Source organism: Paracoccus homiensis (assembly GCF_900111675.1).
GTDB lineage: Bacteria > Pseudomonadota > Alphaproteobacteria > Rhodobacterales > Rhodobacteraceae > Paracoccus > Paracoccus homiensis.
The window spans coordinates 1-55367 of sequence record NZ_FOHO01000005.1 but is presented as its reverse complement, the minus strand read 5'-3'; the positions used below and the strand labels follow the sequence as shown (position 1 = coordinate 55367).

Below are 55367 nucleotides of genomic sequence, written 5' to 3'. Positions count from 1 at the left end.
GCGGCGGCATCATGGTGAACAGCTGCGCCAGTTCGGGAACGTCATCGGCGGGCAGCCAACCGTCCTGTCCGGGCGTCCAGACCAATGTGTCGCGGGCAAAGCTGCCGTCGGCGACCATGCGGCCCAGATGACCGCGGCCAAACGGCCCCTGGGCCGCGCCACCGATGGCGACATGCCAGACCGTTTCGACCTGCTTGCCGGGCAGCGGCGGCGGCGCGGCCGGGGCGGCGGCCCGTGGCGCGGCACCCCAAGGGCCGGGGCGGGTCATGCCCATGCCCATCGCGGCGCCCATCGCCGCCCCCATGCCTGCGCCCGCGCCACCGCTGTTCTGGCTGGCATTCAGCATCGCCTCGCTTGCGGCATATTGTTGAAAGCGGTCCAGATCGCCCAGGATTCCCATCGAACTGCGCTTGTCCAACATCTTTTCGACGGCTTCGGGCAGGCTGATATTCTCGATATAGAATTCGGGGATGGTCAGGCCGTATTCGCGGATCACGGGCTCGATCCCCTTGGCCAGCATGCGGCCCAGCTGATCTGTATTGGCGGCCATGTCCAGAACCGGGATCCCGGCCCCGGCGATCAGGCGCGAAAATTCCTGCACGATCACGTTGCGCAGCTGAAAGCTGATTTCGTCGCGGGTGAATTCGCCATCGGTGCCGACGATTTCGGACATGAAGCGCGCAGGCTCGGTCACGCGCATCGAATAGGTGCCGAAGGCGCGAAGGCGGACGGGCCCGAATTCGGGATCGCGCAGGATGATCGGATTTTTGGTGCCCCATTTCAGATCGTTGAAACGGGTCGTGTTCACGAAATAGATTTCCGATTTGAACGGGCTGCGGAACCCGTGATCCCAATGCTGCAATCGGGTCAGCACCGGCATGTTGTTGGTTTCCAGAAGGTAAAGACCCGGACCAAAGACATCGGCCAGCTGCCCTTCATGGACAAAGACGGCGGCCTGACCTTCGCGGACGGTCAGCTTGGCCCCGTATTTGATCGCATGTCCCAGCGTGTCAAAGCGCCAGACCATCGTGTCGCGGGTGTCGTCGGTCCATTCGATGATCTCGATGAACTCGCCGCCCAGAATGTCGAAAATTCCCATCACTCTCTCCTTGCCGCGCCGGTGACGGTCAGACGATAGCCTTGGCTGCGGGCGCAGGTCTAGGTCTGGCTTGGCAGCAATTCGCGGGCGATCTGTCGCACGATGGGTGTCGCCTCGGCCTCGGACATGCCGGGTTGCAGGCGCGGGTCGTAAAGGATCTGCAACAGCAGTTCGTCATGGCGGGTCAGCAGCGCGAATTCCTCGTCGTCATTGAAGATCGAGGGGCGGACCTGCGGGCTGTCATTGGCCAGGCCCAACCCCTGGGCAAGTTCCTCGTGGATGCAGGACAGGCGCAGCAGGGGGGGCAATTCCGCCCGGATCACCGCGACGGCCTGCGCATAGCGGTCGCCATTGCCGCGCGAATAGGCAAAGACCGTGCACATGTTCGAGGGCGAAAGGTCCCGCAGCGCGGCCACGTCGCCCGACGGCAGATCGGGCACCATCCGCGCCAGAGGGGCGTCGATCTGGCGGCGGTCATCCTCGTTCAGGACCATGACGAGGAAATTCCCCTTGCCGCCCGACAGCGCGACATCATGGCCGCTGATCCGGCCCAGCCGCCCGGCATAGGTCGCAACTTCGTCCCGCACGCGGGCTTGCGCCGCCCGGTCGGCCGAGTTCCCGAAATGCAACTGGATGCGCACGGGGTCCTGCCAGCGCCGCAGGGGTGATGCCTGCTGTGACCCCGACAGCCGGCCGCCGCCCTTCAGGTCATATTCGCTGCGCAGCGCGATGCGGATGAAGTTCTGGGCCAATTGCTCGGCGTCGATCGGCGCATCCTGCGGGATCCGGTCGCGCCGCAGCCGACCCTGCGACAGCAGGCGCGATTCGACACGGGAATAATATTCCTGCTGGACCAGGCTGCTGGTGCTGGGCGTGGTGGCGGCGGCGGCTGCGTTGATGGCGCGGTTCCGTTCGGCGCGTGCTTTGCGGATCTGGGCCTGATCGGGGGCATCCGTGGCCAGATCGTCGGGGCGCTGGATCGGCGGGGGCACCAGTTCGATGCCCCCGGATGTGTCGGGGGTGCATGCGGTCAACGCCAGCAGGGCCAGCAGGGAAATGGCGCCAAGGCCATGGAGGGGCGACCGCGTCCGCATCAGGCCGGCTTTGGCGTCGAATTGTCGCGCCGGGCCGAGGCGGCGGCCAGCGTGTCGCGCAATTCGACCTCCATCCGGTTCAGATCCTCTTCGGCGGCGGCGCGGCGGGCCTTGCCCTCATCGGCGATGCGCAGCGAATCCTCGATCGTGGCGATCAGTTCGGCATTGGCGGTGCGGACGGCCTCGATATCAAAAACGCCGCGTTCGGTCTGGGTGCGGATCTGGGCATTGGCCTGACGCAGGTTTTCCGCGTTGCGGGTCAGCAGGTCATTGGTCAGATCGCTGGCCTCCTTGACCGCGCGGGCGGCCTCGGCGCTGCGCTGGATGGTGACGGCCTGCGCCAGCTGCGTTTCCCACAGCGGCACCGTGTTCACCAGCGTCGAGTTGATCTTGGTGACCAGCGACTTGTCGTTTTCCTGAACCAGCCGGATCGAGGGCAGCGATTGCATGGTGACCTGACGGGTCAACTTCAGGTCATGGACACGGCGCTCCAGATCGTCGCGCAGCGCCCGCAGATCACGCAGTTCCTGCGCCTCCATCACCTGATCGCCCGATGCCGTCGCCTCGACCTCTTTGACCTTGGCGGGGATTACGTCGCTGTCCAGTTGACGCAGCTTTTCCTCGCCCGCGGCGATATACAGTGCCAGTTCGTCGTAAAAGTTCAGCGTGCGTTCATAAAGAACGTCCAGCGATTTGATATCCTTCAGCAATCGCTGTTCGTGCCCTTCCAGATCCGAGCTGATGCGGTCGATCTGGGTCTGCACCTTTTCATAATTCGCAACGAATTTCGCGAAAGGCGCGGCCCGGCCCAGCAGCTTTTCCCACCAGCTGCGGGTGCGGCGCACATCCAGTTCACTGACCGAAAAGCCGCGGATGGTGGTCACGACATCGCGCAGGCTCTCACCTGCGGGGCCGACATCCTTGCTCTGCACATCGGCCAGCATCTTCTGGCTGATTTCCTGCAAGCCCGATTGCGCCCGCGCGCCGAATCCCACGACCGAGCCGGAATCGGACAGGTTGATTTCATCCATCCGCTTGCGGATTTCCTCGCCAAGGGCGGGGTCGCTGCTGGTGGCGGTGACGGGCTGGGTGTCAGGTTCGGGCAGGACGACCGAGGTAACCTGTTCGATATCCTTCACGGCTGCTTCGGCACGGCGTTTGGTTTCGTCGGTCACGGCGATGTCCCTTTTTGGCTTCTTCGGATCGCCACGCCTCGGCACGTGGCCTTGTCGCATCGCAGAATAAGCTGATTTTGCGACAGTTCAACGGAAGAGGGGGGCGAAAGTTTCGCCCCCCTTGATCCTGACAGCGTCAGGTGTGTTCAATTTGCTGCAATTGCGCCGTGGATCAGGCGGCCTGCGCCTTGCTGCCAAAGCGGCCATAGAAGCTTTCGCCCTTCTCGGCCATCTCGCGCAGCAGCGCCGGGGCCTTGAAGCGGTCGCCGTGGCGTTCGGTCAGGCCGTCGCAGATTTCCACCGCGTGGGCGGCGCCCAGCATGTCCAGCCAGCCGAAGGGGCCGCCCGACCAGGGCGCGAAGCCCCAGCCCAGGATCGCGCCGACATCGCCTTCGCGGATATCCTCCAGCACGCCCGATTCCAGCGCGCGCACGGCCTCCAGCGTCTGGGCGAACATCAGGCGGTGCTGCACCTCGGTCAGTTCCGGCTGATCGTCCGCCTGCGGATAGCGGGCGTCCAGTTCCGCCCACAGGCCCTGGCGCTTGCCCTTCTCGTCATAGTCGTAGAAGCCCGCATTTGCCTTGCGGCCCATGCGGCCCGCATCGGCCATGGCAAAGATCACCTCGTCCACCGCACCGTCGGGATAGGCGTCGCCCATTGCCGCGCGGGTGGCCTTGGCGATCTTGACGCCCAGGTCGATGCTGGTTTCGTCCACCAGTTGCAGCGGGCCAAGGGGCATCCCCATCATCTTGGCGGCATTCTCGATCAGGGTCGGGTTCACACCCTCGCCGACCATGCGGATGCCTTCGTTGATATAGGGGATGATGCAGCGGTTGGCATAGAAGAACCGTTCATCATTGACCACGATGGGCGTCTTGCGGATCTGGCGCACGAAATCCAGCGCCTTGGCGACGGCGCGGGGACCGGTCTCGCGGCCCTTGATGATCTCGACCAGCAGCATCTTGTCCACCGGGCTGAAGAAGTGGATGCCGATGAACTGCTCGGGGCGGCTGCTGGCGCGGGCCAGGTCGCTGATCGGCAGGGTCGAGGTATTGGTCGCGAAGATCGCGTCCTCGGGGATCACGGCCTCGGCCTTCTTCGTGACCTCGGCCTTGACGGACGGATCCTCGAAAACGGCTTCCACGATCAGGTCGCAGCCCTTCAGCGCGTCGTAATCGGTCGTGGCGGTGATGCGGCCCAGCACCTCGGCCTTCTTCTCCTCGGTCGATTTCTTGCGGCTGATGGCCTTGTCCAGCAGCCCTTCGGAATAGGCCTTGCCCTTGTCGGCGCTTGCCTGCGCCGCGTCGATCAGCACGACCTCGATGCCGGCCATCGCGCTGACATAGGCGATGCCCGCGCCCATCATGCCCGCGCCCAGGATGCCGACCTTGCGGACGGTCTGATCGGGGGCCTCGGGGCGGTTCGCGCCTTTTTCCAGGGCTTCCTTGTTGATGAACAGGCTGCGGATCATCGCGCTGCTCGACGGGTTCATCAGCACGTTGGTGAACCAGCGGGCCTCGATCTTCAGCGCCTGGTCAAAGGGCACCATCGCGCCCTCATAGACCGCCGACAGCAGCGCCTTGGCCGCCGGATAGACGCCCATCGTCTTGCCGTGGATCATCGCGGATGCGCCGACGAAGGTCATGAAGCCCGCGGGGTGGAAGGGCTCGCCCCCCGGCATCTTGTAGCCCTTGGCGTCCCAGGGCTTGACGATGTCGGCATCCGAGGCGGCCAGCACCCATTCGCGGGCGGCGGTCAGCGGATCCTCGGAGACCTCGTCGATCAGGCCGGCGGCCTTGGCCTTTTTCGGGTCCGACAGCTTGCCCTCCAGCAGGAAGGGGGCGGCGGCCATCGCGCCCAGCTTGCGGGCAAGGCGGGTGGTGCCGCCCGCGCCGGGGAAGATGCCGACCATGATTTCCGGCAGGCCGATCTTGGCCTTGGCATTGTCGGCGGCAAAGATGCGATGCGTCGCCAGCGGCAGTTCAAGACCGATGCCAAGCGCGGTGCCGGGCAGGGCGGCGGCGATGGGCTTGCCGCCCTTCTTGGTCTTGTGGTCCATGCCCGCCAGCTCGATCTTGCGCAGCAGGTGGTGCAGGCCCATCACGCCGTCGAACACGCCCTGCGCGCCACCGGCCTCTCGCATGCCGGCGATGACGTTCAGGTCCATCCCGGCGGCGAAATCCTTCTTGCCGCTGGTGATGACGATGCCCTTGACGGCATCGTCGGCCAGCGCGTCGTCGATCAGGTCGCTGAGGGTGTTCGCGCCCTCCATCGACAGCACGTTCATGGATTTGCCCTGAACGTCCCAGGTGATGATCGCGGCGCCGTCGGCGCCCTTTTCCATCGTGAAATCGGTCATGGTCTGATCCCTCACACGCGTTCGATGATGGTGGCCGCGCCCATACCGGACGCGATGCACAGGGTCGCCAGACCCACGTTCTTGTCCTGACGCTCCAGCTCGTCCAGCAGGGTGCCGATGATGATCGCGCCCGTCGCGCCAAGCGGATGGCCCATGGCGATTGCGCCGCCATTGACATTCACCTTGGCCGGATCGACCTGGAAGGCCTGCATGAAGCGCAGCACGACCGATGCGAAGGCCTCGTTCACCTCGAACAGGTCGATATCGCCGATGGACATGCCGCTGTCGCGCAGGATCTTCTCGGTCACGGGGACGGGGCCGGTCAGCATGATCGTGGGATCGGTGCCGATCTTGGCGGTGGACCGGATGCGGGCGCGGGGCTTCAGGCCGTGGGCCTTGCCGAACTCCTCGTTCCCGATCAGCACGGCGGCGGCGCCGTCCACGATGCCGCTGCTGTTGCCCGCGTGGTGGATGTGGTCGATGGCGGACAGGTGCGGGTATTTCAGCATCGCCACCTTGTCGAAGCCGGGCATCATCTCGCCCATCTCCTTGAAGGCTGGCTTCAGCTTGGCCAGATCGTCGATCGTCGTGCCGGGGCGCATGTATTCGTCGCGGTCAAGGATCGTCAGGCCGTTCTGGTCGATGACCGGAACGATGGACTTGTCGAAGCGGCCCTCCTGCCAAGCCTGCGCGGCGCGGCGCTGGCTTTCCAGTGCCAGGGCGTCGGCCTGGTCGCGGTCGAAGCCGTATTCGGTCGCGATGATGTCGGCGCTGATGCCCTGCGGCACGAAATAGGACTTCATCGCAAGGCTGGGATCGACCGCGATGGCCGCCCCGTCGCTGCCCATGGCGACGCGGCCCATCATCTCGACCCCGCCGGCGATATAGGCGCTGCCCGCGCCACCCTTGATCTGGTTGGCGGCCAGGTTCACGGCCTCCATCCCCGATGCGCAGAAGCGGTTGATCGACAGGCCCGGAATGCGCTCGTCCAGGTCGGATGCCAGAACCGCGCTGCGCGCAAGGCAGCCGCCCTGTTCCTTGACCTGGGTGACATTGCCCCAGATCACGTCCTCGACCGCGTGACCTTCCAGATTGTTGCGTTCCTTGACCGCGTTCAGCAGGCGCGCGGACAGCGCCAGCGACGTGACCTCGTGCAGGCTGCCATCGGGGCGGCCCTTGCCGCGCGGCGTGCGGGCGGCGTCATAGATGAATACGTCGGTCATATGTCCTCCTCGGTCGCCCGGTCGGATGGATTGCCGGGCATCAGATCATAGGGGTGTTTCCAGCCGGGCAGGGCGGCGATGCCGTCCAGCCAGCGGTTGATATGCGTCCATTCGGCGCGCTCGAAGCCGAAGGGCTCGGGATAATAGAGGTAACCGCACAGCGCGAAATCGGCGATGGTCGGCCCGCCCGGGGCCACCCAGTCGCGATCCGCCAGATGGGCGTCCAGCACCTTCAGCGCCGTCAACATGCGGCCCTGCAGGAATTCGGCGGCGCCCGCGGGGCGCTTGTTCTGCGGCAAGAAGTTCAGCAGAAACCGGGCTGGTCCGGCTTGTGCCGAAACCTTGTGATTGTCGAACATCAGCCAGCGAAGCGTTTCGTTGCGGTCGGTGCCCCAGAACATGTCATGCGTATCCGCCAGATACATCTGGATCACCGCCGACTGAGACAATGTCAGGGTGTTATCGCGAAACACCGGAACCTCGCCCATGTCATTCAAGGCACGGAATTCATCCGTTCTGGTTTCGCCATTGAAGAAGTCCACATAGACCGGGTCCCAATCATGACCAGTCATCTGTAGCGTCAGCGCCGCCTTGTAGGCATTGCCGGATTCACCAAAGCACCAAAGTTGCGCGGTCATGTATCCTCCTGGAACGCCGGGGGGCTTCGCGCCCCCCGGACCCCCCGCGGGGTATTGGAGCAAAGAAGAAGCGTATTAACCAGTTCTTCAGGAATTCGCTTCTAGACTGTCGGCACGGTACAGGCTGGGGAGCCGATGACCGTCAAAGGAGAAGTCGCCCCGGTCTGTTGACGGACATCGTCTGACCTGCTTGCTGGGCAGGAGAGGCCGGGGCGCATTCCGCTTCTTCTTTGTGAAAATACCCATACTGGTACCTCAGCCAAAGACAGGACGGCTCAGAAGGCTTCTGCGTCCAGATCCATCACCGGCGCGGCGCCGGACTGGATGCGGGCCAGATGCGTCGCGGTCATCGGCAGCTGTCGCTTCATGTAGTAACGACCGGTCGCCAGTTTCGTTTGCAGGAAGTCGGTATCGCCATCGCCCGCGTCAAGCCCGGCCTGCGCCGCGACTGCCATCTTGGCCCACATAAGCCCCAGCGAGACGTGACCGAACAGATGCATGAAGTCGTAGCTTCCCGACAGCGCGTCATTGGGGTTTTTCATCCCGTTCTGCATGAAGTACATGCCGGCGGCCTGAAGGTCCTTCGAGGCGGTTTTCAACGGTTCGATGAAATCGGCGGTCAGGGCGTCAGTGGCGCCATGTTCCTTGCAGAAGGCCTTGACCATCTCGAAGAAGGCCATGACGTGCTTGCCGCCATCCTGGGCCAATTTGCGGCCGACCAGATCCAATGCCTGAACGCCGTTGGCGCCTTCGTAGATCATCGTGATGCGGGCATCGCGGACGAACTGGCTCATGCCATGTTCTTCGATATAGCCATGTCCGCCATAGACCTGCTGCGCCAGGACCGTGGTGTCAAAGCCCTTGTCGGTCAGGAAGCCCTTGATCACCGGGGTCAGCAGCGAGATCAGCCCTTCGGCCGCCTCGTCACCCTGATTGGCACGGTCGATCTGGTGGGCGCCCCACATGGTCAGCATCCTGGCGCCTTCCAGGAAGGATTTCTGGTCCATCAGGCTGCGGCGGATATCGGGATGTACGATCAGCGGATCTGCCGCCGCCGACGGGTTCTGCGCACCGGTCACGGCGCGACCCTGCAAGCGGTCCTTGGCATAGGCAACGGCGTTCTGATAGGCTGGGATTGCGCAGGCATAGCCTTGCAGGCCAACGCCCAGCCGCGCTTCGTTCATCATGGTGAACATGGCGCGCATGCCCTTGTGCAGATCGCCCAGCAGCCAGCCTTTCGCGCCGTCATAGTTCATGACGCAGGTGGCATTGCCGTGAATGCCCATCTTTTCTTCCAGATTGCCGACCGAGACGCCATTGGCGTCGCCAAGCGAGCCGTCGTCATTGACCAGGTATTTGGGCACGATGAACAGGCTGATGCCCTTGGTCCCCTCGCCGCCGCCGGGTGCCTTGGCCAGAACCAGATGGATGACATTCTCGGCCAGGTCGTGGTCGCCGGCGGAAATGAAGATCTTCTGGCCGGTGATCAGATAGCTGCCATCATCTTGCGGTTCGGCCTTGGTGCGCAGCATGCCCAGATCGGTGCCGCAATGCGGTTCCGTCAGGTTCATGGTGCCGGTCCAGTCGCAGCTGACCATCTTGGGCAGATATTTCGCCTTTTGCTCATCCGTGCCATGGGCGTGGATTGCCGAATAGGCGCCGTGGGTCAGGCCCTGGTACATGTTGAAGGCCATGTTCGCGCTGACGAACATCTCGCCGGTGGCGACGCCCAGCAGATAGGGCATGCCCTGACCGCCATATTCGGGGTCACAATCCAGCGCGGTCCAGCCGCCTTCCTTCACCGCCTCGAACGCCTTGTCGAAGCCGTCCGGGGTGCGCACGACGCCATTTTCCAGGCGGCAGCCCTGCTGGTCGCCCACGATGTTCAGCGGGGCCAGAACTTCGGAGGCCAGCTTGCCCGCGGCGTCCAGCACGGCCTTGGTAAAGTCGCGATCCAGTTCGTCATGACCGGGCAGGCCGCTTTGGGCCACGTTCAGCACGTCATGCAGCGCGAATTGCAGGTCTTTGATCGGGGGCGTGTAGATCGGCATGGCTTATCCTGAAATCTTGTTTCCGGTCCCGGCAGGCAGTCGGCTTTCGGCTTCGGCAAGCTGCTGGCGCAGCTCGACGATGGCCTCTTCAAGTTCGGCATACTGGCGTTCCATGTCGGCCAGACGTTCGCGCCCGATCTGGATCGTGGCGGCGATCTGGGTCTGGTTCGTTCCGCCGGGCTCGTAGAGTTCAAGCAATTGGCGGATCTGCTCCAGGCTGAAGCCGAAACGCTTGCCGCGAAGGATCAGGGTCAGTCGTGCACGATCCCGACGGTCATACAGCCGATGCTGGCCGCGACGTTGGGGAAATATCAGTTCACGCGCCTCGTAGAAGCGCAGCGTGCGTGGGGTGACACTGAACGCATCGCACATTTCGCGAATGGTCATCAGCTGCTCGGACATGGATCGCGGTTCCTCCTCACTCACCGGCTGTCGTCCTAGATAGCCATATAGGTGAAAGTTGACGCGAACGTAAGCGAGACGCGGCGTCACGGAAAGCTTTGCCAAGCCTTTCCGCCACGTCACATTGCGCCATTAATCTATGTCATTCAACTCTTTCACGGTCGTCTCGCGCAGGGCCTGCAACTCATCGCGGGCCGATTGCAGATCCTGGATCTGTTCGTCCAGTTTTTCCAGTTGCCGCGCGGCCAGATCCAGCCAGACCTCGTATTGTTCGCGCGATCCCTTCTGTTCGTAGATCAGCAGCCATTGGCGCAGTTCCTCGAGGGAAAAGCCGAAACGGCGGCCCCGCAGAATCAGGGTCATACGGGCGATTTCGCGCGGACCGTAAAAGCGCGCGCGGCCTTCCTTATGCGGGGTCAGCAGTTCGATATATTCATAATAGCGCAACGTGCGCGGGGTGACGTCGAACCTTGCGCACATTTCCTTGAAGCTGATCAGCTGATCGTCGGGCATACGCCTCTCCTCGAACTCGACTAGACAAAAGGCTAGCGCGTCGCTGCGCGGTTCTCAACCGGATCGCGGGGCAAGATCATGCTTGAGGCGGGCGGCCTTCGCCGGATAAGCCTTTGATGAACCCCGGACAGGAGGCGCGGATGATGGATCGGAAACCCGACGATATGAGCGATGACGACTTCGTGCGGCTTGCCCAGCAATTCATCGAGGCGATGCCACATGCGCTGGCGTTGCAGATGAAGGTCGAATCGCTGGGTGACGGGCGTTCGGTCATCTCGATGCCCTGGGCCGAACATCTGGTCGGCGATCCGCGCACGGGCGTCATTCATGGCGGGGTCGTGTCGGCCCTGATGGATACATCCTGCGGGGCGGCCGTGATGGCGCATGGCATCCGACCGCGTTCGACCGCGACGATAGACTTGCGGATCGACTACATGCGGGCGGCGACGCCGCGGCAGCGGATCACCGCGCGGGCCGAGTGCTATCACATGACGCGCAGCGTGGCGTTCGTGCGGGCGGTTGCGCTGGACGAGGACAGCGACAACCCGGTGGCCTCGGCGACCGGTGCCTTCACGGTGGAAAGGTAAGGGGATGGCCATGAACCGCAACGAACCGCTGGACCAGATCAAGCAGCGCCGCGATTCGGCGCTGAAGGCGTTGATGGCGGCCGTGCCCTACATGAACTGGCTGAATATCCAGTTCGACCGGCGCGGGGATGAACTGACCGCTGTTCTGCCCTTTGACCGGAAACTGATCGGCAACCAGATGCTGCCCGCGATTCATGGCGGGGTCACGGCGGCCTTTCTGGAAATGACCGCGATCATCGAACTGTCCTGGACCGCCCTGTGGGAGGACCTGGAATCGGGGCGGATCGCGCCGGATGTTGCCGTTCCCGACAGCCTGCCGCGCCTGCCTAAGACCATTGATTTCACGGTCGATTATCTGCGCAGCGGGCTGCCGCGCGATGCCTATGCGCGGGCGCGCGTCGTGCGCTCGGGGCGGCGCTATGCCAGTGTCCATGTCGAGGCGTGGCAGGACAACCGCACCAAGCTGATGGCGCAGGCGACCGGCCATTTCCTGATGCGGCAAAACTAGGGCGATGCAGGGGCAGGCCGTGCCACTGACCCATCGGCGGGTGCTGAACATCGCGCTGCCGATCGTGCTGTCGAATGCGACCATTCCCCTGCTGGGGCTGGTCGATACCGGTGTCGTCGGTCAGCTTGGCCGGGCCGAGCCGATTGGCGCGGTGGGGATTGGCGCGGTGATCCTGACCTCGGTCTACTGGATCTTCGGGTTTCTGCGCATGGGAACATCCGGGCTGGTGGCGCAAAGCCACGGCGCGGGTGACGGCCCAGAGGTCGGGGCGCATCTGTTGCGCGGCCTGGCCATCGCCGGTATCGCCGGGCTGGCCTTCATCCTGTTGCAGATCCCCATATTCTGGGCCGCATTCAACATCGCGCCCGCCTCGGCCGGGGTCGAGGCGCTGGCCCGCGATTACCTGACCATCCGCATCTGGGGCGCACCTGCCACGATCGCGCTTTATGCCATCACCGGATGGCTGATCGCGATCGAGCGGACCCGCGCGGTGCTGGCGTTGCAGGTCTTGCAGAACGGGTTGAATGTCGGGCTGGATATCCTGTTCGTGCTGGGCCTTGGTCTTGGGGTCACGGGTGTCGCCTGGGCCACGTTGATCGCGGAATGGGGCGGGCTGTTGTTGGGCCTGTATCTGGCGCGGCACGCGCTGCGGGCGGCAATCGCCGCGGCCCGCAATGCGGCGACGTTGTTTGCCGCGGACAAGCTGAACCGGATGATGCGGGTCAATGGCGATATCATGATCCGCTCGGTCCTGTTGCAGGCCAGCTTTACCAGCTTTCTGTTTCTGGGCGCGGCGCAGGGCGATGTGACGCTGGCGGCCAATCAGGTGTTGGTGCAGTTCCTGTCGATCACGGCCTTCGCGCTGGATGGTTTTGCCTTTGCCGCCGAAAGCCTTGTGGGGCAGGCGGTGGGCGCGCGACATCCGGGGCAGGTGCGCCGCGCCTCGATCCTGACCTCGCAATGGGGTGTGGCGGGGGCGGTGCTGCTGGGCGTCCTGTTCTGGGCGTTGGGCGGGGCAATCATCGACCTGCTGACCACCGCGCCCGATGTCCGGTCCGAGGCGCGCAACTACCTGATCTGGATGGGGTTCGCGCCGCTGATCGGGATCGCAAGCTGGATGTTCGACGGCATCTTCATCGGGGCGACCCTGACCCGCGACATGCGCGTGGCGATGCTGCAATCGGTGGCGGTCTATGTTCTGGCGGTGGTGATCCTGCCGCCTTTCTGGGGCAATCACGGTCTGTGGGCCGCGCTGATGATCCTGAATGCGATGCGTGGCGTGACCATGGCGCGGCGCTATTCCCGCGCCGAAATTGCGGCGCAACCGGGCGATCGGGCATGAAAAAAGGGGCCCTGTGGCCCCTTTCGCGGTCGTCAGGGGCCAATCACTCGGCCTCGTTGATGACCTGATCGCGGGCGACGTCGCGCAGTTCGGCCATCTTGGCGCGGATGGTGGCGGCATCGGCCTTGCCTTCCAGATCCGAGGCCAGCTTGCGATAGACATCCTCTTCGCCCGGCTCTTCGAAATCCGAGGTGACCACCGTCATCGCATAGGCGCGGGCATCGTCGCCCTGCTTGCCCAGAATCCCGGCCGCCCATTCGCCCAACAAACGGTTGCGCCGCGCCTCGGCCTTGAAGCGCAGGTCTTCATCATGTGCAAACTTGGCCTCATAGGCGCGCTCGCGATCGTCAAAGGTGGTCATCTTTGGCCTCCTGTTAGGGTTACTTTTTGGTAGTCCATAGCCGCGCCTGGCCGCAAGCCTTATTGCCCCTGCGGCCCTTTCTGGGATAAGGCCCGATGCAGTCAGATGCAGAAGGACGGCGAAGCCATGGCCCCGCGGCGCAAGAAAATCTACGAAGGCAAAGCAAAGATCCTGTATGAAGGCACCGAACCGGGGACCCTGGTTCAGTACTTCAAAGACGATGCGACCGCCTTCAACGCGCAGAAGAAGGCGACGATCGAGGGCAAGGGCGTGCTGAACAACCGCCTGTCCGAATTCTTCATGCAGGGCCTGACGAATATCGGCGTGCCGAACCACTTCATCCGCCGCATCAACATGCGCGAACAGCTGATCCGCCAGGTCGAGATCGTGCCGCTGGAAGTGATCGTGCGCAATTTCGCTGCCGGTTCACTGTCCAAGCGCCTTGGTCTGGAAGAGGGCACGATGCTGCCCCGTCCCATCGTTGAATACAGCTTCAAGAATGACGAGCTGGGCGATCCGATGGTCTCCGAGGAATATATCATCGCCTTCGGCTGGGCCACGCAGCAGGATCTGGACGACATCGTCAGCCTGGCGCTGCGCGTGAACGACTTCCTGTCGGGCGTGTTCTATGGCGCGGGCATCAAGCTGATCGATTTCAAGATCGAGATCGGGCGCGTCTGGGACAACGATTTCATGCGCCTGATCGTCGCCGACGAGATCAGCCCCGACAGCTGCCGGCTGTGGGACGTCAAGACCGGTCAGAAGCTGGACAAGGACGTGTTCCGCCGCGATCTGGGCGATCTGACCGACGCCTATACCGAGGTCGCCCGCCGGTTGGGCCTGATGCCCGCCAACACGACCAGCCTGAAACCGACCGCGATCAACTGAGAGGCCGCCATGAAAGCTCTTGTCACCATCATGCTGAAAGACGGCGTTCTGGACCCGCAGGGCGAGGCGATCCGCCACGCCCTGGGCGGCCTGGGCCACAAGGGGGTCGGCGGTGTCCGTCAGGGCAAGCTGATCGAGCTTGACCTGGACGCGACCGATGCCGAGGCCGCAAAGGCCGAAGTGACGCGGATGTGCGAAGGCCTGCTGGCCAATACCGTGATTGAAAAATACAGCATCGAAATCGCCTGACGTTGCGTCAGGGGCTTTCCGCGCCGGAACGGGCGCGGGAAGCCGTTGCAAAATGCGGGCAATTGTCGCCCAATGTGACGATGAACAATCCGAATAACGATAGCGCCGCCCCGGTGATCCAGATCAGGGACCTGCACAAGGCCTATGGCCAGCTTGAGGTTCTGAAAGGCGTGTCGATGACCGCGCCGCGCGGCCATGTCATCAGCCTGATCGGCAGTTCCGGTTCGGGCAAATCGACCCTGCTGCGCTGCTGCAACCTTCTGGAAAACAGTCAGTCGGGCGAGATCCTGTTCGATGGCGAGGCCGTGCGCTGGCGCGGGCAGGGTGGCGATCGCCATCCCGCCGACCGTGCCCAGGTCACCCGGTTCCGCACCAATCTGTCGATGGTGTTCCAGCAGTTCAATCTGTGGTCGCATATGTCGATCCTGCAGAACGTGATGGAGGCGCCGGTCACCGTGCTGGGCCAGAACCGGGCCGAGGTCGAGGCCCGCGCCCGCGACCTGCTTTCTAAGGTCGGCATCGGCGACAAATGCGACGCCTGGCCGGCCCAGCTGTCGGGCGGCCAGCAACAGCGTGCCGCCATCGCGCGGGCGCTGTGCATGCAGCCCAAGGCGTTGTTGTTCGATGAACCGACCAGCGCGCTGGACCCCGAATTGCAGCAAGAGGTGGTCAGGGTCATCAAGGATCTGGCCGCCGAACACCGCACCATGATCATCGTCACGCATGACATGCGCCTTGCCGCGGATGTCAGCGATCATGTCGTGTTCCTGCATCAGGGGCTGATCTGTGAAGAGGGGCCGCCGGACCGGATCTTCGGCGCCCCGCAGACAGAACGTCTGCAACAATTTCTCAGCGCGACCATGGCCGCCTGAGGATAGATAATAAAAATCCAACAGGAGAATACCGAATGAAGAAACTGGTTCTTTCCGCTGCCGCGCTGGCCCTGACCGCCGGCATGGGTCTGGCAGACACGGTGCGTCTGGGCACCGAGGGCGCCTATCCTCCGTTCAACTTCATCAACGACAATGGCGAGGTTGACGGCTACGAACGCGAATTGGGCGACGAGTTGTGCAAGCGCGCCGGCCTGGAATGCACCTGGGTCACGAATGACTGGGATTCGATCATCCCGAACCTCGTGTCCGGCAATTACGACACCATCCTGGCCGGGATGAGCATTACCCCCGAACGTGAAGAAGTCATCGCCTTCAGTCAGAACTACACCCCGCCCGCAGACAGCGCCTATGTCGCGCTGTCGGCAGATGCCGATATCGAAAACGGCGTGGTCGCCGCGCAGACCGGCACCATTCAGGCAGGCCATGTTGCCGAAACCGGCGCGACGCTGCTTGAATTCGCCACCGGTGATGAAACCATCGCCGCCGTCAAGAACGGCGAAGCCGACGCCGTCTTTGCCGACAAGGATTTTCTTGCACCTTCGGTCGCGGAATCGGGCGGTGAACTGACCTTCGTGGCCGATCCGGTCGCGCTTGGCGGTGGCATCGGCATCGGCATGCGCCAATCTGATACCGAACTGAAGGCGAAGTTCGATGAAGCCATCCAGTCGATGAAGGACGATGGCAGCATCAACGAGATGATCAAGAAATGGTTTGGCGAAGACGCCAAGGTCTTTGAATAAATCAGGACAAGGCCCTGTCCGGATGTGATCCGGGCAGGGCGGACAAGACCCGATGTTCAGTCAATGTGCCGATCCGAAAGCCCTTGAAGGGCTGAACTGGCTTATGTGCTATCTCAGCTCGGGAAAGCACCTGCTGTTCTATGCAAGCTTTGGTACGGTGCTGTTGCTGCTGGCCATTACCGCGCCGATTGCGTTGTTGTTCGGCTTTGGCGGGGCCATGGCCTCGCGGTCGCGGGTCGCGCCGCTGCGCTGGTTCGGCAAGATCTATACCGCCATGGTGCGCGGCGTTCCCGATATCGTCTTTTTCTTGTTCGTTCCGATCGCGCTGGATCAGGGGATCGAGTGGACGCGCAATTGGGTCCTGTGTGACGACCCGGTATCGCCGTGGCAGGGCAATGAATTTCTGGTCTGTCAGGCGGCCAAGATGCCGCTGTCATCCAGTCCGCAATGGGTTCACGAAGCCTATGGCTTTGGCCTTGCCGTGATCGCCTTTGCCATCGTCTTCGGTGCCTTTGCCGCGAATGTTCTTTACGGGGCGATGCAGGCGGTGCCGCGCGCACAGCTGGAAACCGCCGAGGCCTATGGCATGAGCCAGCGTCAGGTGAACCGCCGTGTGCTGATCCCGCAGATGTGGACCTATGCGATTCCGGGGCTGTCGAACCTGTGGATGATCCTGATCAAGGCCACGCCACTGCTGTTCCTGCTGGGCATCGAGGATATCGTCTATTGGGCCCGCGATCTGGGCGGTGCCAAGACCCAGACCTTCAGCTATCCGCATCCGGATTGGCGGCTTTACTACTTCCTGGGCATTCTTGTGTTCTATCTGCTGATGACATGGCTGTCTGAAAAGGTGATCGCACGCCTGACCCGGCGGCTGTCGGCCGGGCAGGCGACCATGGCGGGCGAGGCCCTGCGCAAGGGGGCAGCATGACCTGTGCGGAAACCTTTTACGCCTATGCGCTGCGGTCCCTTGGTATCGGCGAACGCCTGCTGCCACGCAGCGATTTCGATCTGTGCCAGCAATTCGTTCTGATCGGCTCGGGTCTGATCTGGAACATCTATTTCGCCGCCTGTGCCCTGCTGATCGGCTTTTTCCTGGCGACCGGGCTGGCCTTGGCCAAGGCCAGCGGCAACGCCTGGCTGCGCAAGCCGGCGCAGGGCTTCATCTTCCTGTTCCGCGGCAGCCCGCTGTTCATCCAGTTCTTTCTGGCCTACGAGGCGCTGGTCCTGCTGCCGCGCGCGGGGATCGAGCTGTTCGGCCTGACCGTCGCGACCAGCTGGCTGACAAAGGCCTGGGCCGGGGCGCTGATCGTGCTGATCCTGAACACCGCCGCCTATTCGGCGCAGATCTTTCACGGCGCGCTGATGTCGGTGCCCAAGGGCGATCTTGAGGCGGCCGACGCCTATGGTCTGACGGGCTGGGCGCGCTTTCGCCGCGTGGTCTGGCCGACGATGCTGCGGCTGGCATGGCCGTCCTATACCAATGAGGCGATCTTTCTGTTCCACGCGACGACGCTGGTATATTTCTCGGGCTTTCCGGCGTTCCAGCAGCGCGGCGATGCGCTGTATTACGCGAACTATTTCGCCGACAAGACCTTTAACCCCTTCGTCGCCTATCCGATTGTTGCGGGCTACTTTATTCTGTGCACATTGGTGCTGATCGGGCTGTTCGGCGTCGCAAACCGACGCCTGAACCGCCACATTCCAGGCGCGGTCAAGAAACTGAGATATCGCCCGCAACTTGTGAGATAAGACATGGACTGGCTGAGAGAGCACCCCGATGTGCGCACGATCCGCGTGGCCGCTGCCGATCTGAACGGCGTCGCCCGGGGCAAGCGCGTTCCGGCGCGCTTTGCACAGAAACTGTCGGAAGAGGGCACCAAGTTCCCGTTCTCGGTCCTCAATCTTGATATCTGGGGCGAGGATATCGAAAACAGCCCGCTGGTCTTTGAATCCGGCGACCCGGACGGTCTTCTGATGCCGACCGAACGTGGTTTTCTGCCGATGCCGTGGCTGGACGCGCCGACCGGACTGTTACCCCTGTGGATGTTCCACCCCGACGGCCGCCCCTATGAGGGGGATCCGCGTCAGGCGCTGGCCCGCGTCGTCGATCGCTACAAGGCCGCCGATCTGGTGCCCGTCGTCGCGACCGAGCTGGAGTTCTTTCTGATCGACGATTCCGGCCGAACCCTGCGCGTGCCGCCCAGTCCGCGTTCGGGCAAGCGCCGCACCGGCGGCGAGGTTCTGTCATTGCGCGCGCTGGACGCATTCGATCAGTTCTTCACCACCCTTTATGACGCCTGCGAGATGATGGACATCCCCGCAGATACCTCGATTTCCGAGGCCGGGCCGGGGCAGTTCGAAATCAATCTGATGCATCAGGCCGATCCGTTGAAAGCCGCCGACGATACCTGGCTGTTCAAGATGCTGGTCAAGGGGATCGCCCGCAATTACGGCTTTGCGGCCAGCTTCATGGCGAAGCCCTACGAGGCGTGGCCCGGCAACGGCATGCATATGCATTTTTCGATCCTGACCAAGGATGGCCGCAACATCTTTGATGATGGTGGCGAAATGGGCACCGACGCGCTGCGCCATGCCGTTGCAGGATGTCTCAGGGCGATGCCGGGATCGACGCTGCTGTTTGCCCCGCACGAAAATTCTTACGATAGACTTGTCCCCAATGCCCACGCGCCGACCGGCATCGGCTGGGCCTATGAAAACCGCACGGCGGCGATCCGCATCCCGTCATCCGGCCCCAAGGCGCGTCGGATCGAACATCGCGTGGCCGGTGGCGATGTGAACCCCTATCTGACCGTCGCCGCCATTCTCGGTGCGGCGCTGAACGGGATCGAGGACAAGCTTCAGGCCCCGGCCCCGTTCAAGGGCAACGCCTATGATCAGCAGCTTGCGCAATTGCCCGGTGATTGGGGCGCCGCGATCGAGGCCTTTGACACATGCCCCGATATCCGTCGCATCTTTCCCGAACATCTGGTCGACAACTACCTGATGACCAAGCGGCAAGAACTTCACTACATGGCGGAACTGTCCGACGAAGAGACCGTCGAACTGTATCTCGATACCGTCTGATTTGATACATCAAGCATAAAACTGCCATTCGGGCGGCTTTTTTGCCATTCTGCAACGATATAATTGCCATTTTGACCAACGGTTCTCCTTTCGATGATTATATTTCAATGGGTTGGTCAAGACCGGTTTATCGTTGCTCCTTACAGGATCTACCGCCTTCGCTGCCTCGCCTCGCCATTGACCGGACATCGCTGGATATTGTCGAGGCTGTCCGCCAGCTTGCGCGAATTGCCGGCGACGATATCATCGCGGGCGTTCTGAACCGGAACGGTCTTGCCAGCGGAAACGGCAACCGCTGGACCAGGGAGCGCGTCACGGCACTGCGGTCCTACTGCAAGATTCCGGTATTCAAACCCGATCCCGGCGGCCTTGAACCCTGGCTCAACCTCTCCAGCGCGTCCAGGCTGCTCGGGGTGGCCCAAAAATGTTGCGGTTGGCAGCGGAGCCAGGTGAAATCGAGGCGGATCATCCGCTTGCCGACGGGCCAAGGGTATTCGAGCGCGCGGAACTGCCAGAAACGGCGTCCCAACAACTCGGGAAACGGGCGCAGAAAAACCCCAAACACCCCGCGGCATCGCACCCGGACCAGCAAAACCTATTCCCTTCAACCGGATAGAAAGATGGGCGCAATGAAGCAAAGTTTTGGAAGGCCATCCAGTCGCCGATGACTCGCGTTGCGTGCTTTCGAAGCGATACTGCTGTAACCATCCGGTGAAGCGGGTCGTGGTCGGTTGTGATGGACCTCGCGCCACCATATTTCCAGCCCGGTAATTCTGCTGCAGGAGAGCCGTTTGTCTGATCCCGACGCCAGATCACGTCGCATTCTGTTGCTGGGGGCCGGGCATGCGAATCTGTTGGCGTTGCCGATCCTGCGCCGGGAATTGCCGCAGGCGCGGATCGTGCTGATCGAGCCGGGGCGGCAGGCGACCTATTCAGGCATGTTTCCGGGCTTTGTCGCGGGGCACTATCGGGCGGATGATCTGGCGGTTGATCTCGCGGCTTTTGCCGCGCGTTATGATGTGGATCTGATCCGGGGGCGCGTTGTGGGGCTTGATCCCGCCGGGCGTGTCGCCCGCGTTGCGGTTGAGGGCGGCGAGAGGCAGATGGTTTATGACGTCGCCGCGCTGGATATCGGCAGCCACAGCGGCATGCCGGGCCTTCCGGGTTTCGATGCGCATGCCGTGGCGGTCAAGCCCCTTGGGGATTTTGTCACCCGTTTCGCGGCATTCTCCGATCGGGATGCGTCGGATCGTCCGGTCGTCGTTATCGGTGGCGGGGTCGCGGGAACCGAGACGGCGCTGGCGCTGGCGCATCGGCAGCGCGGCCGGGTTACACTGATCGAGGCCGGGGCCCGCATCGTGCCGGGGGTGTCTGCCCGCACGCGACGGCGGATCCAGGCCGCCTTGTTGCGCGCCGGGATCACCACCGTCACCGCAGATCCGGTCACGCGCGTTCTGGCCGATTCCGTCCTGTTGCAAAGCGGGGCGCGGATCGACAGCGCCTTCACCGTGGGGATTGCGGGCGCCAGGGCGCATGGCTGGTTGGCGCGTGATCTGCCATGCGATGAGGCGGGCTTTGTCACCGTGACACCAAGGCTGCAGGTTTCGGGGTTCCCCTCGCTTTTCGCAGCGGGGGATTGTGCATCCATGCCCTTCGCGCCACGCCCCAAGGCGGGTGTGTTCGCGGTGCGGCAAGGGCCGGTCATGGCCCGGAACATGGCTGCGTTCCTGCGCGGTGACGCGCTGACCGATTACTGCCCGCAGCGCGACTACCTGAAGATCATCTCGCTTGGCCAGCGGATCGCGGTGGCCGAATGGTATGGTCTGACCTTGCATGGTCGGTGGCTGTGGCGATGGAAGGACCGCATCGACCGGTCCTTCATGGCCCGGTTCAAGGGCTGACCACGGGGCTTAGTTCGGCAGATTTCGGCAGTCGGCATGGGTCGATGGCAGGCCGACATGGAATTGCGCCAGCACCGGATAGTGATCGCTTGGCCAGACATTGCCGGGCTTCTCGCGGATCGCAACGGGGCGGGCATCCAGCCGGATCTTGCAATCATGCAGCACATGGTCGATGGCCCCGAACAGGTTCAGCCCCCGGTTCAGATGATAGGTCGCCCCCCGCGCAGGGGTCAGCGCCAGTCCGGTTTCGCGCAGGATCCCGGCCGTCCGGCTGCCGGCCATAGCGTTCAGATCGCCCACCAGCACGACACGCTCGTCCGCCTGAAGCCAGGGGGACAGGCGTTCGGCGACAAGCGCGGCCGAGGCAAGCCGGTTTCCCGCGCTGCTGTAATCGAAATGGACATTCACCACGCGCAGGCGTTCGCCGGTCTCGCGATCCTCGAACCATGCCCAGGATGCGAAGGCGGGGTACGATCCGTTGAAGGTGCGCGAATAGATGACATCGGGGGTGTCCGAAAAGAAGAACCAGCCCTGATCCAGCAGGTTCAGACGTTCGGGGCGATACAAGATGGGTTGGGTCGTCGGAAAGCTGCGCCAGTCGCCGCTGGCCGCGACGGCAAAGTCGGGCATCGTGGCCAGCAGGTGATCCCGCGCAAGATTGACCGACCCATCGCCGCCGCGTTGAAAGCTTTCCATTTCCTGAAAGGCGATCAGATCTGCGTCCAGGGGGCGAAGAACCGCGGTCAGCGCATCTTTCCTGCGCTCCCATCCCGCGACAGACCAGGGGCCGTCGGGGGCATTCAACAGGATGTAATGCGTATTCATGCTGACCAGCCGCAATGCGCCGGGAACAGGATCGGGCCGGGGCGACCCGCGACTGTTCCAAAGCTGCGTGACCAGCAGTGCCAAGGCCACGACGACGATCACGCCCAGAACCGCGCGCAGGATCAGGCGCATGACATGATCAGCGGTAACAGGGTCCGTGCGACGGTCATCAGCATCTCCGATCGTGAAGGCATCCGGTCCCCCGAAGTCCGGTCAGCCCAATTGTCCCAGCGCCGGAAAGGCTTCGAGAAGCCAGAACGAGATCGCCGAAAGCCAGCCGGTCAGCAGCATGATGCCGACGATCAGCAGCAGCGCGCCCATCAGTCGCTCGATGGTTTTCAGATGCGGTTTGATGCGGTTCATCACGCCGATGGCGCGGTTGATGAAAATCGCGGCCAGCAGAAACGGAATGCCCAGACCCAGCGCATAGACCGCCAGCAATGCCGTGCCGCGCGACACCTCGCCACCGGTGGCGGCAAGCGACAGGATCATGCCCAGCTGTGGCCCGATGCAGGGGGTCCAGCCAAAGGCGAAGGCGAGGCCCAGGAAATAGGCGCCGAACGCGCCGCCATCCTGTTTGCCGGCATTCAACCGTGCCTCTTGGTCAAGGATCGGGATGCGGATGACATGCAGGAAGTGCAGGGCCATGACGATCACCATCACACCTGCGATCTTTGACAGAAGGTCTTGATATTGCAGGAAAGCCCGCCCAAACGCCGACGCCGCGAACCCCATCACCAGAAAGACTGTCGATAGGCCCAGAACGAAAAAGATCGCGGGCAGGACCGCGCTGCGCTCTTTTGTTTTCAGACCGTTCACGTTCACGCCGGTCATATAGGCCAGATAGGGTGGCACGATGGGCAGGACGCAGGGCGACAGGAAGGACAGAAGGCCCGCCAGCATCGCGACAAGGGCGGCAGGCAGAAAGGCGGCGGCGGCTAGATCGATTCCCAACATGCCGCGACCTTAGCGATTGGCGCGGGCAAGGGTAGCCATGCACCGCTCACAGCTTCGTGGGGCAGGGTCGGATCGGTGTCACGGACATATCGAACAAATTTATGTGCCCCAGGCGGCTTGCCTCAATCGGTAGTAGCGTGACGGGCCAGTTCACGCTATGCTTGGCGGCAGATCCGGAAAAACCGGACATGGCAGAGGCAGTGACGGCAGTATTCCCATGACCGAGATGGTCTTTGGCACGACCCCCGTCCGGGCGGGCGACCCGATATTACCACGTTGGTGGCGAACCGTGGACAAATGGTCCCTGGCCTGTGTGCTGGGGCTGTTCACGATCGGTATCCTTCTGGGGCTGGCGGCATCGGTTCCGCTGGCCGAAAAGAACAACCTTCCCCGGTTCTATTATGTGCAGCGGCAGGCGGTCTTTGGCGGGATGGCACTGGTCGTGATGGCGGTGATCTCGATGCTGTCGCCGAAACAGGTGCGGCGTCTGGGGGTCATGGGCTGTATTCTGGCCTTTGCGCTGATCGTCGCGCTGCCCGTGGTCGGCACCGATTTCGGCAAGGGCGCGACCCGTTGGCTTAGCCTTGGCTTCGTATCCCTTCAGCCGTCCGAATTTCTGAAGCCCGGTTTCGTGGCGCTGTGCGCATGGTTCATGGCCGCCGCGATGGAGGTGGGCGGCCCGCCCGGCAAGCTGTATTCCTTTATCGCCTGCGCGACCGTGGTGATCCTTCTGGCGTTGCAGCCGGATTTCGGACAGGCCTCGCTGGTGCTGTTTTCATGGCTGGTGATGTATTTCGTCGCCGGGGCGCCGATGGTCCTTCTGTTCGGCGTGGCGGGGATGGCCGTCATGGGCGGGGTGTTTGCCTATGGTGCATCCGAACATTTCGCGCGGCGGATCAACGGCTTCCTGTCGCCTGACATCGACCCGCGCACGCAGATCGGTTTCGCGACCAACGCGATTCAGGAAGGCGGCTTTTTCGGCGTCGGCGTCGGAGAGGGCAGCGTCAAGTGGTCGCTGCCGGATGCCCATACCGATTTCATCATCGCCGTCGCGGCCGAAGAATACGGTCTGATCATGGTTCTGGCGATCATCACGCTGTACTGCACGATCGTCGTGCGATCACTGCTGCGGCTGATGAAGGAACGCGATCCTTTCGCACGGATTGCCGGAACCGGTCTTGCCTGTGCATTCGGCGTGCAGGCGCTGATCAATATGGGCGTGGCCGTCCGCCTGTTGCCTGCCAAGGGGATGACCCTGCCTTTCGTCAGCTATGGCGGCTCATCCGTGATCGCCTCGGGGATCGCGATGGGGATGCTGCTGGCCCTGACCCGCACCCGCCCACAGGGCGAGCTGGCTGAAATTCTGCGTCGGGGGCGTTGATGACCGCACCATTGGCCTTGATCGCTGCCGGGGGGACCGGTGGCCATATGTTTCCCGCCCAATCGCTGGCTGAATTGCTGCTGGCCGAGGGCTGGCGGGTGCGGCTGTCGACCGATGATCGCGGTGCGCGCTATGCCGGGGCCTTTCCCGAGGCGGTGCAGCGCAGCGTTGTCAAATCCGCGACGACGGCGCGGGGCGGGATGATCGGCAAGCTGACCGCGCCTGCCAAGATCGCAGCCGGGGTTCTGGCCGCGCGGGCCGAGTTCCGGCGCGACCGTCCCACCGTGGTGATCGGCTTTGGCGGATATCCGACGATCCCGGCCCTGTCGGCGGCCTGGCTGATGGGTCTGCCGCGGATGATCCATGAACAGAACGGTGTGATGGGGCGGGTGAACCGCCTGTTCGCAGGGCGTGTAAACCGTGTTGCCTGCGGAACCTGGCCAACGTCGCTGCCCGACGGGGTGTCGGGCATCCATACCGGAAATCCGGTGCGCGGCGCGGTGATGGACCAGGCCGGCGCGCCCTATGCCCTGCCTGCTGACGGGCCGCTGCATCTGCTGGTCATCGGGGGCAGTCAGGGCGCGCGGGTGTTGTCAGATGTGGTGCCCGCTGCCATTGCCGCGCTTCCAGCCGATATTCGCGCGCGTTTGCAGGTCAGCCATCAGGCCCGCGCCGAGGATGGCGAACGCGTGATCGCCGCCTATCGCGACGCCGGTATCGCGGCCGACGTGCAGCCCTTCTTTACCGACGTGCCCGAACGTCTGGCCCGTGCCCAACTGGTCGTCAGCCGGGCAGGGGCTTCCTCGATCGCGGATATTACCGTGATCGGGCGTCCGGCGATCCTGATTCCCTTCGCGGCCGCCACCGGCGACCACCAGACCGCGAATGCGCAAGCCCTTGCCGAGGCGGGCGCAGCCATCATTCAACCCGAATCCATTCTTGACGTTGACGGCCTGACGGGCGACATCCGCGCAATTCTCACCGATCCCGCGCGTGCCGACCAGATGGCCGCCGCAGCCCTGAAACTCGGGCGGCCCGATGCCGTCCGTCGCCTGTTCGATCTAGTTACGGAGATTACGCCATGAACGCCGCTACCAAGCTGCCCGGTGAACTGGGCCCGATCCATTTCGTCGGTATCGGCGGTATCGGCATGTCCGGCATCGCCGAGGTGCTGCTGACGCTTGGCTATCAGGTGCAGGGCAGCGATCTGAAACGCTCGAAGATCACCGACCGTCTGGAAAGCCTTGGCGCGACCGTGTTCGAGGGGCAGCGGGCCGAGAATATCGGCGAGGCGGGGGTCATCGTGATCTCGACCGCGATCAAGAAGGGCAACCCCGAACTGGAAGAGGCCCGCCGCCGCGGCCTGCCCATCGTCCGCCGCGCCGAAATGCTGGCCGAACTGATGCGGATGAAATCGAATATCTGCGTCGCGGGCACGCATGGTAAGACGACCACAACCACCATGGTTGCCACGCTGCTGGATGCGGGCAATCTGGACGCGACCGTCATCAATGGCGGCGTGATCCATGCCTATGGCAGCAATGCGCGCGCCGGCGAGGGCGAGTGGATGGTCGTCGAGGCCGATGAAAGCGATGGCAGCTTCAACCGCCTGCCGACCGATATCGCGATCATCACCAATATCGACCCCGAGCATATGGAACATTGGGGCGATTTCGATGCGCTGCGGCAGGGGTTCTACAACTTTGCCAGCTCGATCCCGTTCTACGGTCTGGCGGTCTGCTGCACCGACCATCCCGAAGTGCAGGCGCTGGTCGGCAAGCTGACCGAGCGTCGCGTCGTGACCTTCGGTTTCAACGCGCAGGCCGATGTCCGCGCGATGAACCTGACCTATGACAAGGGGATCGCGCATTTCGACATCGCGTTGCAGGGCGAAGGCCCCAGCGAGAAGGGCGAGATCGAGATGATCGAGGGCTGCACCCTGCCGATGCCGGGCGATCACAACGTCTCGAACTGCCTGGCCGCGGTCGCTGTGGCCCGCCATCTGGGCATGAAGAAATCCGAAATCCGCGAGGCACTGGCGAAATTCGGTGGCGTCGGTCGCCGCTTTACCCGCGTGGGCGAGGTCGATGGCGTGACCATCATCGACGATTACGGCCATCACCCGGTCGAGATCGCCGCCGTTCTGAAAGCCGCCCGTCAGGCCACCGGCGGCCGCGTGATCGCGGTACATCAGCCGCATCGCTATTCGCGCCTGTCCAGCCTGTTCGAGGATTTCTGCACCTGCTTCAACGAGGCCGATGTCGTCGCCATCGCCGAGGTCTATTCGGCGGGCGAAGATCCGATCCCCGGCGCATCGCGCGACGATCTTGTCGCCGGTCTGATCGCGCATGGTCATCGTCATGCCCGCGCGATCCTGAACGAGGATGATCTGGAACGTCTTGTGCGCGAGCAGGCGCGGCCGGGCGATATGGTGGTCTGCCTGGGGGCGGGCACGATTTCCGGCTGGGCCAATGGTCTGCCCGCAAGATTGCAGGGAAAGGCCGCGTGACACCGACTTTGCTCATAACGCTGGGGGTGGCACTGGGCTGGCTGGTTCTGGCCTGCCTGCTGCCCCGCGTGAAAGAGCCGCATCGCCAGCGTGGGCTGTGGGCGCTGATCGGGGTCGGCGTGCCGATCCTGGGGTGGTTGACGCTGAACTGGGGGCCCATGGCGGGCGTTCTGGGCTTTGCCGTCGGGCTTGCGATCCTGTTCCATCCGCCGAAACGGCATGGCGGGGGCGGGGCGTTGCCACCGCTGGGATGATCCCCGAAATGATGCGGCCCGGTCAAATGACCGGGCCGTCTGTCTGTCAGGCTTCCTGCCACAGACCTTGTTCACGCACCGCCTGATAGGTTTCGTCGATCGCCTTCCATGCGCGTTCGGCCAAGAGGTCGATTTCCGATTCCGAGATCACCAGCGGGGGCGAGATGATCATCCGGTCGCCCACATGGCGCATGACCAGATTGTTCGCGAAACACCGCTCGCGGCAAATCAGGCCGACGGTCCCTGCATCGGCGGCGAAATTCGCCCGACGATCCTTGTTCGGCGTCAGTGCCAGCGACGCCATCAGACCGACGATCTTTGTATCACCGACCATCGGGTGATCGCCCAGACCTTCCCATTTCGCCTTCAGATAGGGCGCGGTCACCTTGCCCGCACGCTCGACGATGCCTTCTTCGTCCAGGATGCGCAGGTTCTCCAGCGCGACGGCGGCCGCGACGGGATGGGCGGAATAGGTATAGCCGTGGTTGAAGTCGCCGGCCTCGTTGATGACCTGCGCCACGCGGTCCGACACGATCGACGCCCCGATCGGCGCATAGCCCGAAGACAGGCCCTTGGCCGTGGTCATGATGTCGGGGGTCATGCCCATTGTCTGCGACCCGAACCAGTTACCGGTCCGGCCAAAGCCGCAGATCACCTCATCCGCGATCAGCAGAATGTCGTATTTCGCAAGGATGCGGTTGATTTCGGGCCAATAGCTGTCGGGCGGCACGATCACGCCCCCCGCACCCTGCACGGGTTCCGCGATGAAGGCCGCGACCTTGTCGGCGCCGATCTCTTCGATCTTGGCCTCCAGTTCGCGGGCGCGGGCGATACCGAATTCTTCGGGCGTCATGTCGCCGCCTTCGGACCACCAGTCGGGCTGGTTGATATGGGCGATGCCGGGGATCGGCAGGCCGCCCTGTGCATGCATCCCCTTCATGCCCCCAAGGCTGGCCGCGCCCATGGTCGAGCCGTGATAGCCATTCCACCGCGAGATCACGACCTGCTTTTCCGGCTTGCCCTGCGCGGCCCAGAAATGGCGGACCATGCGCAGATTGGTGTCATTCGCGTCCGAACCCGAGCCGTTGAAGAACACGTGGTTCAGATCGCCCGGCGCCAGCTCTGCGATCCGCTTGGCCAGCGTCAGCGCGGGGATGTGGGTCGTCTGGAAGAAGGTGTTGTAGAAGGGCAGCTGGCGCATCTGCTGGGCCGCGACATCGGCCAGTTCCTCGCGGCCGTAACCGATATTGACGCACCACAGGCCGGCCATGCCGTCCAGGATCTCGTTGCCGTCGCTGTCGGTCAGGTAGACGCCATTTGCGCGGGTGATGACCCGCGCGCCCTTGGCGTTCAGCTCGGCCCCGGCGGTAAAGGGATGCATGTGATGGGCGGCGTCGATGGCCTGCAATTCGGCCGTGGGGGCGTGGTTGGTCAGCATCGTGATCTCCTTTCAGGGCGGAGTCTGGTTGGGCAATGTCGCGCGGGCTGTTCCGCCCGGATGGCGTCATCGCGAAGATAGGTGTCGTGGGACAGTCGTCAAGGTAATATGATCAAATTTCTGGATCCGGCGCGGCGGGCAGCGCAAGGACAGCGCGCACATTGTCCAGACCCTGGTTGATGTCGTCGCTGATGGCCTGGGCGGCGGCGGCGGCATCGCCCGTCCGCAGGGCCGTCAGGGCGCGTTGGTGCATGTCTGGCAGGTTCTGCGTTCCGAATCGCCCGCACATGATCCGCAGCGACGGTGCCGCCCGCAGCCACAGCGCCTGCACCAGCGGCATCACGATCTGATAGTCGGCCTGTCCATACAGCTGCATGTGAAAGGCGTGGTTTTGCAGCATATAGCCCTGAATGTCGCCGGCCGCGATCGCCTGGTTCAGCGCCGCGTCGATCTGCGACAGGCGATCCATGATCGCGGGCGTCATGTTTTCCGCAGACTTGCGCACAAGTTCCGGTTCCAGCGCCAGACGGGCAAAGCGCAGTTCTTCGATCTGGTCGCCGCCCAGAACCGGCACGGTGACGCGGCGATTTCCCTGAAACTGCAACGCGCCTTCCGATGTCATCCGGCGGATCGCCTCGCGCACGGGAGTCACGCCAGAGTCGAGGGTTTTGACCAGCCCCTGAATGGTAACCGCTTGACCCGGTGCCAGCTGACCGGAAAGGATCATGTCACGCAGTCTTCGGTAGGCGCTGACATGTTCGGGAAGTTTTTGCGCGTCAGTGTCCAAAATGCGGGCAGTCCTTGCGGGATGGGTTGCGTTGACGCAGCGTCGCCGTTGATAAGTCGAATGTCGGTAATCTCATGTTGCGATGCAAGATGTGATTTGATCAAATATCGAAAGCGGGCAGGGATCCGCGACGCCAACCGGGAGTTGTTACATGAAATTTTCTTGGATTTCGCTTGCTGCCCTGATCGCAGCCACGGGGGCCGCATCGGCCGAAGAGGTGCGCGTCTACAACTGGTCCGACTATATCGATGAATCGCTGCTGTCGAAATTCGAGGAAGAGACCGGCGTCGATCTGATCTATGACGTGTTCGACAGCAACGAGGTTCTGGAAACCAAGATGCTGGCCGGCGGGTCGGGCTATGACATCGTGGTGCCGACCGGCACCTTCCTGGAACGTCAGATCTCGGCCGGGGTGTTCCAGCCGCTGGATTACGACAAGCTGCCGAATGCCGGGAACCTGTGGGACGTCATCCGCGACCGCACCGCGAAATACGACCCCGAGAACCAGTATTCGGTCAACTACATGTGGGGGACCACCGGGCTTGGCGTGAATGTCGGCAAGGTCAAGGAAGTGCTGGGCGAGGATGCGCCGATCGACAGCCTTGATCTGGTCTTCAAGCCCGAGAACATGGAAAAGCTGGCGTCCTGCGGCGTGATGTTCCTGGATGCCCCGACCGAGATGATCCCGGCGGCGCTGAAATATATCGGCGAGGATCCCGACAGCAAGGATCCCGATGTCATCGCCAAGACCGAAGAGGTGCTGATGGGGGTGCGCCCCTATGTGTCCAAATTCCACAGCTCGGAATATATCAACGCGCTGGCCAACGGCGATATCTGCGTGGCCTTCGGCTGGTCGGGTGACATCCTTCAGGCCCGCGACCGTGCCGCCGAGGCCGATAACGGCGTCGAGATCGCCTATAATCCGCCCAAGGAAGGCGCGCTGATGTGGTTCGACCAGATGGCGATCCCGGCCGATGCGCCGAACCCCGAAGCGGCCTACAAGTTCCTGAATTTCATCATGGATGCCCAGAACATGGCGACGGCATCAAACTATGTCTATTACGCCAACGGCAACAAGGCGTCGCAGGACTTGCTGAACGAGGATGTGATCGGCGATCCCGCGATCTATCCTAGCGAGGCCACGATGGAGAACCTGTATTCGGTGACCGCCTATGACCCGAAGGTTCAGCGCGTGGTCACGCGGCTTTGGACCAAGATCAAGTCCGGCACCTGATCGCCAGCACGACAAGGCCGCGCCATCTGGGCGCGGCCTTTTGCCCCCAGCCGCTTGTCAGAGGATCAGATGGCGCAATCCAAGCCGCAGAACGTCTTTGCCCCGTGGAATGACCCGCAGGAAAAGCCGCTTATCCGGTTTCAGAACGTCACCAAGCGTTTCGGAACCTTCACCGCCATCGACAATCTGACGCTGGATATCTATCGGCGCGAATTCTTTGCCCTTCTTGGCCCGTCTGGCTGTGGCAAGACCACGATGATGCGGATGCTGGCCGGGTTCGAAACCCCGACCGAGGGCACGATCCTGATCGACGGCGTCGATGTCGGCCCGATCCCGCCCAACAAGCGGGCGGTGAACATGATGTTCCAAAGCTATGCGCTGTTCCCGCATCTGACGGTCGAGGACAACATCGCCTTCGGCCTGCGCCGCGACAAAACGGACAGGTCCAGCATCGCCGATCGCGTGTCCGAGATGCTGCGCCTGACCCGGCTCGAGAAATTCGCCAAGCGCAAACCGCATCAGATTTCGGGCGGGCAGCGGCAGCGCGTCGCGCTGGCACGGTCGCTGGCCAAGGCGCCCAAGCTGCTGTTGCTGGATGAACCGCTTGGCGCGTTGGACCGCAAGCTGCGCGAACAGACGCAGTTCGAGTTGATGGACATTCAGGAAAAGACCGGCACCACCTTCGTCATTGTGACCCACGATCAGGAAGAGGCGATGACCGTCGCCAGCCGCGTCGCGGTGATGGATCATGGCAAGGTCATTCAGGTCGACACGCCCGCGGGCATCTACGAGACCCCGAACAGCGTCTATGTCGCCGATTTTATCGGTGACGTGAACATCATCCGCGGCAAAGCCCATCCCGCCGACGGGGGCCTGATCCGCATCCATTACGCCGAAGGGGCCGAGCCGATCCTGGCGACGCCCACGCAACCGGTCGCGGCAGGGCAGGACGTGGCCTTTGCCATCCGTCCCGAAAAGATCGTCGTCGCATGGGAGCCCGATCACAGCCGCGCCAATCACGCCCGCGGCAAGATCATCGACATCGCCTATCTGGGCAATATCTCGACCTATCACCTTGAATTGCCCTCGGGTCAGAAAGTCTCGGCCCAGATGACCAATGCCCGGCGTCTGGCCCGGCGCGATTTCACCTGGGACGACGAGGTCTGGCTAAGCTGGAGCGACACCGCCGGCGTCGTTCTGCAGGACTAGGGGGCGGTGATGAACCTGCGCCGCGTGACCCTGATCGCCTTGCCCTATCTGTGGCTTCTGGGCTTTTTCCTGGTTCCGTTCCTGATCGTGCTGAAAATCGCGCTGTCAGATACCGCCGTCGCGATCCCGCCCTATACGCCGACGCTGGATCTGTCGGGTGGCTGGGCCGCGATCCGCGATTTCTTTGGCCAGCTGGATTTCGAGAATTTCACCTGGCTGACCGAGGACGAGCTTTACTGGAAATCCTATCTGTCCAGCGTGCGGATTGCCGCCATTTCGACCTTCATCACGCTGCTGGTCGGCTATCCGATCGCCTATGCCATGGCGCAAAGCCCCGATGAGTGGCGGCCCACGCTGATGATGCTGGTGATCCTGCCCTTCTGGACCTCGTTCCTGATCCGCGTCTATGCGTGGATCGGCATCCTGTCGAATGAGGGTTTCCTGAACCAGTTCCTGTTGTGGACTGGGCTGATCGACACACCGCTGACGATCATGAACACCACCACGGCGGTCTATGTCGGCATCGTCTATACATATCTGCCTTTCATGATCCTGCCGATCTATGCCGCGCTGGAAAAGCTGGACGGATCGTTGATCGAGGCGGCCGAGGATCTGGGCTGTTCGCGCCTGTCGGCCTTCTGGCTGGTCACGCTGCCCCTGTCGCGGCCCGGTGTGATCGCGGGCTGTTTTCTGGTGTTCATCCCGGCCTTGGGCGAATTCGTGATCCCGTCGCTTCTGGGCGGGTCCCAGACGCTGATGATCGGCAAGGTGCTGTGGGAGGAATTCTTCTCGAACCGCGACTGGCCCGTGGCCTCGGCGGTGGCGGTGGTCCTGCTGCTGCTGTTGATCATTCCCATCGTGCTGTTCCAGAAGAACCAGCAACGCCAGCAGGAGGCCGAGCAATGAACCGCCGTCTGACATGGTTCAACGCGACCTCGCTGACGCTGGGTTTCGCGTTCCTCTATCTGCCGATGCTGATCCTGATCATCTTCAGCTTCAATGAATCCAAACTGGTGACGGTCTGGGCCGGGTTCTCGCCGAAATGGTATGGCGAATTGCTGCGCAACGAACAGTTTCTGGATGCCGCCTGGGTGACGTTGAAGGTCGCCGCGCTGTCTTCGACGCTTGCGACGGTGCTGGGCACGATGGCGGCCTATGTTCTGGTCAGGGCGGGGCGGTTTCCCGGGCGGACGCTGTTTTCGGGCATGATCTATGCGCCGCTGGTCATGCCCGAGGTGATCACCGGTCTGTCGCTGCTGTTGCTGTTCATCGCGATCGGGCTGGACCGGGGCGTGTTCACCATCGTTCTGGCCCATACGACCTTCGCGATGTGCTATGTTTCAGTCGTGGTATCATCGCGGCTGATGACTTTCGATCGCTCGCTGGAAGAGGCGGCGCTGGATCTGGGCTGCACCCCGTTCGAGGCGTTTCGTCTGGTCACCCTGCCGATCATCACCCCGGCGGTGATCTCGGGCTGGCTCTTGGCTTTTACCCTGTCGCTGGACGATCTGGTCATCGCCTCATTCGCATCGGGACCATCCTCGACCACGCTGCCAATCAAGATCTTTTCGGCGGTCCGTCTGGGTGTCAGTCCTGAAATCAACGCCTTGTCCACGATCATGATCGGCATTGTCGCGGTGGGGGTCATTACCGCCTCGCTGGTCTCGAAACGCGCGATCCAGCGTCAGCGCCGCGAAGAGGTCGAGGGCGTGCGGGCCTGACATCATGGTGCAGCGGATCTACGAGGCGGCGGCCTATCAGGCAGGGTCACTTGACGGCTGCTACTGGGTCGATACCGCGCCGGCCGGGCGTCGCTATCCGGCGCTGGACAGGGCGGCAACTGCCGATGTGGCGGTGATCGGCGCGGGTTTCGCCGGGCTGTCCGCCGCGCTGCGATTGGCACGGGCGGGGCGCGATGTCGCGGTGCTGGACCTGCACGGGCCGGGTTGGGGGGCTTCGGGGCGCAATGGCGGCTTTTGCTGTCTGGGGGGCGCCAAGGCCAGCCGCCAAGGCATGATCCGACGTTTCGGCGCGGATCAGCACGCCCATTTCCGCGCGGCGGAACGTGCCGCCATCGACCATGTAGAAGCCGTGTTGCAGCGATACGGCATCGACGCCGACACCCATTCGCATGCGGGTGAGGTGCAATTGGCCCATAGCGCGGCCGCGATGCGCGATCTGCGCCACCACGCTGACGAGGCGCGGCAGGATTACGGGCTGTCGGCCCGGCTTCTGGAACCGGGTGACCTGCCTGGGCAGGGTATGGCGGGTCATGGGTTCCACGGTGGGCTGGTCCTGCCCGCCGGATTCGCGCTGAACCCGCGTAAATATGTGCTGGCACTGGCAGAAGCGGCGCTGGATGCCGACGTGCGTATTCACGCCGACAGCCCGGTCACCTCGATCCGGCAGCGTGGCGGGCGCTATCAACTTGCCACGGCGCAGGGACGGCTGTCGGCGCGGCAATTGCTGGTCGCGACCAACGGTTACGCCTCGGACGATCTGCCGGACTGGATGCGGGCGCTGTATTTGCCGGTGCAGTCCAGCATCATCGTCACAGACCCGCTTGGCCCCGATCAGATCGCCGCGCAGGGCTGGTCGACCGATATGATGGCCTTCGATACCCGCAACCTGCTGCATTATTTCCGGCTGATGCCCAATCGGCGCTTTCTGTTCGGGATGCGCGGCGGCATCGGCTGGACCGGTCGAGAGCATCGTCTGATCCGCCAGAAGATCGTCGCGCATTTCCACCGGATGTTTCCGGCCTGGTCACAGGTCGGGATCAGCCATTTCTGGTCGGGCCTCGCCAATCTGACCCGCGATCTGGTGCCCTATGCCGGGCCTGTCGACGATTGGCCCGACGCATTCGCGGCCTTTGGCTGGCATGGCAATGGCGTGGCGATGGCCAGCTGGACCGGGGATCAGATCGCCCGACGGATGCTGGGGCAGGGGGATGATCTTCCCGGTTTTTTCAGCCGTGATCCCCGGCGGTTCGAACTGGGCCGCCATCGCCGCATGTCGTTGCGGGCGGCCTATGCGTGGTACGGCCTGACCGAACGTTAGCTGCCGCGACAGGCGGCGATCCAGTTGCGGATGACGGCAAGGCTGTCGGCTTCGTCCAGCCAGGGGACATGGGCGCGGTCGGGCACTGTCGCGTGGATCAGGTCGGGGCGGCGGCGGGCCATCTCGGCGGCGGTTTCGGGTGACAGCAGATCCGAGTTCGCGCCCCGGATCAGCGCGACCGGAAAGCCCGAGGTTGCATCCCATAACGGCCACAGATCCGGCGTGTCGCCCTTGAACGCATCAAGGAAGGATTGCCGCAATTCGGGATCATAGCGGATCGTCAGGCCGCTGGCGGTTTCCTCGTAATGCTTTTGCGCGTCGGCCAGCCAGCGTCCCTCGGGCACATTGGCGAAACCTGCCATGGCGCCGGGAAGGCGGGCGGCAAGTTCTGCGTGGGTCTTGGCCGCAGGGTTGCGTCCGACATAGTCGAAGATCTTTTCCAGTCCTGCGCGCTGGATCACCGGGCCGACATCGTTCAGGCACAGCCCTGTCAGGCGATCATGCGCCGTCGCCGCCAGGAACAGCCCGATCAGCCCCCCGCGCGAGGTTCCAAGGATCGCGACCCGATCCAGCCCCAGATGGTCCAGCAGATCAAGCGCGTCCCTGGCTTCTTGCGGGACGGTGTAGGTCGCGGCGCCGGTGCGGTCGGATTGGCCGCGTCCGCGGTAATCCATGCGGATCAGGCGAACACCGTCCAGATGCGGGGCAACATAGTCGAAATCGCCCATGTTCCGCGTCAGCCCGGCAAGGCACAGCACAGGCAGGCCCTGGCCCTGATCCGAATAAGCAAGGCGCGCGCCATCGGCGGCGGTAAAGAAATCTGTCATTCCAGCCCCGTCAGATCCGGCAGAATGCGGCGTGGTGTGTTCGGCAGGCGGTCAACAGGCAGACCGGCCCGATTGACCCAGACGGTCTGGAAGCCGAAGCGCGTCGCGCCATAAATGTCCCAGCCATTCGAGGACACGAAGGTGATCTGCGCCGCCTCGCAGCCGAAATGATCGGTCACGATGCGGTAGCCTTCGTCCGAAGGCTTGAACCGGCCCGCCGTTTCCACCGACAGCAGTGCGTCCAGCCGATCCGACAGACCCGCCGATTGCGTGGCATCGGCCAGCATCAGGGGCGAGCCGTTGGAAAAGATCGCCGTTGCGCCGCCCGCCGCCCGAAGACGGTCCAGCATGGCGGGTACTTCGGGATAGGCGGGCAGGCGGCGATACAGGTCCAGCAGGCGCGTGGCCTGTTCGCGCGATGCGCCATGACGCTCGGCCGCCCAGTCCAGCGCATCCGACGTGACCTGCCAGAAATCGGCATGATCGCCGGTGATGGCGCGCAGCCAGCTGTATTCCAGCTGTTTGCGCCGCCAGTCCGCCGAAAGCTCTGCCCAGGTCTCGGTCAGCGTGGGGTCAGAGGACGCAGCCTCGCGGGCCGCGCCATCCACGTCGAACAGGGTGCCGTATGCGTCAAAGACGTAGATCATAGATTTTCGCTTTGGGGCATGCCCAGCACGTGATAGCCGCCATCGACGGTCACGATCTCGCCCGTGGTGCAGGCGCCCCAGTCGGACAGCAGCCAGCAGGCCGTGCCGCCAATCGCCTCCAGCGTGGCATTGGCACGCATCGGTGCGTTCGCCTCGGTATGGCGGAAGGTCTTGCGCGCGCCGCCGATCGCGGCGCCGGCCAGCGTTTTCATCGGGCCGGGGCTGATCGCATTGACGCGGATGCCATCCGGGCCAAGGTCGTTCGCAAGATAGCGCACGCTGCTTTCCAGCGCCGCCTTGGCCACGCCCATGACATTGTAGAACGGCGTCACCCGGTTCGATCCGCCATAGGTCAGCGTGATGATCGACCCGCCTTCCGTCATCATCGGATGTGCGCGGCGCGCCACCTCGATCAGCGAATAGCAGCTGATCTCAAGGCTGTTCTTGAAATTGTCGCGGCTGGTGTTCAGGAAACGGCCGGTCAGTTCGTTCTTGTTGGAAAAGGCGATGGCGTGGATCACGAAATCCAGCTTGCCCCAACTGTCCTGCAATTTCGCGAAGGCGGCGTCCAGCGATGCGTCGTCGGTGACATCCACATCCAGCAGCAGGTCCGATCCGACCGATGCGGCAAGCGGTTGGACCCGCTTGCCGAAAGCCTCGCCCTGATAGCTGAAGGCCAGTTCGGCCCCTTCGGCCGCCGCTGCCTTCGCGATGCCCCAGGCGATGGAATGGTCGTTGGCGACCCCCATCACAAGCCCGCGCTTGCCCTTTAGAAGATCGCCCATATTTGTCCTCGAATCCGTTCTTGTTATTCGGTGAACTTCGACATCAGCAATGATGCGTTGGTGCCGCCGAAGCCAAAGCTGTTGGACAGGATCGAGTCGAGCCCGGCACCGTCCACCCGCTGCAAGGCAATCTCGCCCGGTTGCACCTCGGGGTCTAGGGTCTGCACATTTGCAGAGGCTGCAATGAAGTCATTTTGCAACATCAGCAGCGAATAGATCGCCTCATGCACACCGGTTGCGCCCAGACTGTGGCCGGTCAGCGACTTGGTCGAGCTGACGGGCGGGGTCGCGCCTTCGCCAAAGATGCGGCGGATGGCCTTGATCTCGCCCAGATCGCCCACCGGGGTCGAGGTGCCATGCGCGTTGATATAGCTGACCTTGCGGCCTTCGGGCAGGGTGTCGATGGCCAGGCGCATCGAACGCTCGCCGCCCTCGCCCGAGGGGGCAACCATGTCATAGCCGTCGCTGGTCGCGCCATAGCCGGTGACTTCGGCATAGATCTTGGCGCCGCGTGCCCTGGCATGTTCCAGTTCTTCCAGAACGACCACGCCGCCGCCGCCTGCGATCACGAAACCGTCGCGGGTCGCGTCATAGGGGCGCGAGGCCAGTTCCGGCGTGTCGTTGTATTTCGATGACATCGCGCCCATCGCGTCGAACAGGCAGGACAGGGTCCAGTCCAGTTCCTCGCCGCCGCCGGCAAAGACGATGTCCTGCTTGCCCATCTGGATCTGTTCCACGCCGTTGCCGATGCAATGCGCGCTGGTCGAACAGGCCGAGGTGATCGAGTAGTTGACGCCCTTGATCTTGAACGGCGTCGCCAGACAGGCCGAGTTCGTGGATGACATGCAGCGGGTGACCATGAACGGGCCCATCCGCTTTGGCGCGCCCTTTTCGATCACGATCTGATGCGCGTCGAAAAAGTTCGAGGTCGACGGCCCGCCCGAGCCCATGATCAGGCCGGTACGCGGGTTCGACACGTCGCCGTCCTCCAGCCCGCTATCCTCGACGGCCTGCTGCATGGCGATGAAGTTATAGGCCGCGCCGGGGCCCATGAAGCGCAGGTTGCGCTTGTCGATATGGTCCTCCAGCACGATCTTGGGCATGCCGTGGACCTGGCTGCGAAAGCCGTGTTCTGCATATTCGGGGGCAAAGACGATGCCCGATTTGCCTTCGCGCAGGCTTTGGGTCACTTCGGCTGCATTATTGCCGATGGGCGATACAATCCCAAGCCCGGTGATGACGACGCGCCGCATGGGTGCCTCCTATAGATGAAATCAGCTGGCCGACAGGGCGACCTTCATGTCCTTGACTTGGTAGATGACTTCGCCATCCGCCTCGACGCGGCCGTCGGCCACGCCCATGGTCAGCCGGCGGGTCTGCACGGCTTTGGTGAAATCGACGTAATAGCGCAGCATCTTGCGGTCGGGGCGGACCATGCCGGTCAGCTTGACCTCGCCTACGCCAAGCGCATAGCCGCGGCCTTCCCAGCCGCGCCAGCCCAGGTTGAACCCGGTCAGCTGCCACAAGCCGTCCAGTCCCAGACAGCCGGGCATGATCGGGTTGCCGGGGAAGTGGCAGTCAAAGAACCACAGATCCGGCTTGATATCGAATTCGGCGACGATGTGGCCCTTGCCATGCGCGCCGCCGTCCTCGGACACTTCGGTGATGCGGTCCATCATCAGCATCGGCGGCTCGGGCAGTTGGGCGTTGCCCGGTCCGAACAGCTCGCCCCGTGCGCATTTCAGCAGATCGTCGCGGTCAAAGCTGGTTTGGGTCATTGCCATGCTGTCTAGCCTTCCTCTCGCGGTGAAATGGACCGCTATCCCTTAACTAAGTTGACGTTCCGTCTATCATTTGCAGCGAAGAACCTGCAAGCCAAAGCGGTCGCCCGCGGTTTTCCCCTAGAACCACTGGCCCGGTTCCATCAAGCCCAGATCCATCAACTGTTGCGGCTGCCAGGTGAAGGGCTGCGAGTTGCGCCAGACGAAGCCGTCGATCCTGTCCCGCGATCCGGGGTTCGTCGCCAGCGCCTTGGCCACCCGGAACGAGGCGATCGCGGCGGTCAGATTGTGATGCCAGCCGCAGGAATAGGTGTTGTATTCCTGAATGTTGAACCGGTGGTCCGCGGTGACCTGCAACCCCTGCGCCGCGCGGAACAGGGCGATGCGGTCGATGCGCAGCCTGTCCTTTGGCAGATGTTCTTCAAAGCGCCAGCGCAGGCCGCCGTGGAAATCCAGTTGCCGTTCCCTCACATGGCCCCGGTCGTCATGGCGGGCCAGCGCGCAATATCCGGTGCGGTCGAACATCGCGCCTTCGATCGCCACCGCATCGGGCCAGCGGCCCAGATCGGGGGCGTAGAGGTCGATCACATAGCTCAGCATCGCGCTGCGCCGCTCATCGGCATGGAAGGACAGCAGTTCCGACACGCTGCGGCTGTCGCAGAAGGGATAGAACAGGAATTCCGCGCTAAAGCAGTAATACAGCCAGGTGCCCTCGGGGACCGCGCGGACCAGCATGTTCACCGCCTCGACATGCGCGGCAGCCCGCCGCGTGTCCCAGACCACATTCGTCACTCGCGCATCGTCCTGCGCGATGGGTTCGGGCGAGGCCAGCAGGATATGCCGAAACCCCAGCCGCAGATGATGGTCCAGCGTTTCCGCCAGCGCGGCCCGGTCCTCGGCCAGGATCAGGGCGATCGGCCCCTTGCGCAGGCAGGCCGGCCGCCCGGACAGGAAATCCTGCAGGCTGGGCGTGGCCGTCATTGCATCACGGCTTTGACCTGGTTCAACGCGGCCCGCAGCAGGGCGGGGTTTTCGGCCGCACTTTCGACCAGACGCTTCAGCGTGGCCTTTTGCGTATCGGGGATGGATGCGGTTTCGATGATCTCGATCACCTGCGCGGCATCAAATCCTTCGGGGGTCAGCACGGCCTCGATCTCGGCGGCGGTGGCGGCGGCATCGGCGGCGGTCGAGGTGGCCTCGGCCGCGTCATCGGCTGCGGTTGCGGCCTCGGCGGCGGCATCATCTGCCGCGGCGGGTGCGGTTTCGTCACCGGCCTCGGCGGCGGCATCGGCGGCGCGGTCGGCGGCCTCGATGGCGGCTTCGGCGGCGGCCTCGGCTTCCTCGGCGGCCGAGCTTGCGGCATCGACGCCCGCCTCGTCCGAGGCGCGAACCGCCTCGGCTGCGGCATCGGCGGCCACGGCGGCGGCATCGGCGGCGGCGTCGGCGGCGCTGCTGGCGGCATCGCTGGCTTCGGCGGTGCCTTCAGCCGGGTCCTGGGTTTCGGTTTCGGTCTGGCTGGCGACCTCGGCGGCGGTGGTTGCGGTTTCGGCCGCGATTTCGGCCGCCTGTCCGGCGGGCGTTTCGGGCGCATCCTCGACCGTGGCGATTTCGGTGTCGCCGGTGTCCTGCTGCGACTGCGACCACCACCAACCGGCCGCAGCCAGCACGAGAATCACGATCAGGGGCAAAGCTTTGCGCATGGGGTGTCCTTGGTCAGCGGTTTCCTTGGCCTTCTATCGCACAAGCGTCAGCCCCCGAAAAGCGCATAGCAATGTCCCAAACCGCGCCAAACGCGGCTGAAAACCCATCCGCGCCGGTCAAATCCGGTTGAATTGGTGCGCCACTGGCCTTATTTTCGCTCCATTCCCGCCATGGCCACAAAAGGAGTAACGCCATAGCTCGTCGACCGCATAACGCACCGCCCACCCGTGACACCGGCCCCCGCGTCAACGAACGCATCCGCGTGTCTGAAATCCGCCTGATCGGTCCCGACGGAGAGAATGTCGGCGTCGTGTCGCCTTCGGTCGGCCTGGAGATGGCAAGGGATGCCGGGCTGGATCTGGTCGAGATTTCGCCCAACGCAGCCCCCCCGGTCTGCAAGGTCATGGATCTGGGCAAGTTCAAGTATGAACAGCAGAAACGCGAGGCCGAGGCCCGCAAGAAGCAGAAGGTCATCGATATCAAAGAGGTCAAGTTCCGTCCGGGAACCGACACCCATGATTACGACGTCAAGATGCGCAACGTGATGAAATTCCTGGACGCGGGCGACAAGGTGAAGGTTACCTTGCGGTTCCGCGGTCGCGAAATGGCCCACCAGGATCTTGGTCTGGAACTGCTGAACCGCGTCAAGGATGACGTGGGCGAGGCCGGCAAGGTCGAGGCGATGCCCAAGCTGGAAGGCCGTCAGATGGTGATGATGATCGCCCCGCGCTGATCACGTCCCACTGTCACAGGTTTCGAAACCGCGCGATGCCTTCGCGCGGTTTTTTCATGCCATGCCCTTGCACCGTTCCCATGCGTCGTCCCCTCGCATGGCCCCGGCGCGGCGACTGGGCTATCACCGCATGAACCCAAAGAAGGAGCGAATCGTGGAAATCAGGATTCTGGACGCGCGGCTGAATGACTGGGGCCTGCCCAAATACCAGACCGAGGGCTCGGCCGCGCTGGATCTGTTTGCCTGCGTCGAACAGACCACGCTGATCCAGCCACAGGCACCGGCGGTTCTGATCAGTTCCGGCCTGGCACTGAATTTCGGCGATATGGGGCTGGCGGGGCTGGTCCTGCCGCGTTCGGGGATGGGCCACAAGAAGGGGCTGGTTCTGGGCAATACCGTCGGCCTGATCGACCCCGACTACACAGGCGAAATCATGATCAGCACATGGAACCGCAACCCTGCGGGCAGCGATCCCATCACCATCCAGCCCGGCGAACGGATCGCGCAGTTGCTGTTCGTGCCGGTGCTGCGCCCTGACCTGACGGTGGTTCAGGAATTTTCCGGCGCGACCGCGCGGGCGGCCGGCGGCTTCGGCTCGACCGGGTCGGTATAGACCGATGCTGGGGCTGTGGCTGCTGATCCTGCTGGTGGCTGTCGGTCGGGTGTTTCGCCTGCCGCGCCGGGTCGTGGTGGCGATGCTGGCCTGCCTGTGGCTGGGCATCGTGCTGTTGCTGGCGACTGCGCCGGGCAGTGCGGCGGCCGCGCAGATCGGTGGCTCGGCCCAGCAATGGTTGGTGGCGGGGGCGGCGCTGTTGCTGATCCTGCTTTATCGGGCCGGGCTGCGCCTGTTACGCAGCCGGGCCGAGGCGCGCGCCCCGCATCAGGTCGCCAGCCCCGATGACGGCATGATGAGCGATGCCGAACTGGATCGCTATGCCCGCCATCTTGTGCTGCGCGAAATCGGCGGGCCGGGGCAGATGCGGCTGCGGCAGGCACGGGTGCTGATCGTGGGTGCAGGTGGGTTGGGATCGCCTGTCTGCCTGTATCTGGCGGCGGCAGGGGTCGGTCATATCACGCTGGCCGATGATGATACGGTCAGCCTGTCGAACCTGCAGCGGCAGGTGATATTCCGCGCGGATCAGCGCGGTCTGCTGAAGGTCGATGCCGCCGCCAGCGCGATGGCCGATCTGAACGCGCATGTTTCGGTGGCGCCCCATCCCCACCGCATCACCGAGGCGGACCGCGATCTGATCGCGGCGCATGATCTGGTGATCGACGGCACCGATGGCTTTGCCGCGCGGGCGGGCATCAACGTGGCTTGCGTCGCGGCGGGCGTGCCGCTGATCGCGGGGGCGATCACGCAATGGGAAGGGCAGGTGACCTTGTACGATCCGGCCCGTGGCGGCCCCTGCATGGCCTGCCTGTTCCCGGTCGCGCCCGCGGCGGGCCTTGCCCCGCCCTGCGCCGAGGCCGGCGTGATCGGCCCGTTGCCCGGCGTCATCGGCAGTCTGATGGCGCTGGAGGCGATCAAGCATCTGACCGGTGCCGGGCAGGGTCTGCGCGGACAGATGATGATCTTTGACGGGCTTTACGGCGAAACCCGGATGATCCGGACCACGGCGCGGGACGAATGCGCGGTCTGCGGTGAAACCGGCGCGGGCCCTCTGGAAAGCGGTCGGGGGGCGGCATAGGTTCAGGCCAAAGACAGGAGGCCCGAAATGAACCCCGAACTGACCCATTGGACCGGCCCCGAGGGTCTGCCCCGCTTCGATCTGATCCGCGATGAGGACTTCGCCCCCGCATTCGAGCGCGAACTGGCCGCCGCCGAGGCCGCGATCGAGGCGATTGCCGCCAATCCCGATGCCCCTGATTTCCACAATACCGTTGCGGCGCTGGAAACCGCGGATGAGGGGCTGAGCAGGGTTCTGTCGATCTTCTACACCTTGGCGTCGGTTGATTCGAATCCGGCGCGACAGGCCCTGCAGCGCGATTTCGCGCCCCGTCTGGCCGCCTATGGCAGCAAGGTCAGCATGGACCCGCGCCTGCATGCCAGGATCAGCGCCATCGCGCAGGATCTGGACGCGCTGTCGCCCGAGGATCGGCGCATCACCGAACTGGCGCTGCGCGATCTGAACCGGGCAGGGGCGGGGCTGACCGGGGCCGCGCGGGACCGCATGGCCGACATCCGGGCCCGCATGGCCGTGTTGACGACCGAATTTTCGCAGAACGTGCTGGCGGACGAGCGTGATTACATGCTGCCCGTCCCTGAGGATCGGCTGCATGGCCTGCCAGAGTGGCTGATCCGATCCATGCGCGCCGCCGGGAAAGAGCGTGGGGTCGATGGGCATGTCGTCACCCTGAACCGTTCACTGATCGTCCCGTTCCTGGAATATGCCGAGGATCGGGCGCTGCGCGAGGTGGCGTTCAAGGCCTGGGCTGCGCGGGGTTCGGGTCACGGCGCTGGCGGTGACAAGACCGATAACCTGCCGCTGATCCGGGAAATTCTGGCGTTGCGGCATGAACGGGCGCAGTTGCTGGGCTATGCCGATTTCGCGGCCTACAAGCTGGAACCCGAAATGGCCGGCAGCGCCGAACGGGTGGCCGAGCTGCTGCATCAGGTCTGGACCCCGGCCACACGCCGCGCCGCCGAGGATCAGCGAAAGCTGACCCGGCTTGCCCGCGAGGATGGTCAGAATGAACCTGTCGCGGCCTGGGATTGGCGCTTCTACGCCGCGCGGCTGCGTCAGGCCGAACATGATGTCGATCCATCTGCGGTCAAACCCTACCTGACGCTTGACGCGATGCTGGGTGCGGTATTCGACGTTGCGCACAAGCTGTTCCGGTTGGAGTTTCAGCCGGTCGAGGCCCCGCTTTGGTCGCCCGACACCCGTGCGTGGCGCGTGACCCGCGACGGACGGCTGATGGCGATTTTCGTCGGCGATTTCTTTGCCCGGCCGTCGAAACGGTCCGGTGCGTGGTGTTCGTCGCTGCAATCCCAGCACAAGATCGGGCAGGGGCAACGTGCGATCGTCGTCAATGTCTGCAACTTCACCCCGCCGGATGCGCCGGGCGAACCCGCCTTTCTGTCATGGGACGACGCGCATACGTTGTTCCACGAGTTCGGTCACGCGACGCATCACATCCTGTCGGATGTCAGCTGGCCGTCGATTTCGGGCACATCCGTGGCGCAGGATTTCGTGGAACTGCCCAGCCAGCTTTACGAGCATTGGCTGGAACAGCCGCAGGTTCTGGACGCCCATGCCCGCCATCATGAAACCGGGCAACCGATTCCGCCGGATCTGCGCGACCGCGTGATCGCGGCGGGGCTGGCGGATGCGGGTTTCGCGACGACCGAGTATCTGGAAAGTGCGCTGGTGGATCTGGAATTCCATCGCGGCACGCCGACCGCCGACCCGATGCAGCGACAGGCCGAGATTCTGGCGGGGCTGGATGCGCCCGCGGCCATTCCGATGCGGCATGCGACGCCGCATTTCGCGCATGTGTTTTCCGGCGACAGCTATGCCAGCGGCTATTACAGCTATATGTGGTCCGAGGTCATGGATGCCGATGCCTTCGCGGCATTCGAGGAAACCGGCGACATCTTCGACAGGGCAACCGCAGAGAGGCTGGAGGCGACGATCCTGTCGCGCGGCGGCTCGGTGCCGGCAGATCGGTTGTGGCTTGATTTCCGCAAGCGGATGCCGGGGGTCGATGCGTTGTTGAAGGGACGCGGATTGGCCTGAGCTCTGCATGTCCTGACTGCCGCGTGTTCCGGGGGCGGGGTTGCCGACCTTGCGGTCGGCGTGCTGCCACCCGGGCCGGGGGCGCGCCGCTGATGCGGCGCGTGCACAACGCCGGGGCCGGGTTTCCTATTCGCGGATCTCGTCGGGATCGACACCCCAGATTGCGGTCTTGGGCAGCCAGCCGCGTTCACCGCCGCCCGACACGCTGCACCAGTCGCGGGTGCATTCGTCAAGACGCAGGATCGCCCCGGCCTCGGCCCGGGCGACGACATCGGAATCGGCATTGGCGCGGGTATGCAGTTCGGCCATGTCCTGCGTGACCAGCGTGGTGCGCACGCCCGACAGCAGCGCGTAATGCACCCAGCCGCCCGCGCCGTCCTTGTCCTCGACCCGGCGCCAGTGGCCGAATTCGGCGACCACGCGCAGCGGCATGCCCGCATGACGGAAAACCCAGTCGATGCGGTGCGACAGGCTAGGCCCGCGGCGGGCATTGCCTTCGTTGCCCTTCAGGCTGACATAGCGGGGCAGGGGCAGGTTGGTGACTGGGCCGCGCTGTTGGTTGCGCTGTGCATCGGTGGCCGGGGCTGCCTGCGCCAGCACGATATTGCCCTGCCTTACGGGGGCCTGCTGTGCCGCCGCACCCGTTGCCATGCCGAAGGACAGAATCGAAACGGTCATCCCCAGACCGAAAATCGCGCGTTGTCCGAACCCTGCCAGTGCCGTCATCTGAAACCTGTTTATGCCTGCCCTGGACAGTGCCGCGCCCCGATCCGTCACGCCGGCGCCGTCGCAGATCGCGATGGGGCGCTAACATACCGCTCGGGGGACTTGTGCCTGCCCCTTATCGCGGGCAGTTTGCCAAAAGCCGTCCGGCATTGGAAGTATGCCGACCGACACGACTTCGAGAAAGTGAGGTTATCATGGCCGCCAGCCCCAGCCCGGTTCGCCAGAAACTGAAGATCGCCGTGACGCGCCGTCTGCCCGATGCGGTCGAGACGCGGATGAAGGAACTGTTCGATGTCGATCTGCGCGACGACGACCGGAAGCTGAGCCGGGACGAACTGGTGCAGGCGATGAAGGGCTGCGATGTGCTGGTGCCGACGGTCACCGACCAGATCGACGCCAACATGCTGGCCCAGGCCGGCGAGCGGTTGAAGCTGATCGCGAATTTCGGGGCGGGGATCGATCATATCGACGTGACCTCGGCGCGGCAGCGCGGAATTCTGGTATCCAACACGCCCGGCGTCGTGACCGAGGATACCGCGGACATGACGCTGGCGCTGATCCTGGCGGTGACCCGGCGCATTCCCGAAGGGCTTGCCGAAATGCAGTCGGGTCGCTGGGGCGGCTGGGCCCCCACGGCGCATCTGGGCGGTCGCGTCGGCGGACGCCGCCTGGGCATTCTGGGCATGGGGCGTATCGGTCAGGCGGTCGCGCGGCGGGCCAATGTCTTTGGCATGCAGGTCCATTACCATAACCGCAAACGCCTGCGCCCCGAGATCGAGGACGATCTGCAGGCGACCTATTGGGAAAGCCTGGATCAGATGCTGGCGCGGATGGACATCATCAGCGTAAACGCGCCGCATACGCCCTCGACCTTTCACCTGTTGAATGCCCGGCGGCTGAAGCTGCTGAAACCCAGCGCGGTCGTGGTCAACACCTCGCGCGGCGAGGTGATCGACGAAAACGCGCTGACCCGGATGCTGCGCGCGAACGAGATCGCGGGCGCGGGCCTTGACGTGTTCGAACATGGCCACGAGATCAACCCCCGCCTGCGCGAGCTGTCGAATGTCGTGCTGTTGCCGCATATGGGCAGTGCCACGGTCGAAGGGCGGATGGAGATGGGCGAAAAGGTCATCATCAACATCAAGACCTTTGCCGACGGGCACCGGCCGCCCGATCTGGTCGTGCCCAGCATGCTGTAGGCCGATCACCCGGACCAGAAGGTTTCGCCATGCCCCTTGGACCAGAGCGCACCCGCGCCGCCGTTTCGGCGCTGTTTTTCAGCAATGGCCTGATGATCGGCAGCTGGGCACCCAAGCTGCCGACCCTGATGCAGCGTCTGTCGATCAGCGAAGGCACGGCCGGGCTGGTTGTGCTGTGCCTTGGGCTGGGCTCGCTGGTGGTGATGCCGGTCTTCGGCGCGATGACGGCACGCCACGGCTCGGCCCGGGCGGTGCGCGTGGCGACCGTGCTGGCGGTGCCCATCCTGCTGCTGATGTCGGTGGCGCCCACTATCTGGACGGTCGCGGGCAGCGTGTTCCTGTTCGGCGGGTTTCTGGGCGGCATGGATGTGGCGATGAATGCCAATGCGGTCGTGGTCGAACGCCGGCGCAAACTGGCGATCATGTCGTCCTGTCACGGCTTCTGGAGCCTTGGCGGCGTGGCCGGCGCGGGGCTGGGGGGCATCCTTCTGTCCCGCTTTGGCGAGATCGGGCACGCGGCGGTCGTGACGCTGACATTCGCGATCACCGCCGGGATCGCGCTGCGATACATGGCGCAGGACCGCCCCAGCCCGCACGAGGAAAAGCCGCCGCTGCGCCTGCCGCGTTCGGGAATGCCCTATCTGCTGGGGCTGATCGCGCTGTGCTGCATGATCCCGGAAGGGGCGATCCTCGACTGGGCGGCGGTCTATCTTCAGCGCGAGATGGGGGCCTCGCTGGCGCTTGCGGGTTGGGGTTTCGCGGCCTGTGCGGCAACGATGGCGGTGATGCGCTTTGCCGGGGATGTGATCCGCCAAAGGCTGGGCGCCGTGCGGACCTTTCGGATCAGCGCCGTGGTCGCCATGATCGGGTTGACGCTGTCCTCGATGGCCCCGACGGCGGGGCTGGCGATCGCGGGGTTCGGCATGGCCGGGCTGGGGATCGCGAATCTGGTGCCGATCGCCTTTTCCGCGGCGGGCAACATTCCCGGCCTGGCGCAGGGGATGGGCCTGTCGGTGGTCACGATGATGGGCTATTCCGGCATTCTACTGGCCCCCGGCACGATCGGGCAGCTGGCCGAATATGTCAGTTTTGGCGCGATCTATCTGGGGCTTGCGGGGCTGCTTGTCCTGCCTTTGCTGTTGTCCTCGCTGGCGCGATCGGCCGAGTTCGGCGCAGGCGGCGAAGAAGGTCTGGCACCCGCGGCCTGATCGGCGCATTGCGCCGCGCCTGCCCGCCGCTATGCTGCGGGTCATGCGCTTTTCGCTGGAACAGATCGAAACCTTCCTGACGGTGATGGAACTTGGCACCGTCACCGCTGCCGCCGCGCGGCTGAACCTGTCGAAATCCGTGGTCAGCAAGCGCGTCACCGAATTCGAGGCGACCATCGGCGCCGCCCTGTTTCGCCGCAACGCCGGACGCATCCAGCCGACCGAAGCTGCGCTGCGGCTTGCCGAACGTCTGCGCCCCGCGCTGGGGGCGCTGGTGGCGGCGACCGAGGGGGCGGGGCTGCAATCCGATGGTGCGGTGGTCCTGCGGGGCAGCCTGTCGATCGCCGCGCCGATGAGCTTTGGCACCATGTTCCTGTCGCCGATTCTGGCGCGATTTGCCAAGGCGCATCCACAGCTGGACATCAGGGTCGATTACGACGACCGCGCCCGGGATCTGATGCGCGACGGCTTTGATCTGGGCATCCGCATCGGAACGCCAAAGGACAATTCGCTGATGATGCGCAAGCTGTGCGTCGATCAGCAGGTGGTGGTCGCCAGCCCCGATTACCTTGCCGCACATGGTGCGCCGCAGGCTTTGGCGGAACTGCAGGATCATCAGATCCTTGGCTATACCCATCTGACCGACAGCGCGATGTGGCAGTTTCAGCAGAACGGTCAGGCGGTTTCGCCACGTGTCGCGGGGCGGATCACCCTGAACAACGGAGAGGCGATCCGCGACATGGCGATTGCCGGGCTGGGCCTGGGTATCCTGCCACGCTTTATCGTGGCGGCGGCGCTGCGGCAGGGGCAGCTGCAACAGGTTCTGGCACAGTATCAGACCCGGGAAATGCCGGTGATGGCAGTCTGGCCGCCGATTTCGCCCATGCCCAGCAAGCTGCGCCTGCTGATCGACCATCTGGCGCAGGAACTGGCCGGCGGCGCGCCCTGGGGCGGCGATCAGCGATAGGTCTGTTCGGCCGCCGGAAAGCTGCGATCACGGACGGCTTGGGCATATTCTGCGATGGCGTTTTCTGCGCGCGGGCCCAGATCGCCGAACTTGCGCACAAAGCGTGGCACGCGCCCCGACAGTCCCAGCATATCGTCCAGAACCAGAATTTGCCCGTCACAGCGGGCGGATGCGCCGATGCCGATGGTCGGAATGGTGACCGCCTCGGTGATCTTGACGGCCAGTTCCTCCATCACGCCTTCGACCACCAGCGAAAACGCCCCGGCCTGCTGGACGGCGCGGGCATCAGCGATATGGGCGGGCCAAGTCGCGTCGTCGCGGCCCTGTGTCTTGAAGCCGCCCATCGTGTTCGTCGCCTGCGGGGTCAGGCCGATATGACCCATGACGGGAATGCCGCGCTGGGTCAGAAAGGCGATGGTATCGGCCATGCGCGTGCCCCCTTCCAGCTTGACCGCGCCGGCGCCCGTTTCGGCCATCACCCGCGCGGCATTGCGGAATGCCTGTTCGGGGCTTTCCTCATAGCTGCCGAAGGGCATGTCGATCACCACCATCGCCCGCTGTGATCCGCGCATGACCGCCTGACCATGCAGGATCATCATGTCCAGCGTCACCCCGATGGTCGAAGGCAGCCCGTGAATCACCATGCCCAGACTGTCGCCCACCAGAATCACCTCGGCATGAGGATCGACCATGGCGGCCATCGGCGCGGTATAGGCGGTCAGCGCGACGATGGGCGTCTGCGCCTTGCGGCCGGCAATATCGGGAACCGTGATGCGGCGGATCGGGGCTTGGGCGGACATCTGAACCTCCTTACGGGTGGGCGACGCGCTGATCGATCAGCAGAACGTCACCAAAGCGAACGGCCAGCAGGATCACCACCGGGCGCGCAATTCGGGTGATCCGGGACAGGTCGGCGGCGTCGCGGATATCGATGGACTGTACCTCGCCGCGCGGTTCTGCCTGCAAGACCTGCGTGATCCTGTCGCGCAGCGCGTCGACGCCGCTGCCGCGTTCAACCATCTGCTGCGCCTGATCCAATGCCTGTGACAGCACCACGGATGCCGCGCGATCCGGCGGCGTCAGGCGACGATTGCGCGAGGACATGGCCAGACCGTCCGGCTCGCGCACGGTCGGTACGCCGATGATCGTCACCGGCATGTCCAGATCCGCGACCATCTGCCGGATCAGGGTCAGCTGTTGATAATCCTTTTCGCCAAAGGTCGCGGCATCGGGTTGAACGATGTTGAACAGCTTGGTCACGACGGTCGCCACGCCACGAAAATGTCCGGGGCGCAGCCGCCCCATCAGCATCCGCGACAGGCCCGTCACCTCGACCACGGTTTGGGCACCGGGACGATAGATGTCCTGAACGCCGGGCAGGAACACCGCGTCGCAACCTGCCTCGCGCAGCAGGCGCAGGTCGTTTTCCTCGTCCCGCGGATATTTATCCAGATCTTCATTCGGGCCGAACTGCGTCGGGTTCACGAAGATCGACGTCACGACCCGGCCCCCGCCGCGCTCTGCGACCCAGTCGCGCGCGCGGGCGACAAGCGTCAGGTGGCCCTGATGCAGTGCCCCCATCGTCGGCACCATGGCGATGGCCTGACCCTGACGGCGCCAATCGGCAGCGCAATCGCGCATCGCCTGCGTATTGCGGCAAATCTGCATTCTTGTCCTCCCCCCGCGCGTGGCGTGGGGGGCAAGCTACAGGATCGGAACCGTTTCACACAAGTGCTGCGGTGCAGCAAAAGACGTTTCTGCCGCGTCACGGGTGCTGACGCGGCGTTCTATCGCACAAGAAGCACCGACGCTTTTGCATAGCGCGCAACATAGGCCCCATGCGCGCTGAAGACGTGATCCATCAGCCCCGGAACATGGCTGGCCATCACGATCAGATCGGCGGCCTCGGCATCTGCGGCGGTGACCAGGGCGCTTGACAGTTCGACTGCAGGATCGTTGCTGTGCACGGGCAGGCTGTCGACCGTCAGTCCGGTTCTATCGGCTGTCTCGCGGGCCTTTCCGGCAAGTTTTTCCCGGAATTCCTGCGGGTTATGCGCGGCCTGCGAAGGTAGGTTCCCCTCGACGCCGACCAGTAGCAAGGTTGCGTTGTTGGTCTGCGCCATTTGCTGCGCCACCTCCAGCGAGCGGCTTAGCTTGTCCCAATGCGATAGGTCCACCGGGATCATGATCTTGTTGAACATATGAGCTTTCTCCCTGATGCGCGGCGCATCGGGTCGGGGCAGGTGGTCACGACCCATGACAGATTGCGCCAATACCAAGGTTCAGCGGATTCGCGGAATGCGTCAAGTTTTCTGGACGAAATGCAAAAGGCCGACCCCGAAGGATCGGCCTTTTTGTATTGGAGCGGGCGAGGCGATTCGAACGCCCGACCCTAACCTTGGCAAGGTTATGCTCTACCCCTGAGCTACGCCCGCACCATATCCGATGGCGTATCGCCTTCGGTGAGGGGTGATTTAGTGAAATCCGCCGGGGCCTGCAAGAGGAAAATCGCCATGGAATGTCAGGAATTTTCCCAGATCCGGAAGGTCCGGACCAATAGCAAAAGGCCGACCCCGGAGGATCGGCCTTTTTGTATTGGAGCGGGCGAGGCGATTCGAACGCCCGACCCTAACCTTGGCAAGGTTATGCTCTACCCCTGAGCTACGCCCGCACCATGTCCGATGGCGTATCGCCTTCGGTAGGCGGGCTTTTAGTCGCACTGTCCGGGGGCTGCAAGAGGAAAATCACCTGATTGCGCGATTTCCTTTGCAGCCCGCCAAATTCGCCCCTGTTCATTCCGCCGCGCGGATGCGGGCTGGTTTCAGCATCGGTTCCAGATAGCGCCCGGTATGGCTTTCGGCGATTTCGGCGACCTGTTCGGGGGTGCCCGTGGCGACGATTCGTCCGCCGCCATCGCCGCCCTCCGGGCCGATATCGATCAGCCAGTCGGCGGTCTTGATGACGTCCAGATTATGTTCGATCACCACGACCGTATTGCCCTGTTCGACAAGACTGTGCAGCACCTCCAGCAGTTTGCGCACATCTTCGAAATGCAGGCCGGTGGTCGGTTCGTCCAGGATATACAGCGTGCGCCCGGTCGATCGGCGCGACAGTTCCTTGGACAGCTTGACGCGCTGCGCCTCGCCGCCCGACAGGGTCGTGGCCTGCTGGCCGACCTTGATATATCCAAGGCCCACCTGCATCAGCGCGTCCATTTTTTCGCGGATGGACGGGACGGCGGAAAAGAACTGCTGCGCATCCTCGACGGTCATGTCCAGCACATCGGCAATGGACTTGCCCTTGAACGTCACCTCCAGCGTTTCGCGGTTATAGCGTTTGCCCTTGCAGGTTTCGCATTCGACATAGACGTCGGGCAGGAAGTGCATCTCGATCTTGATGACGCCGTCGCCTTGACAGGCCTCGCAGCGGCCCCCCTTGACGTTGAAGCTGAAACGGCCCGGCTTGTAGCCACGGGCCTTCGCCTCGGGCAGGCCGGCGAACCAGTCGCGGATCGGGGTAAAGGCGCCGGTATAGGTGGCCGGGTTCGATCGGGGAGTCCGGCCGATCGGGCGCTGGTCGATATCGATGACCTTGTCCAGATGTTCCAGCCCCTTGATCGTCTCGCAGGGGGCAGGGGTCTGGCGCGCGCCGTTCAAACGCAGGCTGGCGGTCTTGAACAGCGTTTCGATGGTCAGGGTCGATTTGCCGCCGCCCGAGACGCCCGTGACGCAGACGAATTTCCCCAGCGGGAAATCGGCGGTCACGTTCTTCAGGTTGTTGCCGGTCGCCTTGACGACGCTGACCTTCTTGCCGTTGCCCTTGCGGCGTTCGGTGGGGACGGCGATCTCGCGCGCGCCGGACAGATATTGCCCGGTCAGGCTGTTGGCATCCGCGGCGATCTGATCGGGCGTGCCGTGGCTGACCACGGTGCCGCCATGAACGCCCGCGCCGGGGCCCATGTCGAACACGTAATCCGCATGGCGGATCGCGTCCTCGTCATGTTCCACCACCAGAACCGAATTGCCCTGATCGCGCAGATTCATCAGCGTGCGCAACAAGCGGTCATTGTCGCGCTGATGCAGCCCGATCGAGGGTTCGTCCAGCACATACAACACGCCGGTCAGCCCGCTGCCGATCTGACTGGCAAGGCGGATACGCTGCGATTCCCCGCCCGACAGGGTGCCCGCCGCGCGTGACAGCGTCAGGTAATCCAGCCCGACATTCACAAGGAACCCAAGACGTTCGCGGATCTCTTTCAGGATCGCGGCGGCGATTTCGTTCTTCTGTTTGGACAGGTGGTTCGGCGCATCCTCGACCCAGGCCAATGCGTCCTTGATCGACAGTTCGACCACCTGGCCGACATGGGTGCCGGCGATCTTGACGGCCAGGGCCTCGGGTTTCAGGCGATAACCGCTGCACGCGCCGCAGGGGCGGTTGTTCTGATACCGTTCGAATTCCTCGCGGACCCACTGGCTGTCGGATTCCCGCAAGCGGCGCTGCATGTTGGGAATGACGCCTTCGAAGACGCGGCTGATCTCGTAGACGCGACCCGCGTCGTCAAAGCGGAACGGGATCTGTTCATCGCCCGAGCCGAACAGGAACATCCGCTGCACCTGATCGGGCAGGTCTTTCCACGCGGTTTTCTTGTCGAAGCCGTAATGCTTGGCCAGCGCATTGATCGTCTGGGTCAGATAGGCGGATTTCGATTTCGCCCAGGGCAGGATGGCGCCCTTGTCGACCGACAGGCTGGCATCGGGCACGACCAGCCGTTCGTCGAAGAACAGCTCGACCCCAAGGCCGTCACAGACCGGGCAGGCCCCGAAAGGCGCGTTGAACGAAAACAGCCGAGGCTCGATCTCGGGAATGGTAAAGCCGCTGACCGGGCAGGCAAAATTCTCGCTGAAGGTGATCCGTTCGGGGTCGGCATCCTTGGCGGCGGTTTCCAGAACCGCGATCCCGTCGGCCAGGTCCAGCGCGGTGCGCAGGCTGTCGGCAAGGCGCGTCTCCAACCCTTCGCGCACGACGATACGGTCCACCACCACGTCGATATTCTGGCGGAATTTCTTGTCCAGGACCGGTGGCTCATCCAGTTCGTAGAATTCGCCATTCACCTTGACGCGCTGGAAACCCTGCTTGCGCAGTTCCAGAAATTCCTTCTTGTATTCGCCCTTGCGGTCCCGAACGATGGGGGCCAGCAGATAGGCACGGGTGCCTTCCTCCAGCGCCATGATCCGGTCGACCATGTCCTGCACCTGCTGCGCCTCGATCGGCAGGCCTGTGGCGGGGGAAAACGGCGTCCCGGCCCGTGCGAACAGCAGGCGCAGATAGTCATAGATCTCGGTCACGGTACCCACGGTCGAGCGTGGGTTTTTCGAGGTCGTTTTCTGTTCGATGCTGATCGCGGGGGACAACCCGCTTATATGGTCCATGTCGGGCTTGCCCATCATGTCCAGAAACTGCCGGGCATAGGCCGACAGGCTTTCGACATAGCGGCGCTGCCCCTCGGCATAGATGGTGTCGAAGGCCAGCGAGGATTTCCCCGACCCCGAAAGCCCGGTGATCACCACCAGCTGGTCGCGTGGAATATCCATATCCACGCTTTTCAGATTATGCTCGCGCGCGCCGCGAACCTCGATGAACTTCTGTTCCATTGGCGAGCCCCCACAGACCAAGCGCATCACATAAGGAGAACCGGTGAAAAAGCAACCGCGGCATGTGAACATAATGCGAACATATCGGCAAGAACGCAGATAAAGAAATGTTGCCGCGTGGGCCGGTGGTCGGGTCTGGCCGCTGTGATGCCGTTAACCGACGCTTCGCTGTGCTTGCCTTGTCGCAGACAGTCTCTATCGTGCGCGCCGTCACGCAAGCACCAGAAATGCGAGCGCTTGCGCTGCGCTGCAGCACCGCTAGGATGCCGCGAACGGAACAAGGGGGACCGACATGTTTCAGAAGATATTGGTAGCCAATCGTGGTGAGATTGCGATCCGTTTGATGCGTGCGGCGAATGAGCTGGGCAAGCGGACGGTTGCGGTCTATGCCGAGGAGGACAAGCTTGGTCTGCACCGGTTCAAGGCCGACGAGGCTTATCGGATCGGTGAGGGTCTTGGTCCCGTGGCGGCCTATCTGTCGATCCCCGAGATCATCCGCGTGGCCAAGGAAAGCGGGGCGGACGCGATCCATCCGGGATACGGCCTTCTGTCGGAAAACCCCGAATTCGTCGATGCCTGCGCGGCGGCTGGCATCACCTTCATCGGTCCCCGCGCCGAGACGATGCGCGCGCTTG

55 protein-coding genes and 2 tRNA genes (1 of these 57 running past the window's edge) are annotated in these 55367 nt (G+C 63.6%); 29 read left to right on the top strand and 28 right to left on the bottom strand.

What is annotated here, in order from left to right:
- The 9 genes from BMX67_RS08690 to BMX67_RS08650 all read right to left on the bottom strand — a co-directional run.
- Window positions 1–1099, bottom strand: the 5' portion of a protein-coding gene (locus tag BMX67_RS08690; protein ID WP_090734132.1) for an SPFH domain-containing protein. The gene continues 14 nt to the left of window position 1, outside the view; 1099 of the gene's 1113 nt are visible here — the first part of the coding sequence; it begins with the start codon at window positions 1097–1099; its stop codon lies beyond the left edge, outside the window.
- A gap of 59 nt (window positions 1100–1158) precedes the next feature.
- Window positions 1159–2193 (bottom strand): DUF2927 domain-containing protein, encoded by a 1035-nt coding sequence (locus BMX67_RS08685; RefSeq protein ID WP_090734131.1) that lies wholly within the window; start codon window positions 2191–2193, stop codon window positions 1159–1161.
- Entirely contained in the window at window positions 2193–3368 is a 1176-nt protein-coding gene (locus BMX67_RS08680; RefSeq protein ID WP_090734129.1) for a toxic anion resistance protein, read from the bottom strand. The genes BMX67_RS08685 and BMX67_RS08680 overlap by 1 nt, the downstream gene beginning before the upstream one ends.
- 172 nt (window positions 3369–3540) lie before the next feature.
- The gene (locus BMX67_RS08675) at window positions 3541–5727 is read right to left on the bottom strand and encodes a 3-hydroxyacyl-CoA dehydrogenase NAD-binding domain-containing protein (protein ID WP_090734128.1); all 2187 of its coding nucleotides are present in this window, start codon (window positions 5725–5727) and stop codon (window positions 3541–3543) included.
- An 11-nt stretch (window positions 5728–5738) separates the two neighbouring features.
- Entirely contained in the window at window positions 5739–6950 is a 1212-nt protein-coding gene (locus BMX67_RS08670; protein WP_090734127.1) for an acetyl-CoA C-acetyltransferase, read from the bottom strand.
- Window positions 6947–7588, bottom strand: coding sequence for a glutathione S-transferase family protein (locus BMX67_RS08665; protein ID WP_090734125.1), 642 nt, complete (start codon window positions 7586–7588; stop codon window positions 6947–6949). Before BMX67_RS08665 ends, BMX67_RS08670 begins: the two co-directional genes overlap by 4 nt.
- Before the next feature lie 275 nt (window positions 7589–7863).
- Window positions 7864–9639: an acyl-CoA dehydrogenase C-terminal domain-containing protein gene (locus BMX67_RS08660; protein ID WP_090734124.1), complete on the bottom strand. Its 1776-nt coding sequence runs from the start codon at window positions 9637–9639 to the stop codon at window positions 7864–7866.
- 3 nt (window positions 9640–9642) lie between these two features.
- Window positions 9643–10041 (bottom strand): MerR family transcriptional regulator, encoded by a 399-nt coding sequence (locus BMX67_RS08655; RefSeq protein WP_090734123.1) that lies wholly within the window; start codon window positions 10039–10041, stop codon window positions 9643–9645.
- 132 nt (window positions 10042–10173) lie between these two features.
- On the bottom strand, window positions 10174–10554 hold the full coding sequence (locus BMX67_RS08650; protein ID WP_090734122.1) for a MerR family transcriptional regulator: 381 nt from the start codon (window positions 10552–10554) through the stop codon (window positions 10174–10176).
- A gap of 140 nt (window positions 10555–10694) precedes the next feature.
- On the opposite strand from BMX67_RS08650, the gene BMX67_RS08645 reads away from it, so the two are divergent.
- The 3 genes from BMX67_RS08645 to BMX67_RS08635 are packed head-to-tail and all read left to right on the top strand — an operon-like array spanning window position 10695 to window position 12991.
- A complete protein-coding gene (locus tag BMX67_RS08645) occupies window positions 10695–11141 on the top strand; it encodes a PaaI family thioesterase (RefSeq protein ID WP_411956660.1) in 447 nt (148 codons plus the stop codon).
- Between the two features lie 4 nt (window positions 11142–11145).
- Window positions 11146–11649, top strand: a complete 504-nt coding sequence (locus BMX67_RS08640; protein WP_090734120.1) for a PaaI family thioesterase — start codon at window positions 11146–11148, stop codon at window positions 11647–11649.
- A gap of 4 nt (window positions 11650–11653) precedes the next feature.
- The gene (locus tag BMX67_RS08635) at window positions 11654–12991 is read left to right on the top strand and encodes an MATE family efflux transporter (protein WP_090734119.1); all 1338 of its coding nucleotides are present in this window, start codon (window positions 11654–11656) and stop codon (window positions 12989–12991) included.
- A gap of 43 nt (window positions 12992–13034) precedes the next feature.
- Here BMX67_RS08635 and BMX67_RS08630 read toward each other — a convergent pair whose 3' ends face one another.
- A complete protein-coding gene (locus BMX67_RS08630; protein WP_090734118.1) occupies window positions 13035–13352 on the bottom strand; it encodes a DUF1476 domain-containing protein in 318 nt (105 codons plus the stop codon).
- Window positions 13353–13478: 126 nt separating this feature from the next.
- Between BMX67_RS08630 and purC the strand changes: the two genes are divergently transcribed.
- The 9 genes from purC to BMX67_RS08585 all read left to right on the top strand — a co-directional run bounded on the left by purC (window position 13479) and on the right by BMX67_RS08585 (window position 21110).
- Window positions 13479–14240: a phosphoribosylaminoimidazolesuccinocarboxamide synthase gene (purC, locus tag BMX67_RS08625; RefSeq protein ID WP_090734406.1), complete on the top strand. Its 762-nt coding sequence runs from the start codon at window positions 13479–13481 to the stop codon at window positions 14238–14240.
- A gap of 9 nt (window positions 14241–14249) precedes the next feature.
- A complete protein-coding gene (gene purS, locus BMX67_RS08620) occupies window positions 14250–14489 on the top strand; it encodes a phosphoribosylformylglycinamidine synthase subunit PurS (protein ID WP_090734116.1) in 240 nt (79 codons plus the stop codon).
- 80 nt (window positions 14490–14569) lie between these two features.
- Complete coding sequence (locus BMX67_RS08615) at window positions 14570–15361, top strand: ABC transporter ATP-binding protein (protein WP_090734404.1); 792 nt, start codon at window positions 14570–14572, stop codon at window positions 15359–15361.
- A gap of 35 nt (window positions 15362–15396) precedes the next feature.
- On the top strand, window positions 15397–16122 hold the full coding sequence (locus BMX67_RS08610) for a transporter substrate-binding domain-containing protein (RefSeq protein ID WP_090734115.1): 726 nt from the start codon (window positions 15397–15399) through the stop codon (window positions 16120–16122).
- Between the two features lie 52 nt (window positions 16123–16174).
- Window positions 16175–17053, top strand: coding sequence for an ABC transporter permease (locus tag BMX67_RS08605; protein WP_090734113.1), 879 nt, complete (start codon window positions 16175–16177; stop codon window positions 17051–17053).
- A complete protein-coding gene (locus BMX67_RS08600) occupies window positions 17050–17874 on the top strand; it encodes an ABC transporter permease (RefSeq protein ID WP_090734112.1) in 825 nt (274 codons plus the stop codon). The genes BMX67_RS08605 and BMX67_RS08600 overlap by 4 nt, the downstream gene beginning before the upstream one ends.
- A gap of 3 nt (window positions 17875–17877) precedes the next feature.
- Window positions 17878–19209 (top strand): glutamine synthetase family protein, encoded by a 1332-nt coding sequence (locus BMX67_RS08595; protein WP_090734110.1) that lies wholly within the window; start codon window positions 17878–17880, stop codon window positions 19207–19209.
- Between the two features lie 71 nt (window positions 19210–19280).
- On the top strand, window positions 19281–19877 hold the full coding sequence (locus BMX67_RS19770) for a hypothetical protein (RefSeq protein WP_217645825.1): 597 nt from the start codon (window positions 19281–19283) through the stop codon (window positions 19875–19877).
- Window positions 19878–20000: 123 nt separating this feature from the next.
- Window positions 20001–21110 carry an FAD-dependent oxidoreductase gene (locus BMX67_RS08585; protein WP_175479860.1) on the top strand — a complete coding sequence of 370 codons (1110 nt, stop codon included), beginning with the start codon at window positions 20001–20003 and terminating at the stop codon, window positions 21108–21110.
- Window positions 21111–21119: 9 nt separating this feature from the next.
- Here the strand turns inward: BMX67_RS08585 and BMX67_RS08580 are convergent, their stop codons facing one another.
- The gene (locus BMX67_RS08580) at window positions 21120–22067 is read right to left on the bottom strand and encodes an endonuclease/exonuclease/phosphatase family protein (RefSeq protein WP_090734108.1); all 948 of its coding nucleotides are present in this window, start codon (window positions 22065–22067) and stop codon (window positions 21120–21122) included.
- A gap of 81 nt (window positions 22068–22148) precedes the next feature.
- Entirely contained in the window at window positions 22149–22892 is a 744-nt protein-coding gene (locus BMX67_RS08575) for a cytochrome c biogenesis CcdA family protein (RefSeq protein ID WP_090734106.1), read from the bottom strand.
- A 217-nt stretch (window positions 22893–23109) separates the two neighbouring features.
- Here BMX67_RS08575 and ftsW point away from each other — a divergent pair, with 217 nt between their 5' ends.
- Genes ftsW through BMX67_RS08555 form a run of 4 tightly spaced genes read left to right on the top strand, consistent with a single transcriptional unit; the run spans window position 23110 to window position 27036 of the window.
- Window positions 23110–24273, top strand: a complete 1164-nt coding sequence (ftsW, locus tag BMX67_RS08570) for a putative lipid II flippase FtsW (protein WP_090734105.1) — start codon at window positions 23110–23112, stop codon at window positions 24271–24273.
- Complete coding sequence (locus BMX67_RS08565; protein WP_090734104.1) at window positions 24273–25358, top strand: UDP-N-acetylglucosamine--N-acetylmuramyl-(pentapeptide) pyrophosphoryl-undecaprenol N-acetylglucosamine transferase; 1086 nt, start codon at window positions 24273–24275, stop codon at window positions 25356–25358. The genes ftsW and BMX67_RS08565 overlap by 1 nt, the downstream gene beginning before the upstream one ends.
- A complete protein-coding gene (gene murC / locus BMX67_RS08560) occupies window positions 25355–26782 on the top strand; it encodes a UDP-N-acetylmuramate--L-alanine ligase (RefSeq protein ID WP_090734102.1) in 1428 nt (475 codons plus the stop codon). The genes BMX67_RS08565 and murC overlap by 4 nt, the downstream gene beginning before the upstream one ends.
- Entirely contained in the window at window positions 26779–27036 is a 258-nt protein-coding gene (locus tag BMX67_RS08555) for a DUF2484 family protein (RefSeq protein WP_090734101.1), read from the top strand. The genes murC and BMX67_RS08555 overlap by 4 nt, the downstream gene beginning before the upstream one ends.
- Window positions 27037–27082: 46 nt before the next feature.
- Here the strand turns inward: BMX67_RS08555 and BMX67_RS08550 are convergent, their stop codons facing one another.
- Window positions 27083–28480 (bottom strand): aspartate aminotransferase family protein, encoded by a 1398-nt coding sequence (locus BMX67_RS08550; RefSeq protein WP_090734099.1) that lies wholly within the window; start codon window positions 28478–28480, stop codon window positions 27083–27085.
- A 106-nt stretch (window positions 28481–28586) separates the two neighbouring features.
- Window positions 28587–29261 (bottom strand): GntR family transcriptional regulator, encoded by a 675-nt coding sequence (locus BMX67_RS08545; protein ID WP_090734098.1) that lies wholly within the window; start codon window positions 29259–29261, stop codon window positions 28587–28589.
- A gap of 151 nt (window positions 29262–29412) precedes the next feature.
- On the opposite strand from BMX67_RS08545, the gene BMX67_RS08540 reads away from it, so the two are divergent.
- The 5 genes from BMX67_RS08540 to BMX67_RS08520 all read left to right on the top strand — a co-directional run bounded on the left by BMX67_RS08540 (window position 29413) and on the right by BMX67_RS08520 (window position 34764).
- Window positions 29413–30495, top strand: coding sequence for a polyamine ABC transporter substrate-binding protein (locus BMX67_RS08540; protein ID WP_090734096.1), 1083 nt, complete (start codon window positions 29413–29415; stop codon window positions 30493–30495).
- 69 nt (window positions 30496–30564) lie between these two features.
- A complete protein-coding gene (locus BMX67_RS08535; protein ID WP_090734095.1) occupies window positions 30565–31704 on the top strand; it encodes an ABC transporter ATP-binding protein in 1140 nt (379 codons plus the stop codon).
- 15 nt (window positions 31705–31719) lie between these two features.
- The gene (locus BMX67_RS08530) at window positions 31720–32610 is read left to right on the top strand and encodes an ABC transporter permease subunit (protein WP_090734402.1); all 891 of its coding nucleotides are present in this window, start codon (window positions 31720–31722) and stop codon (window positions 32608–32610) included.
- Complete coding sequence (locus tag BMX67_RS08525) at window positions 32607–33425, top strand: ABC transporter permease (RefSeq protein ID WP_090734093.1); 819 nt, start codon at window positions 32607–32609, stop codon at window positions 33423–33425. Before BMX67_RS08530 ends, BMX67_RS08525 begins: the two co-directional genes overlap by 4 nt.
- Before the next feature lie 4 nt (window positions 33426–33429).
- On the top strand, window positions 33430–34764 hold the full coding sequence (locus BMX67_RS08520; RefSeq protein ID WP_175479859.1) for an NAD(P)/FAD-dependent oxidoreductase: 1335 nt from the start codon (window positions 33430–33432) through the stop codon (window positions 34762–34764).
- Here BMX67_RS08520 and BMX67_RS08515 read toward each other — a convergent pair.
- From BMX67_RS08515 to BMX67_RS08485, 7 genes are all read right to left on the bottom strand, one after another.
- Window positions 34761–35591, bottom strand: coding sequence for an alpha/beta fold hydrolase (locus BMX67_RS08515; RefSeq protein ID WP_090734092.1), 831 nt, complete (start codon window positions 35589–35591; stop codon window positions 34761–34763). The two genes, BMX67_RS08520 and BMX67_RS08515, sit on opposite strands and share 4 nt — an antisense overlap.
- Complete coding sequence (locus BMX67_RS08510) at window positions 35588–36238, bottom strand: haloacid dehalogenase type II (protein WP_090734090.1); 651 nt, start codon at window positions 36236–36238, stop codon at window positions 35588–35590. The genes BMX67_RS08515 and BMX67_RS08510 overlap by 4 nt, the downstream gene beginning before the upstream one ends.
- Window positions 36235–37023: an enoyl-ACP reductase FabI gene (locus BMX67_RS08505; RefSeq protein ID WP_090734089.1), complete on the bottom strand. Its 789-nt coding sequence runs from the start codon at window positions 37021–37023 to the stop codon at window positions 36235–36237. The genes BMX67_RS08510 and BMX67_RS08505 overlap by 4 nt, the downstream gene beginning before the upstream one ends.
- 23 nt (window positions 37024–37046) lie before the next feature.
- Window positions 37047–38276 carry a beta-ketoacyl-ACP synthase I gene (gene fabB / locus BMX67_RS08500; RefSeq protein WP_090734087.1) on the bottom strand — a complete coding sequence of 410 codons (1230 nt, stop codon included), beginning with the start codon at window positions 38274–38276 and terminating at the stop codon, window positions 37047–37049.
- Between the two features lie 21 nt (window positions 38277–38297).
- Window positions 38298–38807, bottom strand: a complete 510-nt coding sequence (fabA, locus tag BMX67_RS08495) for a bifunctional 3-hydroxydecanoyl-ACP dehydratase/trans-2-decenoyl-ACP isomerase (protein WP_090734086.1) — start codon at window positions 38805–38807, stop codon at window positions 38298–38300.
- A 117-nt stretch (window positions 38808–38924) separates the two neighbouring features.
- On the bottom strand, window positions 38925–39785 hold the full coding sequence (locus tag BMX67_RS08490; RefSeq protein WP_090734085.1) for a glycosyltransferase family 2 protein: 861 nt from the start codon (window positions 39783–39785) through the stop codon (window positions 38925–38927).
- The gene (locus tag BMX67_RS08485) at window positions 39782–40504 is read right to left on the bottom strand and encodes a hypothetical protein (RefSeq protein WP_175479858.1); all 723 of its coding nucleotides are present in this window, start codon (window positions 40502–40504) and stop codon (window positions 39782–39784) included. The genes BMX67_RS08490 and BMX67_RS08485 overlap by 4 nt, the downstream gene beginning before the upstream one ends.
- A 143-nt stretch (window positions 40505–40647) precedes the next feature.
- Between BMX67_RS08485 and infC the strand changes: the two genes are divergently transcribed.
- The 4 genes from infC (at window position 40648) to BMX67_RS08465 (ending at window position 44981) form a co-directional block, all read left to right on the top strand.
- Entirely contained in the window at window positions 40648–41238 is a 591-nt protein-coding gene (gene infC, locus BMX67_RS08480) for a translation initiation factor IF-3 (protein WP_175479867.1), read from the top strand.
- A 154-nt stretch (window positions 41239–41392) separates the two neighbouring features.
- A complete protein-coding gene (gene dut, locus BMX67_RS08475; protein WP_342707914.1) occupies window positions 41393–41851 on the top strand; it encodes a dUTP diphosphatase in 459 nt (152 codons plus the stop codon).
- 4 nt (window positions 41852–41855) lie between these two features.
- Window positions 41856–42929, top strand: a complete 1074-nt coding sequence (locus BMX67_RS08470; RefSeq protein ID WP_090734083.1) for a HesA/MoeB/ThiF family protein — start codon at window positions 41856–41858, stop codon at window positions 42927–42929.
- Window positions 42930–42956: 27 nt separating this feature from the next.
- On the top strand, window positions 42957–44981 hold the full coding sequence (locus BMX67_RS08465; RefSeq protein WP_090734081.1) for a M3 family metallopeptidase: 2025 nt from the start codon (window positions 42957–42959) through the stop codon (window positions 44979–44981).
- A 126-nt stretch (window positions 44982–45107) separates the two neighbouring features.
- Here BMX67_RS08465 and BMX67_RS08460 read toward each other — a convergent pair whose 3' ends face one another.
- Window positions 45108–45659, bottom strand: coding sequence for an SH3 domain-containing protein (locus tag BMX67_RS08460; protein ID WP_090734396.1), 552 nt, complete (start codon window positions 45657–45659; stop codon window positions 45108–45110).
- Between the two features lie 242 nt (window positions 45660–45901).
- On the opposite strand from BMX67_RS08460, the gene BMX67_RS08455 reads away from it, so the two are divergent.
- From BMX67_RS08455 to BMX67_RS08445, 3 genes are read left to right on the top strand one after another with little or no spacing between them, the layout of a single operon-like run.
- Entirely contained in the window at window positions 45902–46906 is a 1005-nt protein-coding gene (locus tag BMX67_RS08455; RefSeq protein ID WP_090734080.1) for a 2-hydroxyacid dehydrogenase, read from the top strand.
- 29 nt (window positions 46907–46935) lie between these two features.
- The gene (locus BMX67_RS08450) at window positions 46936–48114 is read left to right on the top strand and encodes an MFS transporter (protein WP_090734078.1); all 1179 of its coding nucleotides are present in this window, start codon (window positions 46936–46938) and stop codon (window positions 48112–48114) included.
- Between the two features lie 43 nt (window positions 48115–48157).
- The gene (locus BMX67_RS08445) at window positions 48158–49081 is read left to right on the top strand and encodes a LysR family transcriptional regulator (protein WP_090734394.1); all 924 of its coding nucleotides are present in this window, start codon (window positions 48158–48160) and stop codon (window positions 49079–49081) included.
- Here BMX67_RS08445 and panB read toward each other — a convergent pair.
- The 6 genes from panB to uvrA all read right to left on the bottom strand — a co-directional run bounded on the left by panB (window position 49072) and on the right by uvrA (window position 54732).
- Window positions 49072–49881, bottom strand: coding sequence for a 3-methyl-2-oxobutanoate hydroxymethyltransferase (panB, locus tag BMX67_RS08440; protein ID WP_090734077.1), 810 nt, complete (start codon window positions 49879–49881; stop codon window positions 49072–49074). The two genes, BMX67_RS08445 and panB, sit on opposite strands and share 10 nt — an antisense overlap.
- A gap of 10 nt (window positions 49882–49891) precedes the next feature.
- The gene (gene panC / locus BMX67_RS08435) at window positions 49892–50749 is read right to left on the bottom strand and encodes a pantoate--beta-alanine ligase (RefSeq protein ID WP_090734075.1); all 858 of its coding nucleotides are present in this window, start codon (window positions 50747–50749) and stop codon (window positions 49892–49894) included.
- A gap of 119 nt (window positions 50750–50868) precedes the next feature.
- Window positions 50869–51282: a universal stress protein gene (locus tag BMX67_RS08430; RefSeq protein ID WP_175479857.1), complete on the bottom strand. Its 414-nt coding sequence runs from the start codon at window positions 51280–51282 to the stop codon at window positions 50869–50871.
- A gap of 159 nt (window positions 51283–51441) precedes the next feature.
- Window positions 51442–51516 (bottom strand) — tRNA-Gly (locus tag BMX67_RS08425).
- 161 nt (window positions 51517–51677) lie between these two features.
- A tRNA-Gly gene (locus BMX67_RS08420) sits at window positions 51678–51752 on the bottom strand.
- A 121-nt stretch (window positions 51753–51873) separates the two neighbouring features.
- Entirely contained in the window at window positions 51874–54732 is a 2859-nt protein-coding gene (gene uvrA / locus BMX67_RS08415; RefSeq protein WP_090734072.1) for an excinuclease ABC subunit UvrA, read from the bottom strand.
- Between the two features lie 292 nt (window positions 54733–55024).
- On the opposite strand from uvrA, the gene BMX67_RS08410 reads away from it, so the two are divergent.
- Window positions 55025–55367, top strand: a 343-nt coding sequence (locus BMX67_RS08410; RefSeq protein WP_139206470.1) for a biotin carboxylase N-terminal domain-containing protein, incomplete at its 3' end; no start/stop codon positions are given.

What these genes read in the sequence shown, in the direction of transcription:
- BMX67_RS08640 (WP_090734120.1), top strand. Translation starts at nt 11,146, where the DNA reads ATGGCCATGAACCGCAACGAACCGCTGGACCAGATCAAGCAGCGCCGC.
- BMX67_RS08575 (WP_090734106.1), bottom strand. Translation starts at nt 22,892, where the DNA reads ATGTTGGGAATCGATCTAGCCGCCGCCGCCTTTCTGCCTGCCGCCCTT.
- BMX67_RS08565 (WP_090734104.1), top strand. Translation starts at nt 24,273, where the DNA reads ATGACCGCACCATTGGCCTTGATCGCTGCCGGGGGGACCGGTGGCCAT.
- BMX67_RS08660 (WP_090734124.1), bottom strand. Translation starts at nt 9,639, where the DNA reads ATGCCGATCTACACGCCCCCGATCAAAGACCTGCAATTCGCGCTGCAT.
- purC (WP_090734406.1), top strand. Translation starts at nt 13,479, where the DNA reads ATGGCCCCGCGGCGCAAGAAAATCTACGAAGGCAAAGCAAAGATCCTG.
- murC (WP_090734102.1), top strand. Translation starts at nt 25,355, where the DNA reads ATGAACGCCGCTACCAAGCTGCCCGGTGAACTGGGCCCGATCCATTTC.
- BMX67_RS08460 (WP_090734396.1), bottom strand. Translation starts at nt 45,659, where the DNA reads ATGACCGTTTCGATTCTGTCCTTCGGCATGGCAACGGGTGCGGCGGCA.
- BMX67_RS08465 (WP_090734081.1), top strand. Translation starts at nt 42,957, where the DNA reads ATGAACCCCGAACTGACCCATTGGACCGGCCCCGAGGGTCTGCCCCGC.
- BMX67_RS08445 (WP_090734394.1), top strand. Translation starts at nt 48,158, where the DNA reads ATGCGCTTTTCGCTGGAACAGATCGAAACCTTCCTGACGGTGATGGAA.
- BMX67_RS08600 (WP_090734112.1), top strand. Translation starts at nt 17,050, where the DNA reads ATGACCTGTGCGGAAACCTTTTACGCCTATGCGCTGCGGTCCCTTGGT.
- ftsW (WP_090734105.1), top strand. Translation starts at nt 23,110, where the DNA reads ATGACCGAGATGGTCTTTGGCACGACCCCCGTCCGGGCGGGCGACCCG.
- fabA (WP_090734086.1), bottom strand. Translation starts at nt 38,807, where the DNA reads ATGGCAATGACCCAAACCAGCTTTGACCGCGACGATCTGCTGAAATGC.
- BMX67_RS08505 (WP_090734089.1), bottom strand. Translation starts at nt 37,023, where the DNA reads ATGGGCGATCTTCTAAAGGGCAAGCGCGGGCTTGTGATGGGGGTCGCC.
- BMX67_RS08470 (WP_090734083.1), top strand. Translation starts at nt 41,856, where the DNA reads ATGCTGGGGCTGTGGCTGCTGATCCTGCTGGTGGCTGTCGGTCGGGTG.
- BMX67_RS08525 (WP_090734093.1), top strand. Translation starts at nt 32,607, where the DNA reads ATGAACCGCCGTCTGACATGGTTCAACGCGACCTCGCTGACGCTGGGT.
- BMX67_RS08650 (WP_090734122.1), bottom strand. Translation starts at nt 10,554, where the DNA reads ATGCCCGACGATCAGCTGATCAGCTTCAAGGAAATGTGCGCAAGGTTC.
- BMX67_RS08655 (WP_090734123.1), bottom strand. Translation starts at nt 10,041, where the DNA reads ATGTCCGAGCAGCTGATGACCATTCGCGAAATGTGCGATGCGTTCAGT.
- BMX67_RS08540 (WP_090734096.1), top strand. Translation starts at nt 29,413, where the DNA reads ATGAAATTTTCTTGGATTTCGCTTGCTGCCCTGATCGCAGCCACGGGG.
- BMX67_RS08490 (WP_090734085.1), bottom strand. Translation starts at nt 39,785, where the DNA reads ATGACGGCCACGCCCAGCCTGCAGGATTTCCTGTCCGGGCGGCCGGCC.
- BMX67_RS08485 (WP_175479858.1), bottom strand. Translation starts at nt 40,504, where the DNA reads ATGCGCAAAGCTTTGCCCCTGATCGTGATTCTCGTGCTGGCTGCGGCC.
- BMX67_RS08635 (WP_090734119.1), top strand. Translation starts at nt 11,654, where the DNA reads ATGCAGGGGCAGGCCGTGCCACTGACCCATCGGCGGGTGCTGAACATC.
- BMX67_RS08665 (WP_090734125.1), bottom strand. Translation starts at nt 7,588, where the DNA reads ATGACCGCGCAACTTTGGTGCTTTGGTGAATCCGGCAATGCCTACAAG.
- BMX67_RS08685 (WP_090734131.1), bottom strand. Translation starts at nt 2,193, where the DNA reads ATGCGGACGCGGTCGCCCCTCCATGGCCTTGGCGCCATTTCCCTGCTG.
- BMX67_RS08630 (WP_090734118.1), bottom strand. Translation starts at nt 13,352, where the DNA reads ATGACCACCTTTGACGATCGCGAGCGCGCCTATGAGGCCAAGTTTGCA.
- BMX67_RS08450 (WP_090734078.1), top strand. Translation starts at nt 46,936, where the DNA reads ATGCCCCTTGGACCAGAGCGCACCCGCGCCGCCGTTTCGGCGCTGTTT.
- BMX67_RS08430 (WP_175479857.1), bottom strand. Translation starts at nt 51,282, where the DNA reads ATGTTCAACAAGATCATGATCCCGGTGGACCTATCGCATTGGGACAAG.
- BMX67_RS08670 (WP_090734127.1), bottom strand. Translation starts at nt 6,950, where the DNA reads ATGACCGACGTATTCATCTATGACGCCGCCCGCACGCCGCGCGGCAAG.
- BMX67_RS08510 (WP_090734090.1), bottom strand. Translation starts at nt 36,238, where the DNA reads ATGATCTACGTCTTTGACGCATACGGCACCCTGTTCGACGTGGATGGC.
- fabB (WP_090734087.1), bottom strand. Translation starts at nt 38,276, where the DNA reads ATGCGGCGCGTCGTCATCACCGGGCTTGGGATTGTATCGCCCATCGGC.
- panB (WP_090734077.1), bottom strand. Translation starts at nt 49,881, where the DNA reads ATGTCCGCCCAAGCCCCGATCCGCCGCATCACGGTTCCCGATATTGCC.
- BMX67_RS08645 (WP_411956660.1), top strand. Translation starts at nt 10,695, where the DNA reads ATGATGGATCGGAAACCCGACGATATGAGCGATGACGACTTCGTGCGG.
- BMX67_RS08675 (WP_090734128.1), bottom strand. Translation starts at nt 5,727, where the DNA reads ATGACCGATTTCACGATGGAAAAGGGCGCCGACGGCGCCGCGATCATC.
- BMX67_RS08515 (WP_090734092.1), bottom strand. Translation starts at nt 35,591, where the DNA reads ATGACAGATTTCTTTACCGCCGCCGATGGCGCGCGCCTTGCTTATTCG.
- BMX67_RS08520 (WP_175479859.1), top strand. Translation starts at nt 33,430, where the DNA reads ATGGTGCAGCGGATCTACGAGGCGGCGGCCTATCAGGCAGGGTCACTT.
- panC (WP_090734075.1), bottom strand. Translation starts at nt 50,749, where the DNA reads ATGCAGATTTGCCGCAATACGCAGGCGATGCGCGATTGCGCTGCCGAT.
- purS (WP_090734116.1), top strand. Translation starts at nt 14,250, where the DNA reads ATGAAAGCTCTTGTCACCATCATGCTGAAAGACGGCGTTCTGGACCCG.
- BMX67_RS08580 (WP_090734108.1), bottom strand. Translation starts at nt 22,067, where the DNA reads ATGCGCCTGATCCTGCGCGCGGTTCTGGGCGTGATCGTCGTCGTGGCC.
- uvrA (WP_090734072.1), bottom strand. Translation starts at nt 54,732, where the DNA reads ATGGAACAGAAGTTCATCGAGGTTCGCGGCGCGCGCGAGCATAATCTG.
- BMX67_RS08615 (WP_090734404.1), top strand. Translation starts at nt 14,570, where the DNA reads ATGAACAATCCGAATAACGATAGCGCCGCCCCGGTGATCCAGATCAGG.
- BMX67_RS08535 (WP_090734095.1), top strand. Translation starts at nt 30,565, where the DNA reads ATGGCGCAATCCAAGCCGCAGAACGTCTTTGCCCCGTGGAATGACCCG.
- BMX67_RS08605 (WP_090734113.1), top strand. Translation starts at nt 16,175, where the DNA reads ATGTTCAGTCAATGTGCCGATCCGAAAGCCCTTGAAGGGCTGAACTGG.
- BMX67_RS08610 (WP_090734115.1), top strand. Translation starts at nt 15,397, where the DNA reads ATGAAGAAACTGGTTCTTTCCGCTGCCGCGCTGGCCCTGACCGCCGGC.
- BMX67_RS08595 (WP_090734110.1), top strand. Translation starts at nt 17,878, where the DNA reads ATGGACTGGCTGAGAGAGCACCCCGATGTGCGCACGATCCGCGTGGCC.
- BMX67_RS08455 (WP_090734080.1), top strand. Translation starts at nt 45,902, where the DNA reads ATGGCCGCCAGCCCCAGCCCGGTTCGCCAGAAACTGAAGATCGCCGTG.